Source organism: Gluconobacter sp. OJB, assembly GCF_039638275.1.
GTDB lineage: Bacteria > Pseudomonadota > Alphaproteobacteria > Acetobacterales > Acetobacteraceae > Gluconobacter > Gluconobacter cerevisiae.
In genome coordinates this window covers 110,700-152,660 of the sequence record NZ_JBDIWH010000002.1, presented here as the reverse complement: position 1 = coordinate 152,660, position 41,961 = coordinate 110,700, and the positions used below count along the sequence as shown (strand labels likewise).

At 59.1% G+C, this 41,961-nt stretch carries 56 protein-coding genes and 1 pseudogene; 16 read left to right on the top strand and 41 right to left on the bottom strand.

Going from position 1 to position 41,961, the window contains the following annotated elements; all coding sequences use genetic code 11:
- A partial coding sequence (locus tag ABDK74_RS14050) for an IS110 family transposase (protein WP_346004354.1) occupies positions 1-734 on the top strand: 734 nt, incomplete at its 5' end.
- Between the two features lie 323 nt (positions 735-1,057).
- On the opposite strand, the gene ABDK74_RS14045 is transcribed toward ABDK74_RS14050, so the two are convergent.
- On the bottom strand, positions 1,058-1,873 hold the full coding sequence (locus ABDK74_RS14045) for a hypothetical protein (protein ID WP_346004353.1): 816 nt from the start codon (positions 1,871-1,873) through the stop codon (positions 1,058-1,060).
- Between the two features lie 52 nt (positions 1,874-1,925).
- Here ABDK74_RS14045 and ABDK74_RS14040 point away from each other — a divergent pair, with 52 nt between their 5' ends.
- A complete protein-coding gene (locus ABDK74_RS14040; RefSeq protein WP_346004352.1) occupies positions 1,926-2,237 on the top strand; it encodes a hypothetical protein in 312 nt (103 codons plus the stop codon).
- Positions 2,174-3,268, top strand: a complete 1,095-nt coding sequence (locus ABDK74_RS14035; protein ID WP_346004351.1) for a hypothetical protein — start codon at positions 2,174-2,176, stop codon at positions 3,266-3,268. Before ABDK74_RS14040 ends, ABDK74_RS14035 begins: the two co-directional genes overlap by 64 nt.
- Positions 3,269-3,322: 54 nt before the next feature.
- Here the strand turns inward: ABDK74_RS14035 and ABDK74_RS14030 are convergent, their stop codons facing one another.
- The 18 genes from ABDK74_RS14030 to ABDK74_RS13945 form a co-directional block, all read right to left on the bottom strand.
- A complete protein-coding gene (locus tag ABDK74_RS14030; protein ID WP_346004350.1) occupies positions 3,323-3,649 on the bottom strand; it encodes a type II toxin-antitoxin system PemK/MazF family toxin in 327 nt (108 codons plus the stop codon).
- Complete coding sequence (locus ABDK74_RS14025) at positions 3,646-3,981, bottom strand: helix-turn-helix transcriptional regulator (protein ID WP_346004349.1); 336 nt, start codon at positions 3,979-3,981, stop codon at positions 3,646-3,648. The genes ABDK74_RS14030 and ABDK74_RS14025 overlap by 4 nt, the downstream gene beginning before the upstream one ends.
- A complete protein-coding gene (locus ABDK74_RS14020) occupies positions 3,971-4,636 on the bottom strand; it encodes a hypothetical protein (protein ID WP_346004348.1) in 666 nt (221 codons plus the stop codon). Before ABDK74_RS14020 ends, ABDK74_RS14025 begins: the two co-directional genes overlap by 11 nt.
- A gap of 247 nt (positions 4,637-4,883) precedes the next feature.
- A complete protein-coding gene (locus tag ABDK74_RS14015) occupies positions 4,884-5,084 on the bottom strand; it encodes a hypothetical protein (protein WP_346004347.1) in 201 nt (66 codons plus the stop codon).
- Positions 5,081-5,791 (bottom strand): HD domain-containing phosphohydrolase, encoded by a 711-nt coding sequence (locus ABDK74_RS14010; RefSeq protein WP_346004346.1) that lies wholly within the window; start codon positions 5,789-5,791, stop codon positions 5,081-5,083. The genes ABDK74_RS14015 and ABDK74_RS14010 overlap by 4 nt, the downstream gene beginning before the upstream one ends.
- 54 nt (positions 5,792-5,845) lie before the next feature.
- Complete coding sequence (locus tag ABDK74_RS14005) at positions 5,846-6,268, bottom strand: hypothetical protein (protein ID WP_346004345.1); 423 nt, start codon at positions 6,266-6,268, stop codon at positions 5,846-5,848.
- Between the two features lie 2 nt (positions 6,269-6,270).
- Entirely contained in the window at positions 6,271-6,567 is a 297-nt protein-coding gene (locus ABDK74_RS14000) for a hypothetical protein (RefSeq protein ID WP_346004344.1), read from the bottom strand.
- Positions 6,568-6,571: 4 nt separating this feature from the next.
- A complete protein-coding gene (locus ABDK74_RS13995; RefSeq protein ID WP_148621333.1) occupies positions 6,572-6,859 on the bottom strand; it encodes a DUF2312 domain-containing protein in 288 nt (95 codons plus the stop codon).
- Positions 6,860-6,870: 11 nt separating this feature from the next.
- Complete coding sequence (locus tag ABDK74_RS13990; RefSeq protein ID WP_061928958.1) at positions 6,871-7,347, bottom strand: hypothetical protein; 477 nt, start codon at positions 7,345-7,347, stop codon at positions 6,871-6,873.
- 67 nt (positions 7,348-7,414) lie between these two features.
- Positions 7,415-7,945 carry an ArsR family transcriptional regulator gene (locus tag ABDK74_RS13985; RefSeq protein WP_023945879.1) on the bottom strand — a complete coding sequence of 177 codons (531 nt, stop codon included), beginning with the start codon at positions 7,943-7,945 and terminating at the stop codon, positions 7,415-7,417.
- A gap of 70 nt (positions 7,946-8,015) precedes the next feature.
- Complete coding sequence (locus tag ABDK74_RS13980; protein ID WP_346004343.1) at positions 8,016-8,369, bottom strand: hypothetical protein; 354 nt, start codon at positions 8,367-8,369, stop codon at positions 8,016-8,018.
- 85 nt (positions 8,370-8,454) lie between these two features.
- A complete protein-coding gene (locus tag ABDK74_RS13975) occupies positions 8,455-8,823 on the bottom strand; it encodes a hypothetical protein (RefSeq protein ID WP_346004342.1) in 369 nt (122 codons plus the stop codon).
- Positions 8,824-8,846: 23 nt separating this feature from the next.
- On the bottom strand, positions 8,847-9,194 hold the full coding sequence (locus ABDK74_RS13970; RefSeq protein WP_346004341.1) for a hypothetical protein: 348 nt from the start codon (positions 9,192-9,194) through the stop codon (positions 8,847-8,849).
- 70 nt (positions 9,195-9,264) lie between these two features.
- Positions 9,265-10,401 (bottom strand): 3'-5' exonuclease, encoded by a 1,137-nt coding sequence (locus ABDK74_RS13965; protein WP_346004340.1) that lies wholly within the window; start codon positions 10,399-10,401, stop codon positions 9,265-9,267.
- Between the two features lie 151 nt (positions 10,402-10,552).
- Complete coding sequence (locus ABDK74_RS13960; protein WP_339408704.1) at positions 10,553-10,822, bottom strand: hypothetical protein; 270 nt, start codon at positions 10,820-10,822, stop codon at positions 10,553-10,555.
- Positions 10,823-10,870: 48 nt separating this feature from the next.
- Positions 10,871-13,849, bottom strand: a complete 2,979-nt coding sequence (locus ABDK74_RS13955) for a Tn3-like element ISMpo10 family transposase (RefSeq protein WP_285139289.1) — start codon at positions 13,847-13,849, stop codon at positions 10,871-10,873.
- A 4-nt stretch (positions 13,850-13,853) separates the two neighbouring features.
- A complete protein-coding gene (locus ABDK74_RS13950; protein ID WP_010339849.1) occupies positions 13,854-14,438 on the bottom strand; it encodes a recombinase family protein in 585 nt (194 codons plus the stop codon).
- Positions 14,439-14,571: 133 nt separating this feature from the next.
- The gene (locus ABDK74_RS13945; protein ID WP_010339850.1) at positions 14,572-15,048 is read right to left on the bottom strand and encodes a YkgB family protein; all 477 of its coding nucleotides are present in this window, start codon (positions 15,046-15,048) and stop codon (positions 14,572-14,574) included.
- A 104-nt stretch (positions 15,049-15,152) separates the two neighbouring features.
- Here ABDK74_RS13945 and ABDK74_RS13940 point away from each other — a divergent pair, with 104 nt between their 5' ends.
- From ABDK74_RS13940 to yghU, 5 genes are all read left to right on the top strand, one after another.
- Positions 15,153-15,695 carry a MarR family winged helix-turn-helix transcriptional regulator gene (locus tag ABDK74_RS13940; protein ID WP_010339851.1) on the top strand — a complete coding sequence of 181 codons (543 nt, stop codon included), beginning with the start codon at positions 15,153-15,155 and terminating at the stop codon, positions 15,693-15,695.
- Positions 15,696-15,771: 76 nt separating this feature from the next.
- Positions 15,772-16,188 (top strand): carboxymuconolactone decarboxylase family protein, encoded by a 417-nt coding sequence (locus ABDK74_RS13935; protein WP_346004339.1) that lies wholly within the window; start codon positions 15,772-15,774, stop codon positions 16,186-16,188.
- Between the two features lie 12 nt (positions 16,189-16,200).
- The gene (locus ABDK74_RS13930; protein WP_346004338.1) at positions 16,201-16,950 is read left to right on the top strand and encodes an SDR family oxidoreductase; all 750 of its coding nucleotides are present in this window, start codon (positions 16,201-16,203) and stop codon (positions 16,948-16,950) included.
- Between the two features lie 65 nt (positions 16,951-17,015).
- Entirely contained in the window at positions 17,016-17,711 is a 696-nt protein-coding gene (locus ABDK74_RS13925; protein ID WP_346004337.1) for a glutathione S-transferase N-terminal domain-containing protein, read from the top strand.
- 18 nt (positions 17,712-17,729) lie between these two features.
- Positions 17,730-18,605, top strand: coding sequence for a glutathione-dependent disulfide-bond oxidoreductase (yghU, locus tag ABDK74_RS13920; protein WP_346004336.1), 876 nt, complete (start codon positions 17,730-17,732; stop codon positions 18,603-18,605).
- 73 nt (positions 18,606-18,678) lie between these two features.
- Here yghU and ABDK74_RS13915 read toward each other — a convergent pair whose 3' ends face one another.
- Genes ABDK74_RS13915 through msrB form a run of 4 tightly spaced genes read right to left on the bottom strand, consistent with a single transcriptional unit; the run spans position 18,679 to position 21,049 of the window.
- Positions 18,679-19,317 (bottom strand): DUF1109 domain-containing protein, encoded by a 639-nt coding sequence (locus ABDK74_RS13915; RefSeq protein ID WP_346004335.1) that lies wholly within the window; start codon positions 19,315-19,317, stop codon positions 18,679-18,681.
- Positions 19,307-19,837, bottom strand: coding sequence for a sigma-70 family RNA polymerase sigma factor (locus ABDK74_RS13910; protein WP_346004334.1), 531 nt, complete (start codon positions 19,835-19,837; stop codon positions 19,307-19,309). Before ABDK74_RS13910 ends, ABDK74_RS13915 begins: the two co-directional genes overlap by 11 nt.
- A 29-nt stretch (positions 19,838-19,866) precedes the next feature.
- Positions 19,867-20,574, bottom strand: coding sequence for a peptide-methionine (S)-S-oxide reductase MsrA (gene msrA / locus ABDK74_RS13905; RefSeq protein WP_346004333.1), 708 nt, complete (start codon positions 20,572-20,574; stop codon positions 19,867-19,869).
- Positions 20,575-20,587: 13 nt separating this feature from the next.
- Entirely contained in the window at positions 20,588-21,049 is a 462-nt protein-coding gene (gene msrB / locus ABDK74_RS13900) for a peptide-methionine (R)-S-oxide reductase MsrB (RefSeq protein WP_346004332.1), read from the bottom strand.
- A gap of 118 nt (positions 21,050-21,167) precedes the next feature.
- Here msrB and ABDK74_RS13895 point away from each other — a divergent pair, with 118 nt between their 5' ends.
- From ABDK74_RS13895 to ABDK74_RS13880, 5 genes and pseudogenes are all read left to right on the top strand, one after another.
- Positions 21,168-21,881, top strand: coding sequence for a cytochrome b/b6 domain-containing protein (locus ABDK74_RS13895; RefSeq protein WP_346004331.1), 714 nt, complete (start codon positions 21,168-21,170; stop codon positions 21,879-21,881).
- A complete protein-coding gene (locus ABDK74_RS13890; protein WP_346004330.1) occupies positions 21,878-22,627 on the top strand; it encodes a molybdopterin-dependent oxidoreductase in 750 nt (249 codons plus the stop codon). Before ABDK74_RS13895 ends, ABDK74_RS13890 begins: the two co-directional genes overlap by 4 nt.
- A 103-nt stretch (positions 22,628-22,730) precedes the next feature.
- Entirely contained in the window at positions 22,731-23,051 is a 321-nt protein-coding gene (locus ABDK74_RS13885) for a pentapeptide MXKDX repeat protein (RefSeq protein ID WP_346004329.1), read from the top strand.
- Positions 23,002-23,450 (top strand): annotated as a pseudogene (locus tag ABDK74_RS15905) (DUF1223 domain-containing protein). Before ABDK74_RS13885 ends, ABDK74_RS15905 begins: the two are co-directional and overlap by 50 nt.
- Positions 23,435-23,656 carry a DUF1223 domain-containing protein gene (locus tag ABDK74_RS13880; protein ID WP_346004328.1) on the top strand — a complete coding sequence of 74 codons (222 nt, stop codon included), beginning with the start codon at positions 23,435-23,437 and terminating at the stop codon, positions 23,654-23,656. The pseudogene ABDK74_RS15905 and the gene ABDK74_RS13880 overlap by 16 nt, the downstream one beginning before the upstream one ends.
- On the opposite strand, the gene ABDK74_RS13875 is transcribed toward ABDK74_RS13880, so the two are convergent.
- The 4 genes from ABDK74_RS13875 to ABDK74_RS13860 form a co-directional block, all read right to left on the bottom strand.
- Positions 23,650-23,955 (bottom strand): type II toxin-antitoxin system mRNA interferase toxin, RelE/StbE family, encoded by a 306-nt coding sequence (locus ABDK74_RS13875; protein WP_346004327.1) that lies wholly within the window; start codon positions 23,953-23,955, stop codon positions 23,650-23,652. The two genes, ABDK74_RS13880 and ABDK74_RS13875, sit on opposite strands and share 7 nt — an antisense overlap.
- On the bottom strand, positions 23,952-24,212 hold the full coding sequence (locus ABDK74_RS13870; RefSeq protein ID WP_346004326.1) for a type II toxin-antitoxin system RelB/DinJ family antitoxin: 261 nt from the start codon (positions 24,210-24,212) through the stop codon (positions 23,952-23,954). Before ABDK74_RS13870 ends, ABDK74_RS13875 begins: the two co-directional genes overlap by 4 nt.
- Before the next feature lie 228 nt (positions 24,213-24,440).
- A complete protein-coding gene (locus ABDK74_RS13865) occupies positions 24,441-25,322 on the bottom strand; it encodes a DNA/RNA non-specific endonuclease (protein WP_346004325.1) in 882 nt (293 codons plus the stop codon).
- A gap of 262 nt (positions 25,323-25,584) precedes the next feature.
- The gene (locus ABDK74_RS13860) at positions 25,585-26,661 is read right to left on the bottom strand and encodes a 3'-5' exonuclease (protein WP_346004324.1); all 1,077 of its coding nucleotides are present in this window, start codon (positions 26,659-26,661) and stop codon (positions 25,585-25,587) included.
- On the opposite strand from ABDK74_RS13860, the gene ABDK74_RS13855 reads away from it, so the two are divergent.
- Positions 26,650-26,844, top strand: a complete 195-nt coding sequence (locus tag ABDK74_RS13855) for a hypothetical protein (RefSeq protein ID WP_346004323.1) — start codon at positions 26,650-26,652, stop codon at positions 26,842-26,844. The genes ABDK74_RS13860 and ABDK74_RS13855 overlap by 12 nt on opposite strands.
- Before the next feature lie 28 nt (positions 26,845-26,872).
- On the opposite strand, the gene ABDK74_RS13850 is transcribed toward ABDK74_RS13855, so the two are convergent.
- The 4 genes from ABDK74_RS13850 to ABDK74_RS13835 form a co-directional block, all read right to left on the bottom strand.
- Positions 26,873-27,142, bottom strand: a complete 270-nt coding sequence (locus ABDK74_RS13850; RefSeq protein WP_339408704.1) for a hypothetical protein — start codon at positions 27,140-27,142, stop codon at positions 26,873-26,875.
- Positions 27,143-27,162: 20 nt separating this feature from the next.
- Positions 27,163-27,483 (bottom strand): hypothetical protein, encoded by a 321-nt coding sequence (locus ABDK74_RS13845; RefSeq protein WP_062106468.1) that lies wholly within the window; start codon positions 27,481-27,483, stop codon positions 27,163-27,165.
- 479 nt (positions 27,484-27,962) lie between these two features.
- Positions 27,963-29,042: an IS5 family transposase gene (locus ABDK74_RS13840; protein WP_346004322.1), complete on the bottom strand. Its 1,080-nt coding sequence runs from the start codon at positions 29,040-29,042 to the stop codon at positions 27,963-27,965.
- A gap of 36 nt (positions 29,043-29,078) precedes the next feature.
- Positions 29,079-29,444 carry a hypothetical protein gene (locus ABDK74_RS13835; protein ID WP_346004321.1) on the bottom strand — a complete coding sequence of 122 codons (366 nt, stop codon included), beginning with the start codon at positions 29,442-29,444 and terminating at the stop codon, positions 29,079-29,081.
- An 877-nt stretch (positions 29,445-30,321) separates the two neighbouring features.
- Here ABDK74_RS13835 and ABDK74_RS13830 point away from each other — a divergent pair.
- Together ABDK74_RS13830 and ABDK74_RS13825 are read left to right on the top strand one after the other, a co-directional pair.
- On the top strand, positions 30,322-30,651 hold the full coding sequence (locus ABDK74_RS13830) for a helix-turn-helix transcriptional regulator (protein WP_346004320.1): 330 nt from the start codon (positions 30,322-30,324) through the stop codon (positions 30,649-30,651).
- Between the two features lie 61 nt (positions 30,652-30,712).
- Positions 30,713-31,603 (top strand): reverse transcriptase family protein, encoded by an 891-nt coding sequence (locus tag ABDK74_RS13825; protein ID WP_346004356.1) that lies wholly within the window; start codon positions 30,713-30,715, stop codon positions 31,601-31,603.
- Here the strand turns inward: ABDK74_RS13825 and ABDK74_RS13820 are convergent.
- The 10 genes from ABDK74_RS13820 to ABDK74_RS13775 all read right to left on the bottom strand — a co-directional run bounded on the left by ABDK74_RS13820 (position 31,554) and on the right by ABDK74_RS13775 (position 41,731).
- Positions 31,554-33,761, bottom strand: a complete 2,208-nt coding sequence (locus ABDK74_RS13820) for an ATP-dependent RecD-like DNA helicase (RefSeq protein WP_346004319.1) — start codon at positions 33,759-33,761, stop codon at positions 31,554-31,556. The two genes, ABDK74_RS13825 and ABDK74_RS13820, sit on opposite strands and share 50 nt — an antisense overlap.
- An 8-nt stretch (positions 33,762-33,769) precedes the next feature.
- Positions 33,770-35,995 carry a site-specific integrase gene (locus ABDK74_RS13815; protein ID WP_346004318.1) on the bottom strand — a complete coding sequence of 742 codons (2,226 nt, stop codon included), beginning with the start codon at positions 35,993-35,995 and terminating at the stop codon, positions 33,770-33,772.
- A gap of 4 nt (positions 35,996-35,999) precedes the next feature.
- The gene (locus ABDK74_RS13810; protein WP_062106457.1) at positions 36,000-37,031 is read right to left on the bottom strand and encodes a tyrosine-type recombinase/integrase; all 1,032 of its coding nucleotides are present in this window, start codon (positions 37,029-37,031) and stop codon (positions 36,000-36,002) included.
- Positions 37,032-37,087: 56 nt separating this feature from the next.
- Positions 37,088-37,918, bottom strand: coding sequence for a UvrD-helicase domain-containing protein (locus ABDK74_RS13805; protein ID WP_346004317.1), 831 nt, complete (start codon positions 37,916-37,918; stop codon positions 37,088-37,090).
- A complete protein-coding gene (locus ABDK74_RS13800; protein ID WP_346004316.1) occupies positions 37,905-38,588 on the bottom strand; it encodes a hypothetical protein in 684 nt (227 codons plus the stop codon). The genes ABDK74_RS13805 and ABDK74_RS13800 overlap by 14 nt, the downstream gene beginning before the upstream one ends.
- Before the next feature lie 10 nt (positions 38,589-38,598).
- Positions 38,599-39,570, bottom strand: a complete 972-nt coding sequence (locus ABDK74_RS13795) for a DUF3991 and toprim domain-containing protein (protein ID WP_346004315.1) — start codon at positions 39,568-39,570, stop codon at positions 38,599-38,601.
- A 411-nt stretch (positions 39,571-39,981) separates the two neighbouring features.
- Positions 39,982-40,248 carry a hypothetical protein gene (locus ABDK74_RS13790; RefSeq protein ID WP_346004314.1) on the bottom strand — a complete coding sequence of 89 codons (267 nt, stop codon included), beginning with the start codon at positions 40,246-40,248 and terminating at the stop codon, positions 39,982-39,984.
- A complete protein-coding gene (locus ABDK74_RS13785; RefSeq protein ID WP_346004313.1) occupies positions 40,245-41,078 on the bottom strand; it encodes a DNA/RNA non-specific endonuclease in 834 nt (277 codons plus the stop codon). The genes ABDK74_RS13790 and ABDK74_RS13785 overlap by 4 nt, the downstream gene beginning before the upstream one ends.
- Before the next feature lie 74 nt (positions 41,079-41,152).
- Complete coding sequence (locus ABDK74_RS13780; protein WP_346004312.1) at positions 41,153-41,398, bottom strand: hypothetical protein; 246 nt, start codon at positions 41,396-41,398, stop codon at positions 41,153-41,155.
- 93 nt (positions 41,399-41,491) lie between these two features.
- On the bottom strand, positions 41,492-41,731 hold the full coding sequence (locus tag ABDK74_RS13775; protein ID WP_062022268.1) for a hypothetical protein: 240 nt from the start codon (positions 41,729-41,731) through the stop codon (positions 41,492-41,494).
- Positions 41,732-41,961 lie beyond the last annotated feature (230 nt).

Below are 41,961 nucleotides of genomic sequence, written 5' to 3'. Positions count from 1 at the left end.
TCACACGACCGACCATGCAGTTCGTTCCTGTCAAATCTGTAGAGCAACAGTCTGTCCTGATGCTGCACAGCAGTCGCGATTTGCTGGTGAAGCAGAAAACCATGCTCATCAATGCTCTGCGAGGACACTTGGGTGAAATCGGTATCATTGCTCCTAAAGGTGTTGTCGGCGCCAAGTCTCTTGGAGGCCTCGTCCATGAAAATCAGGACGCATGGCCAGATGAAATGCGAACCGTCGCACATGCCTTTCTGGATCAGCTTCGCGTGATACAGACCCAGATTGAGAAACTGGATGACAAGATCCTGCAATGGCATCGCAACAGCGAAAACAGCATGCGGCTTGCCACTGTCCCAGGGATAGGTCCAGTTGTCGCGAGTGCGATCGCGGCGTCTGTTCCTGACCCAAAGCTCTTTCGGTCGGGAAGACATTTCGCTGCATGGCTTGGTTTGACACCGCGTGTGCATGGCTCGGGTGGCAAAGATACGCTCGGACGTATCACCAAGGCCGGTAACGGCTATATACGCAGGTTACTTGTCGTCGGCGTTACGGCCCTGCTGCGTGTAGATCGCAAAAAAACACCTAGCCATCTCTGGGCTCAGATGCTCCGGGAGAAAAAGCCTGGACGCGTTGTCTCAGTCGCATTGGCGAACAAGACAGCACGGATTGCATGGGCTCTTATGAGCCGCGGCGAGACATATAATGGCACTCCGGCGGTCCCATCTGCTGTTTGCTAGAACCAGAGACAAAGCCGGCCATCGTTTGATGATCTGGTAGATGTGCGGGAGTGTTGAGTTTTGATGACAGACCGGACTGCTTCGGGAACAGAATAAAACCGTGTTCACCCTTGCGCCACCAGAGCGCGTGAGATTGTTTTGGTCTTCTGTTCGCGGACTTCATCATGGCCAGCAGTCTTTAATGACTGCACGAAAAGGCCGGACACATGAGAGCACCAGTTCCGTACGTTTCAAAACGAGATTTTCCTTGCGCCATAGAGGCCGTTCACACAAGGGTGAACGCCCCCTTCAGGGCCGCCCCGATCCTGCTTTTCTTCTGCCCTTCAAACCACCCACGGGTCAGTATCGAAAAGATGGAAAAGACTGGCCTTTCCCTCCTTGCTCGCCTTCCTTTTCAAAACCTTGCGTTCCTGACGGGCCTTGCGCCTTTTCTTCTCCTCAGCCTTCCAGCAATCCCGCAGGACAGCACGCAGTTCGGGACACTGTGCGCCGATCTGACCATAAGCCTGACGCCGGAAGCGGGCCACTCCGCCGAAACGGTCGATGCCTGTCAGCAGGGTGCTCCTTCCGATCCCCGGATAGAAGATCACGCCGAGACCATCCTGCGCGGCGGGTGTTGAGGGCAGCCGGAGGAAAAGAGTGGCAAAGCCATCTGAGGTCTGAACCCATCCGGGCGCTGGCCCTGCCAGTTGCCGCAATGGCATCAGGTCAAAGTCGGGGCAGTTCTCGGCTATGGCAGCCGAGAGAGGCGGAGACCTGTGCCAGAAGCTGGCGCTACAGCCCGCCCAGTCTCTCGAAGGATCCGTTGGAAACAGGATTGAGAAAACGGTGATGAGTTCTGCCTCATAGACAAGCTGGCCGCCCTGCCATTTGGCGAAGCCCGGATCATCGAAGCAGTCGAAATATTCCATCCCCCGGATACTGACGTCGGGATACTCGTCTGACAGTCCGTCTCCGTGACGGAGGAAAGACGTACCAATCCCGTTTTCGAGGGTCATCACCAGTGTGGTGTCGGTCTCCCACGCCATCTGGTCTGGTGCACAGGTCCGGTAGGCGCGCTCTCCGGCGATCTGGCGCAGACGGTCCTGCGGGCCGGTGAGCGTGAAGACTGTTGTGACGGAAGTAGCCACGGAAAACATCCTTTTCTCTTTTCAGATGCTTTCCCGCAGGCGCAGACGGCTGGACGGGACAATGGCGCGCCCTCCAGGGCGCGGGCCGCGTGCGGCCGAACCATTGTGGCGGCCGGACGGCCTGTGGCTGACCCTGTCTCTCTCCTGTCCCACGCTCTACTCTTCACGTCCCGACCCGCCCCGGCTTCTCTCGTGCCGGCTTGCTGCGCGGTTGTCAGAAGGCGCGCAGATGCTGGCCACCCCACGGCCCGCTCTCACATCGCGCGATGACAGAGTGCAGGGATCCATTGTCATGACCCGGGATAGCCCATGCACCATCGCATTTCCAAGTCAGCCCGTTCTGGCTGTCATCCCCACGACGAGCTTCGGCTGATCGTCTGCCTGCTTTTTGAAGATGGAACCGTCTTTGTCGGACAGAGCCTTGTCCGCACGTTGCAAACCTACCTCAAGCGCACGGGGACCCTTTTCCGCTCCGTAGGATCGTTTCAGCGTTACGACCTGCACGCCTTCACGATCGGGGATGCGCCCCCGAATGATATGGTTTTTCTCTGGGCCTACCACCTGTCCCGACACGGCGTGCGCCTTCGGACCCTGAGCGACCCCGAGGCCATCGTTGATCCGCTTGCGCCGCTGGCGTTACAGAAGCGCGAATGGAGCAGTTACAGCGCCCGTACCCGGAAAGTGCTGTTCCCTGCCGTCCTGAAGCAGGCTCTCGCTTTGCGGGGAGAATGGCGCGGCACCCGTATTGTTGCCTATTGCTGCATCCTGTCTCAGGGCGCATTCGTCCTTGGCAGTACACCTCTTCTCGATGAGGAATCTTTCAGACTGGACGACTGGCTTCCCGGGGTTGGAACCCATCATCTGTGGAGCCACGTTTATGATGCGGAGGTCAACAGTCAGGCGGCATATCAGGAGGCGGAGGCCGCTTTGGGCCTCTGGCGTGAAACACTCGAAAACATGGGCGGGCGGGAGACATGGTACCGTGAGCACATGTTTTATACCGGCTTTCCGGAAACGGGAGAGCTTCACCTTCCGGATACCGAGCTTCTTCTGTCCCTGCCGCCCTCTCTTCTGGCGGGGATCTCATTCTGTCTTGAACACTGGCCCATGGGTCTCAGAGACACACGACTGCCGCTCGACAACCAGTCTGCACCCCTCGTCTTCCCCGGATTCCTCAAGTGCGAAAACGAGAACCCGAGTGACTGGGAGAGTGTGGCCCGCTCCCAGCAGGATACTCTGGAACTCATACAGACATATGTCGAGGATATGGGGGCGATGTTTGAAGGAACACTCGCCAGACAGAAAGCGCTTCATGACCAGATGAGAGTGTTGTCCAGCACTGTTCTCGAGGCCACAACGCTGATGGTCAAGCTCCATGCGGCCTCCCGCCCTGATGATATCTGATCAGCCACCCCGCACAAAGAAATTGAACTCCTCCCGGGCCTCCCCGGCCGGACACTATTCGAAAAGCGTAGCGAGGCGGGCAAGGACTTCGTCCAGCAGAGGAGCGGACAGCTCTTCCGCCCTTCGGCCGCTGCTGGCTTTGAGATCGATGACACGGGGCTGGTCACATCGCACGATTCCTGTGGTCTTCAGGCCTTCGAGCGGCACGGCGAGGCCGAGCCGTCGTGCAAAGCCGCCGCCGCTGGTGATGGGTACGGTGACTGGAAGGCCCGTAGCCTGATTGAAACTGTCAGGCGAGACGATGAGCACAGGGCGCGAGCCCTGCTGCTCATGGCCTTTGGTGGGATCGAGAGACACAACCCAGATTTCACCGCGCTTCACAGGATCTCCTTCCCGGTGGCCTCGCCCGCGACCCAGTCGCGGCTTTCAGCATCCGGCTCGGTCGGATATTCGGACACAGCGAGCAGTTCCGCCATCGTGTAACGTGGCATGCGCCTGGGCTGTACGTTTCCCTGCCTGACCCTGTCAGCTTCGACCTTGAGTGCAAAAAGTTCCCAGAAAGCCGGGTGCATCGTGCGATCACCACTTTCCCATCGCTTCCACGTCAAAGGCGTGACGTGAACGAGAGAGGCCGCGCTCACCTGCGTCAGACCGGCATCAAGGCGGGCCTGCCTGATCGTCTGAGGGGCAATACCCTCGACGTCAGACCTCATCAGGAATCAGCCATGCCCGCTTGAAGTGACCTGCCTTTTCCAGTCCGGCTTTTGTCCGGTTGAGGCTTGCGAGCAACGTGGCGTCAGCCCGTCCCTCTGGCGAGAGATCGTAGTCTTCGGGATACTCACCAATTTTATCGAGGCAGGTAGCGTCCAGTTCACAGCGACCGTCGGGAAAGATCCAGACACCTGACAGAATACGGCTTCCTCGGATGTCCTGCAGCTCGATCCGATCTGAGTAATGAGGGACGTCATCCCGCATCGCGACTTCTCCCGTTGCTTCATGACGCAGGGAATGCTCGGTTGCGATTTCGAACCCATCATCCAGCTTCACACTGCCGACGTTGCGCGTCTCACCTGTTGAGAAATGCCACCCTGACAGAGCAAGTCTGTCCACTTCGGTCTTGCCGACCGCACGAATGACCTTCGCAATATCGTCGCTCGTTGGCGCAACCCCAAGGATCGCTGCAACCTCTTTCGTGACCAGCTTGTCTTCAAGCGAGAGATAGCCTCGGGATGGCGCTGCGAGAAGAAGAACCCTGCCTTCCTCGTCCCGCTGAACGCCCTCTGTCACGCGTTTGATCGCCTCGACGGTCGCGCGACGCTGCACCTCTGCTTCGAGCTGACGCATCCGGTAGGTGTCGAATTTAGGCATCGCATTGTCCTCGTTCGTGATGCCACTATCTTAGTATCCATTGGATACTCGGTGCAATCGAAATAAAGATTTATTGCTTTTTTTATTTACGCGGCCAACCGGTGACTGTCCCGTTATGCTCGGAGCACTCTTAATGACTTAACGGTTACATCCTGATGGTACTCTGCGGTATTACGCCTGCATAAATTCAGCAAGGATTCTTCATTGCTTCAGGGAGGAGAACAACGACACCTGCGAAGGGGACACCTCAACCGTCCTGTTGATCACACGGCGCCTGACGACCACCAAGTGCAGCATCTGCCTGAAGATAAAGGGCCTCAACCACACACAGCCCCTCTTCTCTCCGGTTTTCTGCAAAAAGCCTGTCTGCGACGTTGGCGAGAAGCTTCAGGGAGGAGGTTCCAGACGAGGCGACGTGAACTGCGGGCGGGAGCGGGAGAGGCATCATGGCATATCGTTCCGAAAGCTGAGGGTACGGGATGTAATGGGGGACTGGCCAGGTACGGGCTGGTATCCCTGAACGGGCTGCGCAACGGTGCGACGAATGGCGAGCAGATCATCAAAAGAGGTGATCGCGTGCCGCACCAGGGCAGGATCAAACGCGCCACCCGCCTGCTCCTGAAGAAAGGCTTTCACCTGACGGGGCGGCCATCCTGTTTTATAGGCCCGGGCGGAGAGCAGGGCGTCGATCACATCGGCCAGGCCAATGATGCGGGCGGCCAGGGGAATGGCTTGACCCTTCAACCCGAAGGGATAACCATCCCCGTCATAGCGTTCGTGATGCAGAAGCACGGCCTCATGAACGAGGGTCGGAATATCGCCTGACAGTTGAAACAGCGCTCCGAGGCCGAGCGACGGATGCTGTCGCATCACCAGCATCTGCCGGTCGTTAAACATGCCCGGATGATTCAGGAGGCTGTCTGGCAGGAGCAGTTTGCCCGCATCGTGCAGGCGGCCTGCCAGTTCAAGGGCGCTGGACGAAAGGCCACTCCCCGCCAGATGGCCGAGCAGGCCAGCGAGGCGCCCGACCCTCTGGCCATGTCCGTCATCCCCTTTGGCAACCTGTGCCAGAAGAGAAGCCAGAGGCGGCCCCTGCCGCCGATAGGACGCAGGCAGTTTCACCACTTCTTTCAGGAGTGTCTGCAGTTCAGGCATCTTTCCTCTACCGGTTGTGTAAGATCACTCTAGGCGCGGCTCATGTGAGTCCGGTCATCCCGGATGGATCAGGCCGCGGGCGAGGCCGCCAAGGGCCAGAGCCACGCAGGTGACGAGGAGCTTGATCCCGGTCGCGCGGCACGGCCCACGTCCGGACAGGATCCCGGCCGTCCTTTCGGCGAGTTTCATAAGACCAAGGGTGACGCAGGCCAGAAGCGTCCATTGCCAGAGCGACAGCGTGACGACCGGATGGCCCAGTCCGGATAGATGCCATCCCCCCTGCCCTGCAAACTGGTCCAGCCCGAGAAATCCATCCGCCGCGTTCGTCAGAAGAAACAGACTGACCCCAGCCAGACATCTGGCGCCGCAGACCCGACGCTGTACCGTCCCGACAGCGCGAGCCGGTCCCAGGGTAGAGATGTAACGGACACTGGTGACGCACGTTGAGGTCCAGTCCGTAAACAACGGTGCGGGCACGATCAGAACCCATCCGGCAAAAGTCTGGAGAGAGAAAGCAGGCAGAGCACCAGACCGAGGCTGGCAAAGACCACTCCCCGCCTCCGCTCAAGCCCGTAGTCGCGTCCATCCTCACCGATCTCGGGAACACCCGGTCCCATCATGGTTGCAACGCAGCCACCGAACATAAAAACGGGTCCCATGACAGCGCCAAGCCTGGGAACCACAAAGGCAAACAGAAGCAGCCCCACACTTGGCCAACAGACCAGAATCTCTCCTGCGGCTTCGGCGATGCGGCGGCGCGGTGGGGCATCTTGCATCAGGTCACATTCCCAGGGCACGGCGGTAGATCTGCAAAAGGGTTTCCTGAGCCTCGACCTCTGCGGGCTCCTGCTTGCGCAGCCGGATAATCGTGCGGATGACCTTGACGTCGAACCCGGCCGACTTGGCTTCGGCAAAGATGTCCTTGATGTCACCACTCAGCGCCTTGCGCTCTTCTTCCAGGCGCTCGACCCGCTCGATGATGGACCGCAGCCGGTCGGCGGCGATGCCGCCAGCGATGACACCCTGATCGTCTTGAGCGTCGTCAGGAAAAGAAACGCGTTGCAACATGGGTCAACCTTTCAGGGATCGGGGGAGAGGCAGATGGGTGAGAGGGGGCGGGGCAGATCGCGATGCCCGTCTGCCAGGGCTTCAAGCCAACGGGACTCTCTCACTGGAAGATGCCCGTGACTTGAAATCAGACGGCGAAGGGCTGTGCGATGCTCCCCCAGACGCTCGGCCAGCACGCGCTCGGACCAGCCGATCGTGATCAGGGCACTGGTCATCGCGTAACCATTCAGCGGAGGTCGGTTGCCCACGGGAGGCACAGCCCGGGCCAGAGGGTGGCTCAGTCGACGATGCAACATCCCAAGAGCTGCAAGCCACCTGAGGAAGTCCGGATCAGGGATGCTATGCCCCGATTGCCAGCGCAGGATCCGGTCCTTTGAAACGCCGGATCGGCGGGACGCCTGACGCACGCCCCAGCCGATAACGGAGAGCTCGCCTGCGATGGACAGCGCCGCGCGTCTGTGCCCTGGACGAACGGACCGTGAATCCACATGTCCTGCCCTCGGTTGCCCACAGTGCTGTCCACTGGTTTGGGGGATAACCCGCAAACGCAACGCCTCAGCCATGCCGGGCGATATCAGTAAAGGTCCGGTCCTGTGCACCCTGGCGAATGTGTTTGGCCATATGCGGCGAGACAATCCGGTAACGGTTGGGTCGGCGCGGATCCAGTCGCTCCTCGATCAGCCCCGCCCGCTCCAGGGCCGAAAGGGACTCCCGCACCTCACCGACGGAGAGGCCGAGCCATGTCGCGATTTCGCTGGCGGTTTCATGTTCGGTCAGGGACGCAAAGACCAGATCCTCGATCGGCGAGGTCTTCACGGTTCGCGTTGCCGGCATCCAGGGCACCCGGGCATAAACACTGTGACCCAGGGCGGCGATTTCGCCAGCCTGGGCGAGCGTCGTTAAAGCCATGGGCAGGGCCCCGGCCTGCTCGGGCGTCAGGTTCGCGCGGAGTTCAAGGACATTATACGGCCCCCGGTTGAGGCAGGTCCGAACGTGCTGGAGCACGGACTGATAGACCTCACGCTGCGTTTCGGCCTTGAGCTTGCGGAAGATCCGCGCCTTGGGTTGATGACCGCCAAATTTCACTGTGATGCCCCGTCGTCTGTGACCGTAGGGACATTCTGCCGGAGACTGTTGTGAGTGCAGTCACGCGACGTCACCATTGGCCTGCCGCCTTCATGCAGTCATAGGCGTTCCGGAGATTGAACAGACCGACAGCCACCCAGACCGGAACGAAGACGAGGACATGCCAACGCGGCATGAAGGCGTTCGTCTTCAACAGGCGCATGACGTCCATCACAAGAACGGAGATGGCCAGGGAGAAAAGGATCGCCTGCGCAAGCATGGTCCAGACCATCCGGACGTCCAGCGGAAAGAGGAACCAGCCGAACCCGAGGAGCATGGTCGCCGAGAGAACCATGCTGCCAAGCATCCAGGGGGAAGACAGTGGGAGAGAAAGGGTTGGTTTGGGCAGATCTGGCTGCCCGAGAGAAAGAGAGTGCTCGGTCATACCGGGCAGTATGACGGCAGCGTTTGTGAGTGCGGTTCAGGGGATCGACCGGGAGGGGTGAAGCGACAGACCCGACTGGAGGTCCTCAGACCGTCAGCCCGAGATCTGACGCCTTGTAACGCGGCGTCGGAAGAAGCCGCACCACAGCATTTCCTTCAACATCCGAGAGATACAGCAGACCCTCTGACGAACAGCCCAGGGGACGACCATCCGCATCCAGCACAAGGTGGAGGCTCTCGATCGGGCTCACCGCGTAGGCACAATCCTCTTCCAGGAGAACGAAAGCGTAGTCTCTCCCCTGATCGGGCAGCGTTTTTAGCGTGCCTGGAACTACACCGGCAGCTCCGGTCGTCAGGCGCTCCGCCATGAACCGTGCGACTGCCTGGAGTTGCTCCTGGCTCAGGTCTTCATATGAAATAAACTCGGTGCTCAAAGTGGTCGGCTCAGCAGCCATGAAGATGTCCTCAAACTAAAAGACTAATCGGGGCATACTTTGTCAGCAGCACTGCCAACCCCGCTCAAAGCAGTGTACCGCGCTGAGTCAATGATTTCCTGTCTCACTTTAGGATCGGTCACGTCCAATTTCCGCTCTTCCGCAATACGGTTAACAATATCCTCCGAAATCGCTTTTCTTACTTCATCGCGCGTAATTTTATTTTCTGGATTTTCTTCATTCCACGTCTCACAATCATTTTTAGCGCCATTCGTTATTCCGTCTGTTCGATGTTGACCTTGCAACGAACCATCTGTGAGGTCAGTGACGGAACCAATTCGTGCGGCAACATGATCCAAGACATCATTTTTATTTTTAAGACCTTCCGACATCGCTCTCTCCCTTCCGCAATATGATGAAAGCCTATCCGGCCCATGGGAGAGACGGAAGTCAATAGCAAGGTCAGAACCCCATCGCCTCTCTCTGAGCCTGACGATTGAAAGCCGTTCCCCGTTGGAGCGCGGGACGGCGCCTGAGATTGCGCCCCCAGCCGTCCCGCCGCGCCTGAAGCGGGATCTCGTCGATGAAGCAGCTCGGGTTGGCCTGCTCGCCCCGACGAAACTCACACCAGGACACACTGACGCGCTGGCGGCCGCGGGTGAGTGCCACATAGGCCAGTCGGCGTTCTTCAGCCGGATCAATGTTCGTTCGTGACGGAAACAGCGTATCTTCCCAGCCGATCAGAAAGACATGCCCGAACTCCAGGCCCTTTGAGCCATGGATGGTCATCAGCTTGACCCGGCCGACACTGTCATCGTCCCGGCTTTCCGAACCAAGGGCCGCATGGTCGAACAGCTCCTCCACCGAGCTGAACTCGTTGGCGAGCGACAGAAGCTCGTGCAGGTTTTCCAGCGCCGTGCGTCCATCCTCCCCGGCCGCCTGGTGCATCGCGAGATACCCGCTCTCTTCGACCAGAACCCTCAGACGCTCTCCCAGACTGGGCTCGTCACTGCGGGCACCTTTCAGAATCACGTCCAGGAAGCCGCGCAGCTTGTCAGCAGCCTTGCCGGTGCGTCCCTGCACCGTGCGCTCCGCTGCCTCGTACAGCGAGATCGCCTCCTCATCGGCGACCTGCTCGAATGTCGCCATGGCCTTGGCCCCGATCCCCCGGGCGGGCTGATTGACGATCCGGCGGAAGGCCTCGTCTGACTGCCGCTCATACGGAAAACATGTCAGACGCAGGAAAGCCAGCGCGTCCTTGACCACGCCACGCTGCCAGAAGGCGGTATCATTGACCAGCTCGTAGGGGATCTTCGCGCGCAGCAGAGACTCTTCCAGCAGCCGGGACAGATGGTTGAAGCGATAGAGCACCGCCATGTCCTCGTAAGGCACGCCTTCCAGGGCACGACGTCCGATCTCCGCGGCGATCCCGGAGGCCTCGTCCTGACTGCCGGTGTGCCGCAGAATATCCACTGGCTCGCCATCTCCGGACGCGGTATACAGTGTTTTCTCCAGCCGGTTGGTGTCGTGAGAAATGACTGCGTTGGCCGCTGACAGGATATGACCGGTCGAGCGGAAGTTCTGCTCCAGGGCAATCATGCGTCCGGTCGGAAACTCCTTGAGAAAGCTTCGGATAATCCGGACATTGGCCCCACGCCAGCCGTTTATGTGGAATACAATTTTTCAATAAAAAATGTGTTCTGCAGTCGATTTTTCCGATGAACAGATGTCGACTAACGGCTGAAATCGATCAAATGAGAACTTCTCGCTCCCTAACTACGACGCCATCAATTTCCGCCCATTCGGACGGCGTGACTACCATTGCTGAAAGCGGCATATGGAACCGTTCTTCAAAATCTACCGCAAGACGATCGCGCCAATCCCGGATTGCGTGCCATCCCTTCTCACCAGCACCTTCTTTCGTCACCAAGACGATATCGATGTCGCGGGCCACCGCCTTGGCATCAATAGCAGAGCCAAAGAGGAAAGCTGTCTGGAGATTTGCCGTCGCTCCAGCCATGGCAGCTCGCAACCAGGGGTCGGTACACAGAACGGACCCAGATATACGCTAAGGTTTTGCCGTGCCTTCGACGGCGCGCATCTGGCGAAGCGGTCTGAGCGCGGTGGATGGCGCATCGGGATCGGTCCAGAGGTAATCGCCGGTGAGATTGATATGCTGCCAACCGAGCGGTGATAGGTGTTGCAGCAGGTCCGGCGGGACCGGCCGGCCGAGGTTGGCGAGATGCATCCGGGCGGCTTGCAGGTAGGTCGTGTTCCACAGGACGATGGCACCGGCGACGAGGTTCAGCGCGCTCGCCCGATGGCTTTGGGCTTGCAGCGCATGATCGCGGATACGGCCGATGCGATGGAAGAAGATGGCGCGTTTCAGGGCATTTTCCGCTTCTCCCTTGTTGAGTTCGCGGGTGGCGCGGCGACGCTGTTCGGGCTGCTCGATCCAGTCGAGCGTGAACAGGGTACGCTCGACGCGACCGATCTCGCGCAACGCCAGTGCCAGGCCGTTGGCGCGTGGATAGGAGCCGAGCCGTTCCAGCATGATCGAGGCGCTGACGACGCCTGTGCGGATCGAGGTTCCCAGTCGCAGCACGTCGTCCCAGTGTGCCTCGATCAGACCTTCGTCGATGCGGCCCGCGACCAGCGGCGCAATATCGGGGCCGGGTTCGATGCCGTTAAACAGGTGCAAACGGCGTGCGGCGATATTCGGGATACGCGGCGCGAACCGGAACCCAAGCAGATGACATAGCGCGAACACATGGTCGGAGACGCCCCCGCCATCGACGTGATGCTCTTCGATGTGCAGATCGGCGCCGTGGTGGAGCAGCCCGTCGAGCACCTGTGCCGCCTCGCTCGCCGAAGCGGAGATAACTGTGGAATGGAACGGCGCGTAGCGATCCGAGACGTGGCTGTAAAAGGAGACAGCCGGCTCTGTCCCCTTGTGCGGATTGACTGCGCCGGTTGCCTGGGCGCGGCGGTCGAGCGGAAAGTTCTGACCGTCTGAGCTGGACGAGGTGCCGGACCCGAACAGCGCGGCCAGCGGCGCGGTGTGTTGGGCGTCGACAAGCCGGGCGAGCGCGCGACCGTAGGTTTCCTCGCGCAGATGCCACGAGGCGAGCCAACCGAGTTGGCGCTGGGTCACGAGATTGCAGGCTTCCGCCATGCGCGTATGGCCCAGATTGGTGGCATCGGCGAGCACCGCCGTGAGGATCGCACGTGGTTCATCCGCGGCACGGCCACTTTGCAGATGCGTGAAGCACTGGCTGAACCCGGTCCATCGATCGACTTCGGCAAGAAGGTCGGTGATGCGGATCGCGGGCAGATGCGCATAGAGCGGCGCAAGGGCGGTATCGGATTCCTCGGGAGTAATCGCCTTCAAGGGCGAAATCCGCAGCCTGCCCAAGCTGAGCTGCACGTCTTCCAGCGCGTCCGTCTCCGCCTTTCGCTCGACCTCGGCCAATCGACGGGCGAGGCGGGCGCGTCGTTCGGCCAGCCAGATATCGGCCGTATCCGGTGCCGGTATCGGCAAGGGGCCGGCCGCGCGCATGTTGGCGAATACGGGGGCAGGAATGAGTTGCTGCTCGACAGCACGATAGCGTCGGCTTCCCTCGACCCACATGTCGCCGGCGCGAAGCCGGTCGCGAAGCTCGACCAGCACGCACAATTCATAGATCCTGCGATCGGGAATGCCGGTGCCGATCGCCCGACGCCAAGCTTGCCGGATGAAGCCGACTGGCGTGCCTGCAGGCAATTTGCGCAGATGACCAAAATGAAGGTCGCGCATGATCGCGACCGCTCGCGCGAGCGCATGGCAGGCTGGCACCGCCCCGAATGTGAACGAGGCGATGAACGAGGGACCGACCTGTCGGAGGACGGGGTAATTGGTCGCGGCGACCGCGACGGGATCGACCGAATCGGGGCGGATCAGCTTGCGGGCTTCATCGACCTCGCGGCCGAGATCATTCCATCCGATCGCTGCCTCGACCGCAGCGCCGATATCGCCACCTGATATCTTGGCGGCGAGCAAGGCAGCGCCGAGTTGGGCAAGCAGCCGGATTTTGCCGTTGATGGTGCGCCGGTTGCGCTTGAGTGTCGTGTCCGCGCTGTTCTGTTCGCGCCGGAACATCTGCCCAAGCAGGCGATCGAACATCAGCACCGCATCGTCGGTGAGGGTAACGATGGTTTCGAGGATGGTCGCCACCAATGTGGCGCGACGCCGCGTCGCTTGCAGCGTCCGAACATGTTGCGCGGTCAGCCGCACGCCTTCCTGGCACAGGCGTCGGAGGCGCTCGGGATGGACGCCTACGGCGATATCCGGATCGATCCCGATGGCCCGAAGCAGTGTCAGTCGCTCGATGATGGCGGCGAATGTCTTTCGGCCGGGCTTGCCGGGTGACTGCCGCACCCAGGCCAGATCGCTCAAGTTCGTGCCTGTGTGGGGCAGGAGAAGCGCATCGAGCAGCCGGCGCTGTCGAGCATCGAGTCCTCGGGTCAGATGCTCGGCGACATGGCGTTCGGCATCGAGCAACGCCTGTGCGACCATCCGCTCGACCGAACTGATGCCCGGCACAATGATGCGCCGTCGCCGGCACTCATCCAGCATCACGCGCGCCAGCCTAGCCCCGCTGGTCGTCGTCAGCGCGATCGGCAGGAGCCATTCCTGCAACGTCGTTCGCAGCGGCCGACTGAGCGGCATGAAGCCGAATGCATCGCGCAGTGCATCGAGCTGTTCGTACCGGGTCGGGCCGCGCGTCGCGTAGTCGGCCAGCACCTCGGGTCCGACCTGCAATTGCTCTGCGACGAACGCGAGCGGCGTATCAGGGATCAGTTCACCGGGTCGCAGGAAACGGCCAGGATAGCGCAGCGCGCAAAGCTGGATCGCGAAACCCAGCTGGTTATGCGGTCGCCTCCGGCGGACGATGATGGCCAAGTCGTCCCGGCTCAATGTCCAGTGCTGGACGAGCAGGGTTTCGTCGTCGGGAAGCGCGAGCAACGCCGCGCGTTGCTCGTCCGACAGGACGGCGCGACGCGGCATCGGCTTAGACCTTGGCCGGTGCGGTCCAGCCGATCCGGGCAAGCGTGCCGAGAAGGGTCGAACGCGGCACCTTGAAGGTCCGGCAGACGGACGCCTTGCTGGCCCCGCCATCCAGCGCGGCGGTGATCCGCTCGAGCGTTTCGGCGTCGATCATCGGCGGGCGGCCACCTTGGCGTCCCCGGCGTTTGGCAGCAGCCAGTCCCGCCATCACCCGTTCGCGCGTGAGCGCACGCTCATATTGTGCCAATGCACCGAACAGCGAGAACAGCAATTCGCCGTGCGGCGTGGTCGTATCCATCTGCTCGGTCAGCGACCGGAACGCGATGCCGCGCGCCTTCAGATCGGTGACGATCGTCAGCAGGTGCGGCAGCGAGCGTCCGAGCCGGTCGAGCTTCCACACGATCAGTGTGTCGCCCGCGTTCAGATAGTCGAGGCAGGCTTTCAGGCCTGGTCGGTCGTCGCGCGCGCCGGATGCCTTGTCGGTATGGAGATGCCGATGATCGACCCCGGTTGCGACGAGCGCGTCCCGCTGGAGATCGACCGTTTGGCGGTCATCGGTCGTTGACACCCGCATATATCCGACCAGCATGTACGACAAACCCTCGAAAGCATGTTTTCGAACACCCTATCAAAGCGACAGGGTTTGTCGATCGTTATGGGCTGAGGCGGGTATGGTTCGGCAAAAGCGCAGGTCCGGAGCGTCGCCTATCACCTGTTTGCCGTCACGCGTCTGCTGTCCGTATGGACGCAAGTAGAAGGCACGCTGATGCCGCAAGAAGCACCAGGTCCTTCAACAGGAACTGTCCGGTTCCGGCCGAAATCGCCGGGAACCCGCCAGCGGTCGGCTCGGCGACGCCAGGCGTGCTCAGGAAAAACGTCAGTGTCACGGCATAAGTCAGGCATGACATCGCCGCGCCGAGAGCGGAGGCCGTCTTGTTGAAAGCACCGATAATCAGCGCAGCGGCCGTCGCGAGCTCGACGGTGCCTATAAAATAGCTTCCACCCTGCACCCCAAAAACGGCCGGAATCCAGCTCATGATCGGACTGTTCTTCATCAATGGCGCGATGCCCATCGCTTCATAGCTCGTGAATTTCATGCAACCGAACCAGAGAAAGATGACCACCAGCGCCCAGCGCAGCAACGCGAGAGACCCGCGAGAGCCGGTCGTCTTTTCAGCTATGTGTAATGTCGAAAACATGGTGCCTCGCTTTCATCATGGCGCATGACCTGCCTTCATGCTTAGACAGGCGTGATATATGCGCTGCGCATACACTATACGCCGTCAATGAATGAGGCAACCCTTTGAACGTACTCTCGGACCGGCTCGTCAATCTGTTCGGCGCCCTCGCAGTGGGCATCACCGATCGAATTAAGAAGGCGGCATTCGACCCGACGATACCCGGCGGTGGCGAAACCACCGCGGCGATCGTCGTCATCGGTCACGCGACCGGTCTTTCGATCGACGAATTAGGACGGGTGCTAGGCTTGTCCCACGCGGGGACGGTGCGGCTTGTCGATCGATTGGTTGCAGCCGGGTTCGCCGTTCGATCCAAAGCGCTACGGGACCGTCGTGCAGTAGCGCTGATGCTCACTGAGGCAGGCGAGACTCGCCTATCTGCGATCCTGCAACGAAGAAACGAGACTTTATCCGAAATCCTTAGCCATGTCTCGAATGCTGACCGCCTCGTGCTGGAACGTATTGCCGAGACAATACTTGCGCAGATGTCTGACGACGCTGTCTCGGCGCTGACGATATGCCGGCTCTGCGACGAGAGGCGATGCTACAACTGTCCGATGGATGCCTTTGGAATGCTGGAGTCGTCGACGCATAGAGTCGACCCATAAGTGCGCGCAGAGACGCTTAGCGTATATCTGTGCCCGTTCTATGTCCTGACCCCATAATACAAGGCACACCCAGACCATGACACCGAGAGAAAAAGGCAACGCCGCAACGCTCGCCCTGATGGGTCCAGAGCAGTCGGAGCGCCTTGCCGCCGCCGCCGCGTCCAACACGTTCGGCTCCGACATCGCCGGATACGCCGTCGATCATGTTTTTGGCGATATCTGGACCCGCAACGGCCTCGATCAGGCGCGCAGAAGCCTCATCACCATGACGGTCATGGTGGCGTTGCGCCAGCCGCACGAATTCGGTCTGCATATGAATTTCGCGCTCGATCACGGCATGCCGCTGGATGAAATCGAGGAGGCGCTGATCCAGATGCTCCCCTATGTCGGATTTCCAGCCATCTCGGGCGTCATGCCGATCGCGACGAAAATCGTCGCCGAGCGCGGCCTCGACAAGAAGAGCAACTACGCGGGCCATCGCGGCCTGCTTTGAACAGGAGGTTCCATGAGCAAGCTTGAGGGAAAAATCGCACTCGTCACGGGCGGTAACAGCGGTCTTGGCCTCGCCACGGCCCGCCGCTTCGTCGACGAAGGCGCTTTCGTCTATATCACCGGGCGCCGACAGGCCGAACTCGACAGCGCGGTCGCCTCGCTTGGGGCCAATGCCGAAGGCATCCAGGGCGACGTCCGCGACAACGCCGATCTCGACCGCCTGTTCGACAAGATCCGACAGGACAAGGGCCGGATCGACGTCCTCGTCGCCAATTCCGGCATCGTCCTGCCTCAGACGCTCGATCACGCGACGGAAGAGAATTTCGACCGAACGTTCGATGTGAACGTGCGCGGTCTCTATTTCACCGTCGAGCGGGCGTTGCCGCTTCTGACGGAAGGAAGTTCGGTCATCATCCTGTCGTCCATCGCGGCGAACAAGGGCGTGCCGGGTTACGGAACCTACAGCGCCAGCAAGGCCGCCGTCCGCAGCTTCGTCAGAACATGGACGGCCGAACTTCTGGGGCGTGGCATCCGGGTGAACGCCATCAGCCCCGGCCCGTTCGATACTCCGATCATGGACGGACAGGCCGATACGCCGGACGGCGCAGACGCCGTGCGCGCGAAATGGGCTTCCGCTGTGCCGATGCAGCGTCTGGGCCGGCCGGAAGAACTCGCCGCGGCAGCGCTGTTCCTCGCGTCCAGCGAAAGCAGCTATATCGCGGGCATTGACCTGATCGTCGACGGCGGCGCTACTGGAGTCTGAGCACTCCGCACCGCCAGTGGGGACTCCGCGCCAAGTGGCATCCCCTCGAAGATACGAGAATTCTCATGATCTGCTTCTATTTTCACCCGACGCCCAACCCCGCCAAGGTCGCTCTGTTTCTCGAAGAGGCCGGGCTGCCCTACGAGGCCATTCCGGTCGATACCCGCAAGGGCGAACAGCATGCGGCGTGGTTTTTGAAAATCAATCCGAACGGCAAGGTCCCCGCCATCGTCGATACGAATGGCCCGGGCGGTCCGGAGACGCGGGTCTTCGATTCCACAGCCATCCTGCTCTACCTGGGCGAAAAGACGGGACAGTTCTTCGGCACCGACGCCGACAGGCCCGAACTCCTCTCGTGGCTGATGCTCGTCGCGACCGGGATCGGTCCGTATTTCGGGCAGGCCGTGCATTTCCAGTATGCCGCCCCGGAAGGCCTAGATTACGCTATCAACCGCTATCGCCGCGAGGCGGAGCGCCATCTTCAAATTCTCGACGACCGCATGAAGGACCGGACGTTCTTCGTCGGCGAGTCCTACACCATCGTCGATATGTCCGCCTGGGGATGGCTCGATCGCGTGCCGCGCGTGCTGAAGGACGACCGCGCCCTCGCGCGCTGGCCGAACCTGACCGCGTTCATGACCCGTATGGCCGGGCGTCCCGCTGTCGGGCGCGTCGGGACGCTCATGACCACACACGACTTCAAAACCGAGATGGACGAACAGGCCCGTCGCGCCCTGTTTCCCTCGAATTTCCCGCTGTAATCGCGAAAGGATTGTCCAATGGCCCCGTCCAGTCCGTATGTGCCGCCGAAAGTCTGGTCCTGGGATGCGCCCAACGGCGGCAAATTTGCCGGAACCAACCGCCCGGTTGCAGGCCCCACGCATGAGAAGGCGCTTCCTGTCGGCCGCCATCCGCTCCAGCTCTATTCGCTGGGGACGCCGAACGGCGTGAAGGTCACGGTCATGCTGGAAGAGCTGCTGGCGGCGGGTCATGCGGGCGCCGAGTATGATGCGTGGCTGATCAAGATCGGGGAGGGCGATCAGTTCGGTTCCGGTTTTACCGACGTCAACCCGAACTCCAAGATCCCAGCACTCGTGGACCATAGTCTGGCCCAGCCGCTGAATATTTTCGAGTCCGGCTCCATCCTGTTGTATCTCGCCGAGAAATTCGATGCGTTCCTGCCGACGGATATGGCGGGTCGAACGGCGTGTCTCAACTGGCTGTTCTGGCAGGTCGGAAGCGGCCCCTATATCGGTGGCGGCTTCGGGCACTTCTATGCCTATGCGCCGGAAAAAATCGAATACGCGATCAACCGCTTCACCATGGAGGCCAAGCGTCAACTCGACGTTCTCAATCGGCGACTTGCCGAAAGCCCGTTCATCGCGGGCGACGATTACACGATTGCCGATATGGCGATCTTCCCATGGTATGGCGGCCTCGTGGAGGGCTGGATGTATAACGATGCCGCCACGTTCCTGAACGTACAGGACTATCCGCATGTCCGGGCCTGGGCAGACCGGCTGCTCGAACGCCCGGCCGTGCGGCGTGGTCGAATGGTCAACCGTATGGTCGGCGAGCCGTCAAGCCAGCTGCACGAACGCCATGATGCGTCCGACTTCGAGACGAAAACGCAGGACCGGCTTGCCCAAGGCTGATGTTTCGTGGACCGGTCCCGCTGAAAACCGGCCCTCGGCCGCCATCCGGATCCGGATGGCGGTGTTCACCCTATCAGCGGTTCAGTGGCGGCAGGATCAGACGCGTCACGAGTGTCACGACGCCGCAGGCCGCCGAATACCAGACGGCGACATAAAGCGGGTCGTCGAACGGACAGGCCAGCGCGAAGGCCAGCGCGCCAAAGGCCGCGGCGGCGATCCCCACTGCCCAGGCCGTGCCGCGCGCATCCACCGGGGCGCCGCGCCGCGCGAACAGGCCGAGCGCCAGCACCGCCGGCAGGGACAATTCCACGATTTTCCGCGCGCAGACGATGCCGTGCGTCGGATCGAGCCGCTGCCAGAGCACGGCGGGACCGGCCTGAAGCACGTCCACCAGCCAGCCGAGCACGAGTGCCGCGAGGGCGAGCATGCCCACGATGCGCAGACCCCGTCGCGGTGAGCGTGTGGGATCGAGCGACAGCAGCGCCGTCGTCCCGCCGACGGCGGCAATCACGGCCAGGCTTGCGGCCTTCCACCAGAAGCTCGGCATTCCCATGGCGTGCGGCATGTCCGGACGCATCAGGCCCAGCTTCAGCACGAAGACGATCTCGATCACGCCCAGCGCCAACAGGATCGTCGCGTCCCGCCACGGCGTCCGCCGTCTGACGGGACGCAGGCCGGTCGCGAGCCGATCGATCAGGGGATCAGTCGACATCACTACCTCGCATTACTAAAGCATTCATGCGGTTTAGACCGCGATGAATGTTGACCTTGACCAGCGTGGCGGACTGTCCCGTTCGGCGTGCCGCCTCCTCGATACTCAACCCGCGCAGCTTGACGAGGCGGATGGCTTCCGCCTGCGCTGGCTTCAACTGCCCGAGCAGGCGCTCCAGCGCATAGGCCGTCGTCACCTGCTCCTCATGATCCTGCACCGGCAGGTCGTCGTCGAGCGGCGCATCATCCACCCGGCTGGCGGCCCGCAACCGGTCGATCCATTTGTATCGAGCGATCGCCGCGATCCAGGGACCGAACTTCTGGGAAGGATTGAATGTATGTCGTTTCTCGTGAACGGCCAGCAGCGTGTCCTGCACGGCGTCGTCAACCATGGATGGCGGCAAGCGCCGGAGAAAGAAGCGTCTCAGCCATGCCTGCGCCTCGGCGAGCACGCGGCGATAGGCGTCGGCATCGCCGGCCTGAGCCGCTGCCATCCAGCGGCTCCAATCCGCTTCCGTCACGAACCCTCCATCCCTGGTTACGGCGAGAGTCAGCTCCCGCCATCGTCGACCAGCGTCAGCACAGGCTGCGGGCGCCAGGACGACGCGAACAACGCGTGCAGCGCCTCGATCCGTGGTGCGTCGTATGTAGCGATATACGGATGATCCGGATAGCGGGCCGCGAAATTTTGGTGATCTGCCTCGGCCGGGTAGAATCCATGATCCTGGGCCACCTGTGTTGCGATGGGCCGCGCGAAGACATGCGCCGCGTCGAGCTGTGCGATATAGGCGTGCGCTTCCTGTAACTGTTGCGCGGAGCGGGTGTAGAGCACGGAGCGATATTGCGTGCCGTCATCCGGGAACTGACGGTTCACCTGTGTCGGGTCGAGGGCGACGGAGAAGAAGATGCGCATCAACGTGCCGTAGCTGACCTGCGTTGGATCGAAGTCGACTTCAACTGACTCTGCATGTCCCGTATCGCCGCTGCTGACGGTCTCATAATCCGCCGTGCCGCGCGCGCCGCCGTCGAAACCCGCGCGGGTCGCGGTCACGCCACGGACATGTTCGAACACGCTCTGCACGCCCCAGAAGCAGCCACCCGCGAAGACGGCGCTTGCATGGCGCGTCGCGGGCGCCGGTTCCGCCAGAACGGGCGCCGGAAGAATATGGGGACCGGGTTCGCCCATTGCCGTGTGGCAGACGGCGCCGAATGTGGTCAGCGCCATCAGGGAAACGCCGAAAAGTCCTGATCGTGTCATGATTCCAGCTCCTTCAGGCCGTATGGAATGAAAGTGCCACGCCGTTCATGCAGTAGCGCAGGCCCGTTGGCTGCGGTCCGTCATCGAACACGTGGCCGAGATGACTGCCGCAGGTCGCGCACAGCACCTCCGTGCGTTCCATGCCAAGGCTGTCATCGCCACGTTCCTGCACGGCGTGCGGCAGGGCGCTGTCGAAACTCGGCCAGCCGGTGCCGCTTTCGAACTTCGTGCGCGCGTCGAAGGCTGCCGTGTCGCATCCGGCACAGGCGAAGCGGCCGGGGCGATGCTCGGTCAGCAATGGGCTCGAATACGGCATTTCGGTGCCTGCCTCGCGCAGCACATTGTATTGCGCGGGCGTCAGCAGGCGGTGCCATTCGGCGTCGGTATGCGTGACGGGATAATGCTCGGTGGCTCGTGCGCGGCCGGATGCCGCCATGGCAACGGCGGCAAGAAAGAATTGGCGGCGCGATGTCATGCTGTGTCCCCCTTGTTTTGGGTTGTCACAGCGTTCTTCGCGAAAATTCCCTGTCCGGTTACGCGGGTAAGAAGAATTTTTTATTTCCGTCAGGATATGGCGGAAACTGTAACCTTTCGTGCCTGGCCGACGAACGCATCCGCATCAACGCCTGACCATTCAGTCGGAAAGCCCGGACATGCTCTCATCACGCCGCGTGCGACCGCGTCGCACGCCATCGCCCATTATTCGCATCACCCATTGGATCGGCGCATTGTCGATGCTCGCCATGATCGGCAGTGGCTGGCAGATCTATAATGCCTCGCCCATTCTGCCTTTCGAATTCCCGGCCTGGGCTACATTGGGTGGCTGGCTGGGCGGCGGGATCGCCTGGCATTTCGCGGCGATGTGGGTGCTGATGGCTGCCGGCGTCGTTTACATGGGGTATGGCGTGCTGTCGGGGCATTTCCGCTGCGATCTGCGGCCCGTCGGCCCGCGCGCCATCGGTCGTGATATGGCGCAGGCGTTGCGGTTCAGGTTGTCCCATGCCGCCGGTCATTACAACGCTGTCCAGCGGCTGCTTTATACCGGCGTGCTGATTGTCGCCCTGCTGACCGTTGCAAGCGGGCTGTCCATCTGGAAGCCGGTGCAGCTTGGATGGCTGACATGGCTGTTCGGCGGTTACGATGTCGCCCGCCGCATTCATTTCGCGATGATGACGCTGATCGTCGCCTTTCTCGTTATTCACATCGCGCTCGCCCTGCTCGTGCCGTCGACCCTGTTCGGCATGGTGTTCGGCCGTCGTCCCAGCGCGGCGCAGGAAGTGAGCGTTCAGGAAGGGGCTGCCCGATGAGTCACAACCGCCTCGATCGCTCGGCGATCGCCCCCGAACTGCGCCGGATCGAGCGTCGTCTGATGCTCAAAGGCGCCCTGTCGCTCGGTGGACTGTCGATGCTGTCCGGCTGTGCGCTGGACGACGAGCCGTCCGTGGAGCGCGCGCTCAGCGCGATGTCGCGTTTCACCGACCGGATGCAGGCCCTGCTGTTCAGCCGCCAGCGGCTCGCGCGGGAATTCGATGCATCCAGGATCACGCATCCTTTTCCGTTCAACGCCTATTACGACGAGAGCGAGGTTCGCACTGTCGATCCCACTGGCTGGCGCCTGGATGTCGGCGGTCTGGTGTCGGACAAACGCCCGTGGTCGCTTGCGCAGTTCCGCGCGCTGCCGCAGAAACGGCAAATTACACGCCATATCTGCGTCGAGGGATGGAGTGCGATCGGCGACTGGTCCGGTGTGCCGCTTTCGATATTCCTGCAAAAGGTCGGCGCGGATCTGCGTGCGAAATATGTCAATTTTCGCTGCTTCGACGATTATTCGACGAGCATCGACATGGCGACCGCGCTGCATCCGCAGACCATTCTGGCGCTGGACTATGGAGACCGTGCCCTTCCGCCTGCCTATGGCGCGCCGATGAAGGTCAGGATTCCAACGAAGCTCGGCTACAAAAATCCGAAATATCTCGCGTCCATCGAAGTCACCAACCGCTTTCCGGGCGGCTACTGGGAAGATCAGGGTTACGACTGGTTTGGCGGGTCATAAAAAAAGACGCGTCCCTGTAACCCGACGCCGTGCCTCATCGAAGAATAGAACAGAGAGGCGGAATGTTTCCCCCTCCACATCATCGACAGATCAGGAAATGACCATGTCTATTCGCAATATCGCCATTGCTGCCGCTTTTTCGTCCGCCGTCGTTCTGAGTGGCGCCGCTCGCGCGCAGGACGCCATGTCGCACGATGCCATGGCCCCGAACCAGATGGCGCCGAACACGATGGCACATGACAGCATGTCGAAGAATGGCATGGCGCACGACACGATGGCCCCAAATGCGATGACGCATAACGGCATGTCCCACGACGGTATGAAGAAGCATGACGGCATGAAGAAGAACGCGATGTCCCACGACAACATGAGCCATGACAACGCGATGGCCGCTCCGCAGGACGGCATGGCGAAGCCGAACTAAGCCAGGTTTCGCGAACCATCCGGTCGGCAGGCGCACTCATGAGGCTGAAAAGCGTCATATCCACTGCACTGGGCGGCATGTGGGTGCTTGTCGGAAATCGGTACAGGCTTTGGCCGCGAACCCGAACCACCCGACCGTGGTGGAATTGTTCCAAAGCCATGGTTGTTCCTCCTGCCCGCCCGCGAACGCCAATCTTCTGACATCATCCGATCGCCCCGATCTTCTGCCCTGTCATGGGAGGTAACCTATTGGGACGATTTCGGCTGGAAGAATACGTTCAGCGCACTAGCTTTCACGGCGCGCCAATGGGATTATGCTCACGCATTCCATCGGCGCGAGGTGTTCAGACCGATCCTGTCGAGGGCGGACCCAGGATCGCAGTCATGGGTATCGCCGTAACGATTTCCGGCTATGCCAGAACAGCACTCGTCGTGCTGGTGCGTTTCGATCCCAAGATTATCAGAGTGCCGATCCTGCGCGGCGAGAATGGAGGACCGGTCCTCCCGCATCGCAATATTGTACGGGAGGTCACCGTGCTGGGCACTTTTACCGGCGAATCGCATAGCTATCACATTCCAGGCGGGCGCAATTGGTCAGTTCAATAGTGACTGCGGACTGCCCGCTTCGAGGCTACCTCATAAATTTCATTATCTGCTCTCCGGCCAACGGCAATCACATAGATCACGATCCGTTCGTCGATGACCTGATAAACAAGGCGGTAGCCATCTTTCAGAAGCTTGATCTTGTAAAATCCTGATAGATCGTGATGAAGCTCGTTTCCCGGAGAGTGAGGGTTGCAGATCAGCTTTTCCAGCTTCTTTTCAAATTTCTTACGTACGCTGCCGTCAAGAGCATCCCACTCCCTGAGCGCTCTGTCATCGAATTCAAGGCTATATTCTTTCATTCGCGATGACGGCTCTTAAGCTCCGCGAAAGTCATACGATGCTTTTGGGCAGGGTTTTTGAGACGTTCGCGTACAATTTCGATGAGCTGCGCATCCTCGTCAGTCACAAACGTGCGCTTGACGGGAGAGCGCCCCGTTTCAGCAATATATGCAAGGGTGTCGCGCAGTGCGTCAGAAAGAGAAATGCCTTGAGCGGACAACTTCTCAACGGCAGCCGCTTTCAGTGCTTCATCGACCCGGAATGTGACAGCAGACATACAAAGTCTCCTTGTGTGTATGCACAAATGTATCACATTTGTTTATACGAATGAAGCAAAAGATAACCGATGCCGATGTCCGCTTTTAGGAAACCTGATCGGCCGTGAATACGGCGGAGATGAGGCCGAAGCGGCCTTCATGTGCGCGAGAACCGGACCCTTACGTCACGTAAGCGGTGCCCACGGTCCACGCCTAAACAAAAAGGCCACAGAACTCCTTTCGCAAATTTACGACCGCCCCATCGCCTTGCGCAACAGGGTCAGAGCCGCCTTGACGCGGCGATCATTCCACGTGAAGCCGGGCCGTTCCGATTGCTGCGCGCGCGCTTCCGCTGCGTAGGGGCTGGCCTCGATCGCCGGCATCGCCATCGCCGTGAGCTTGATCTTTTCCGCAAGCCCGGGAAACACGTCGATCCCGCCCGTGTCGCGCAGCACCGTGAGCGACACCACGGAGCAGTGCGGATCGTCGGTGTTGCTGCACACCCAGGCGCCGGCCGTCTCCGTCACGGGATCGTAGATCGCCTTGAATACGCCAGAGGGCACCATCACGCGGTCGGGCCCGATCACCGGGACGTCATGATCGGCAAACAGCGCGCCGGTTACAACGTAGAGTTCGCCGTCCGCGTTCGCGAGACCGCGTGTCGAGGCCTCCACACCTTCCCAGACGCCCATATTCAGCGCCGGCGTCTGCGGGACCACGTTGGAGAGCGCGAAACTTTCTTCCTGTGCGGCCAGCCCCGGCTCATCGCCGCTGGGCGTGAGATGGCCCCTTTGATAGCCCGAGCGTTTCAGATCACCGAGATTCGTCCGGGTCGCCTCATCGAGGCGGGTATCCGCAAAGAAGATCCCTTTGCGGGGCGTCCGTACCGCGACCTCGAGCGCCTCCTCGGTCAGAAATTCAGCCGACCAGATCGGCCCGTGGGTGACGGGAGACGCGTAGGACGCAAACGCGGTGCTGCACAACAGCGTGCCCTGCCCCATCGCGCCGGTAACGACCGGGGGCGTCCCCTGGTAAAATACTCCCGGACAGCCCGGCGCCTCGGCATGCGCCCCAAAAGCCCACACACTCGCCGCGACGGAAAGGGCCAGCGAAAGACAGGACCGCTTCATGAGCGCGCACTCGCTCTCGGGAGCGCGGCGGGCGGTGTCGCGCGGCCCAGATGGCGGTGCTCGCCGCAATACCAGGACGTGCTCGCCCCCATGGCAAAGCCGAACGGCGCCCCCTGCCCGCATCTCACACACACATGCGCAAAACTTGGGGCTCGGGGTTGCGGCGGACCTGAGGGCGCGTCGTGAGCCCAGTCCGGCGGCCCCTCTGGCGGTCCGTCCGGTGGAAAGAAATACTCATCGAAGCTGGGTGGTGGTGGCCGGTTCACAGATCAAATCCCAAAGCCTGCATCTCCTCGCGGGCACGATGCCACGCTCCGTCCTGCCCATGCGCCGGGTCCGTCTGCCAGTTCCATCGGCCAATGCGATGCTCCAGCGGGATTTCGTCGATGAACCCCGATGGCATCGTCGACCCGCCCTGTCGAAAATCGCACCAGGTGATCGTAACCTGTTCGATGGCACGGGTCAGCGCCACATACGCCAGACGCCGTTCCTCGTCCGGATCGCGCGTCATGCCGCCGGGAAACACATTCGCCTCCCAGGCCGGCAGAAACACGTGTCGAAACTCCAGGCCCTTGGCCTTGTGCATCGTGAGCAACTGCACGCGATCAACGCCCTTTTCGCCGGGCGCGGCACTGGCAAGCGCCGCATGCTCCATCAGATGCTCGATCCGGCGAAACCCGTCCGCGAATTCAATCAACTCGCTGAGGTTCTCGATATGGGTCTTGGCCTCCTCACTGTCATCGGCGCGCAAGGCCGCCAGATACCCGGTCTGCTCCACCAGTTCGGTCAGGCGCGCCCCGATGGTGAGACCCGTCTGTTCCCCGATCGCCCGAATAGTTCTGACAAACGTCTCCAGTGCGGCGGCGCATTTCGCCGGCAGCCGCGTGTGGGCGACCGCCTCCATCAGGGACGTACCCTGAGACTCCGCCACCAGTTCGATCGCGCCCAGCGCCTTGGTGCCGAGCCCGCGCGCAGGCTTGTTGGCGACACGCCGAAACGCCTCGTCCGACTGACGATCGTTCGGGTGGGCGGCGAGCGAAAGCAACGCCAGAACATCCTTGACGCTGGCACGCTGGTAAAATCCGACGTCACCGACAATTTCGTACGGAATGCGGGCTCGGATCATGGCCTCCTCCACGGACCGCGACAGTCTGTTCTGGCGGTAAATAACGGCGAAGTCATGCCAGGGCAGACCGGTCGCCGCACGCCGGCCGATCTCACGCGCAATGGCGTCGGCCTCGTCGCTCGCATAGGCAAAGCCCATGACCTCGATCGGCAGACCGATCCCGCGCCGGGTAAACAGCTCCTTGGGGATGCGCTGCGGATCATGCGCGATCAACGCGTTCGACGCGGACAGGATATGAGTGGTGGAGCGGAAATTCTCTTCCAGTTTGAAGGTTTTTGTATTGGGAAATTCCTTGCCGAAATCACGGATGAACCGGATCTTCGAGCCACGCCACGAATTTATGTGGAATACAATTTTTCAATAAAAAATGTGTTCTGCAGTCGATTTTTCCGATGAACAGATGTCGACTAACGGCTGAAATCGATCAAATGAGAACTTCTCGCTCCCTAACTACGACGCCATCAATTTCCGCCCATTCGGACGGCGTGACTACCATTGCTGAAAGCGGCATATGGAACCGTTCTTCAAAATCTACCGCAAGACGATCGCGCCAATCCCGGATTGCGTGCCATCCCTTCTCACCAGCACCTTCTTTCGTCACCAAGACGATATCGATGTCGCGGGCCACCGCCTTGGCATCAATAGCAGAGCCAAAGAGGAAAGCTGTCTGGAGATTTGCCGTCGCTCCAGCCATGGCAGCTCGCAACCAGACGGTCACCGCGTGAATATGACACCTTTACGCTTCATGTAGCCAAAAAGGCCGGCGAAGGGGATAATGCTGATGCCTTGGGTTTTCGCATGCTCTTTGCCCTCAATTGTAACTCCACACCACATCGAGCTATAAGCAACGATGGTTGCACCCAACCTGGCAGCCTTTTCAACAACATCCGCGCTGACCCGATATTCATCTGAATCTGGAGAATAGATCCGCTCTTCCCGCCCAGTAGGCAGAAAGACGGTCAAGATCGGATCGCCGCTATCAGTACGTGCATTGCTTTTTTGGGCAAGTTCCTGCTGTAGCCAATTCGTACTCAAATCTGTTCTCCAGTAAGTTTATGGTAGATTTTGAGAGCAGCCAAGCGTTGGGCGACGACGTGACCGCGGATGTCTTCTGGGAACGTAAATCCTGTATATAGATCGGTTTCGACCCTCTGAAACGCCTCATACATTGCAACGTGAACAAGCAAGCGGTGATACGCTTCAAGAGAATCTGTCTCTATTAGCAGATGTGTTTTTGTTCGCAAAATCATCTCAATATCGATATTATTTGAAAGTATCTTCTTTTTGGTCTGTCCCCATACTAGTCCTGCAGCATTTCGAGGAATTTCTTCTTGAGGGAAACTGAGAGGTCCTGTGTTTTGAAAAATTTCTTTGTTAATATGGACGGATCGAAGAACCGTTGATTGGCGGCGGCTGGCTCCTGATTTCAGGGTTGTGGCGTGCCGATTGACGGTTTCCGGGGTGACTTTCGCTCTGCGTTTTGAGCAGATTGCGTGCTATCGCCAGTGGGATGGTTACGCGCTCGCGTTTAACCTCTCGAGGAAGAGGAAGCGGCGCATGTTGTAGACGATATTGGCCAGACCGATCCGCATGGTGGCCCGGGTGATACCGACAGTTCGGATGAACAGTCCCGTCTGTGATTTCTGATCGGCAAAGACATGCTCGACGCGCGAGCGGATCACTGATTTCCCTGCATTGGACCGCTGGATATGGCGGGGCATGGGCTTGAGATGCGGCTTTTTCCTGTGAACTTTCGAGACGAAACCCTCTTTGTCCATGAAGTCCTCATTGGCTTTCGAACGATAGGCGGTGTCTGCCCAAACGGTTGAGGCTGTATTGGTTTTATCCAGAAGGCCCTCGCGCAGTCTGGCACCATCACTGGCAGCAGCATCCGTCGCCTTCCATTTTCGGATCAGTCGGAACTTCCGGTCAATGGAAATATGCGATTTATAGCCAAAGAAAGGAATGGCGAGATCCGTGGTCGGGAACGTCCCGTCCTCCTGCCGCTTCGCCTTCGTGAACTTCAGTGTCCAACGGGCGTGCCTGTCCTTGTGGGACAGCTTTACCGGCTTGTCTTCCCAGCCTTCGGGGATCCGTCCTGCCCGAAGATCGGCTTTCTCTCCGTTGGTATTGCGCTGCTTTGGAGCCGCTACCAATGTCGCATCCAGGATCTGGCCCGACATTGGCAGATAACCGGCGTTCCGCAGAGTTGCATCAAACCGGTCAAACAGTCTTTCAATAGCTCCCGCCTGGGTCAGACGCTCACGGAACAGCCAGACCGTTTTGGCATCGGGAACACGGTCCGACAGTCCCAGACCGAGGAAGCGCATGAAGGACAAGCGGTCGTTGATCAGATATTCCGTTCGCTCGTCGGAAAGATTGTTCAGCGTCTGGATCACCAGGATTTTGAACATCAGCACCGGATCAAACGGGGGACGGCCGCCTTTGATCCTGTCTGAATAGGCCAGAGCCTTCTCCAGATCAGGGCGGAAGACTTCAAAATCCACAGTCCGGGAAAATGCTTCGAGCTGATCGCCAAGCCCGCTTAACCGGGCCAACCGCTCTTCAACATCAAAGAAACCCGGCTGCTTCATCTTCCATCATCTCCAATCAACGCAGGAAAAATGGAATCACAGAGAAAGCCGCAAAACCAGAGGGTTTTTCGAACCCTCCATATCCAAAAGAGCTAGCAATGGATTGTAGAAATCGTTCAAGGCAGCCGCGTAACGTTCAATTTTACGTTGACGCAGTAAGGCGTTGAAAGATCGGGACGATTGGAGATAGACCACGATAACTGTGACGGTATTGGTGACGATCAAGGTGAGTGTGGCTCCAGCCGCCGGCCATATACCCTGTTCGTACCAAGCTTTATTCTCCTTCGGAGCAAGGCTCAGACCATCGTTTGCTTGGATGGTGATGACATGAGCTGGTCTGGCCTCATTAGCAATGGCATCAAAAGACACAATTACTGAAAAGATAGCAAACGCAACAGACACGATTAACCGTGAGCGCGGAAGTATGGTAAGGCAGTGTGCGATCATACAGCTTAAATAGAGCATCTCTTAAGCTCACGCTGTATTTTTCTAACACATGGATGAGCGGGCCGGAAAATCTGATCTAGGAAGAGTTTAGCTTTGATCAGACCGTTCGGAACGAATTATCAGGACTGGATACTCGTCAGAGGAAATGCGAACGACTGCCTCTTGGCCGCAAGCTGCCGCTGATTGTATCCGACAGCTTTGCCATGTCCATCACTCGAAAAGCGTCCCCCAGTATCCCAACAACCAACTTGCTCATCCACCGCAAAAAATTATCCGTCGAAGCTATTAGGCATGTCGCCATAAAAGAAATTATGTTCGCCGATAGCGAATATTCCTTGACTATCGAATTAGACGCTGACATACAGTTCCCATGCACTTGGGAAATAGGCAACATCCCACTGAACTCTGGGTGAGTAATCACCTGCGGGATTAACTTTTGGTTGATCCTCACACTTGTCAGCAGCGTGAAGGAGCCCGCGAGGGACCCTTCACAGCATCGATAAGGCGCGTCCTTGTGGTTGGACGCGAAGGGTTGGGGGGATGCTTCTTCTCTCGTTGTACTCCTGCTGGTGGAGCTGGCCCTAATTCCGGGGCGAGCGTGTAGGAGGACTACCTATGGGAAATATTCCCTCACTAAGTGCTGAGAAGAAGCGTACGAAGACTAGCCGACGGGGGACATTCATTAAGAATGCTCTGCTGAAGCCGACGACTTGGAAAGCCGCAGCGGCTGCATTGGATTTTATCCTTAAAGCAGTACGTGTGGGCACGAAGATCTGGGACATGTTTACGTAATCCCCCTTCAACTCTCCCAACAAAGGTTGCGGAGGCAGATATGTACGACAGAGCCTTAAAGACTATCAGGCAATATCATCGGCTTTCACAGTCTGATCTTGCCGAACAGATTAATATATCTCGGTCTTATTTGAACGAGATTGAGCGCAACAAAAAAGAACCAAGTTTAGAGGTTCTCAAGAGATATGCTGAGCGGTTCGAGGTACCTTTATCGTCCCTCATGCTGTTTGCAGAACAAGGGGCGGGTACGACCTTCAACAAGGCACGTGTCTTTGTCGCTGATAAAGTGTTGAAGATGCTGGAATGGGTAGCTGAGGGAGAAAATGATGAGCAAGAGAAAGCGAGCAAGACAACCGTGCATACCGATTAATCGTTGTCATTTGTACGGCCTCCAATCACCTCATGCATTGGCAAAGCGACTGGGTTGGGAGTTGAATAAACTCAGTAGTCTGGCTGCTGACGGCGGTTATCGCGTTTATAAGCTTAGGGACTCAGATCGTGAAATTCAGGAGCCGAATGCTGCGTTGCAAAGCCTTCACCGGCAATTACACCGGTATCTAGCTCGGGTCGAGGTTCCAGACTACCTTCATTCTGCGGTTAAAGGACGGTCCTATCTCTCCAATGCTCGCGCTCATATCGGCGATGGCCAACTTCTAAAGATCGATATTGCGAAATTCTACCAATCCGTTCCTCAGTACAAAGTCATGCACTTCTTTCGAGACGTAATGCGCTGCGCATCGGATGTGGCGGGCTTGCTCGCCAATCTAATCTGTCACCGCGGGGTCCTCGCGACAGGCAGCGCGGTCAGCCCGATCATCTCCTACTACACGTACAAGTCTCTATTCGATGATCTGGCAGCGGTTGCAACGGGGCATGGCCTCGTCATGACATGCTATGTAGACGACATCACCATGTCCGGTTCCGGCGCCTCTCGCGCTATTCTCCACGAAGCACGATCAATAATTTTTAAGGCAGGATTACGCCCGCATAAGGATCGATCGTTCACGGGCAACAGCGCGAAGATCGTAACGGGAGTGGTGGTAGGCCGGGATGGAATCGCTCTGCCCTTCTCACGTTGGCAAAAGATCCGCCAAGCAATACGAGAGATTACAGCTTGTGAAGACGACAAAAAGAAACTTCAGCTCTACCCAAAGCTGGTTTCGCGTCTTTATGAGGCAGCGCAAGTCGATCCTCAATGCCGTTCACGAGCCGAATTTTATCATAGCCAATGGCGAAAATTAAACCGTCAAAGCCGAATACCACAGGTTAAAATTATTGCCGGAAAACAGGCTGCCTTGGCTCAGGACCCATTGATGCCATAAGCCACTCGCCCAGCTTCGACCACCGTTGCCGACCACCCGCATTTCGTACAGCGATCGCCAAGGCCCTCTTCTGCCCCACCAGAACGACAAGCTTTCGCCCACGCGTGACGCCCGTATACAGCAGGTTCCGCGCCAGCATGGCGTAATGCTGAGTAACGATCGGGATTACGACAACCGGATATTCCGAGCCCTGGCTCTTGTGGATCGTGGTCGCATAAGCCAGCACCAACTCGTCCAGTTCACCAAACCCATAGATAACCTCTCGGCCATCAAAGGAAACTGTCAGTTCGCTCTCGTCGAGATCGATTTTAACAACGACCCCAAGATCCCCGTTGAAAACGTCTCGGTCATAATCGTTCGCGATCTGCATCACCTTATCGCCCGGACCGTAAGTCCAGCCAAACCGCTCGACCTTTACGTCGCCCGGAGGGTTCAACGCCTTCTGTAGCTCTATGTTGAGAGACCGAGCTCCAAGACCGCCACGGTTCATCGGGCACAGCACCTGCACGTCGCGCACCGGATCAACCCCGAATGCTTTAGGGAGGCGGTTTTTCACCACCGTGAGCAGTTTCCGTAACCCGATCTCCGGGTCGACCGCTTCGACAAAATAGAAGTCCGCCCCTTTTGTTGAGCTCAACTCCGGCATCCGGCCTTCATTGATCCGATGGGCGTTGGTGATGATCCGGCTATGAGCGGCCTGACGAAACACCTCGGTCAACTGCACGACCGGGATGGCACCAGACCGAATGATATCTGCCAGAACCTGACCTGGGCCGACCGACGGCAACTGATCGACGTCGCCCACGATCAGCAATGCAGCACTATCAGGAAGCGCCCGCAGCAAAGAGCGCATCAGCAACACATCCACCATACTGGCTTCGTCCATTACCAAGAGATCGCAAGTTAACGGGTTTGTCTCGTCCCTTTTGAAGCAACCCGTGGCGGGATCCGTCTCCAGGAGCCGGTGAATTGTCTTGCCCTCCAACCCGGTACTCTCCGACAGACGTTTAGCCGCCCGTCCCGTTGGCGCGCAGAGCTGCACCTCGATCCCTTTGGCGGTAACGATTTTCAGAATACTGTTGACCAGCGTTGTCTTTCCGACACCAGGACCACCGGTAATCACCAGCACCTTGCTGCGGAGAGCGAGGCTCACCGCCTCACGCTGGCTTGGCGCCAGGGCCAACCGTGTCTGCTGCTCCACCCAATCGATCGCCTTCTCCGCTATAATCTCCGGCCAGGGCGGAAGACCAATCGCGCAGGCTTTTATGCACTCGGCGATGGTCTGCTCGGCGCGATACAGGCCCATCAGGAAAATGCAGCGCTCTTCCTCCACACTGTCTGCAACGACGTTACCAGCGGCCAGCTCCAGTGTAAGGGCCGTCTCGATCAATGGAACCGCAATCTCCAGCAACGTTGCGGTATTTGTCATCAGTTCCTCCACCGGCAACCCGCAATGGCCATCGTCCAGCGCTTCACCGAGTGCATAGGATATTCCGGCTCGCGCCCGGATCATTGCCGTCGGTTCAATGCCCATTTTTCGCGCGATCTGGTCGGCGGTTTTAAATCCGATACCACGAATATCCCGTGCCAACCGGTATGGGTTTTCGCTAATCAGTTTGACCGCCTCTTGCCCGTAGGTTTTGAAGATACGCACTGCCCGCGAAGTCCCGACACCGTTGCTGTGCAGGAACAGCATAATCTCCCGGATTATTTTTTGGTCGCTCCAACCAGACACGATCCTTTCAGCACGCTTCGGGCCGATGCCCGTCACGTCCCGAAGCCTGTCTGGTTCCTGCTCGATCAGGTCAAATACTGCCTCGCCGAACGCCTTAACCAGTTTTTTCGCGTAAACCGGACCGATCCCTCGGATCATGCCCGAGCCGAGATAACGCTCAATACCCTCAATCGTGGTCGGTGGACTGGCCTTGAGGAACTCTGACCTGAATTGCAGTCCGTGGGTGTGATCATTAAACCAGTGCCCGGCCATCTGCACGAACTCACCGGCTGCAATCATCGCTGCGTGTCCGACCACTGTGACCAGGTCGCGTTGTCCTCGAACTTTGACCCTCAGGACACAAAAGCCATTCTCGGCATTATGGAAGGTCACCCGTTCCACCAGCCCAGCAAGCGTTTCTGTTTGGGATTGGTCTCCAGCCACGTCGCAGGTTACTTTGATTTTGAAGCTGGAGACGACGCCATGGCCCCACTCGTCGCCGAAATCTCGCCAGGGGTTCGACCATCCGGCGTCGGCTTATCCCGAAGTTTGTTCAACATTCCCTCCAACGCTTCAACGTCTCCGGAGACGGCATCCCGTTCTTCCGGACTTAACCAAACTTCTTCCAGTAAGCGATTGGCCGCTTGCTGAGCGGCCAAAACAACCCCTTTGGCGCTTGGTTTTGGGATATTAAAATAACAGCGTGCACAAGCCATGCGATGCGGACACGTACTCCAGAACGCATTGCTACAGTAAGAGTCACCCAAATCGTAGTACTTCCAGGGCGCCCCGTCTTTCGTTGCGCCTGCCGCAATAACTTCCTGATCAATAACAATTTCGATCATCCGTGCCGCCTGATCCGCCTTGGCAAACGCGCTGGCTAATTGCGTAGGCTTTGACCGAACATAGCTCATGGTCGATTGAACGGACGTATGGCCACACCATTTTGCCAGATCGAATATTGTCATGCCTTGTGGAACACTCGCCAGCATAGACACAGCGGAGGCCCGTCCACGGTGACTTGTAATGCGGCCTTTACTGTCCTCAAGCGGAATACCAGCCTTTTTGCACAAAAGCGGAATAACCGTTTGATTTAAAACTTCCTTCGCAATCGGTCTGTTTCGAAGTTGAAAAAGAAAATGCACATGTTCACCGGTTCGGCGATCAAGATGCTTATGGGGAGATGCACGTTTTTTCATCCAGGCTGCAATGTATTTATGAACCGCGTGACTGACCGGCTTGGTGTACGCAACCGACGTTTTGCCTTCGGGAACATCAAGCCAGCAGACCTGACCTGCCGGAACGACGTTGCCAGACTGATCGATCACATCTTCTGATTGCTCGCGCGTGCAACCGACCCGAAGTCGGGCGATCTCATTGCTCCGGAGGCCTGCATGTGTCCACACCACAGCGATGGCCTGCAACAGAGCGAATGGATAGAAACAGTCAGGAGAAAGATCCTCTGGTTCAATGTTGAGACTGGCCCAGGTCAGTTTCAACCAAGCTGCATCATCTATGGTTCTGGGGTTTACCCCAAGATATTTCGCAATATTCCTCGGTGTCGCGAGATGATAGCGCGGATTACATCTGAGCCGAGCCCATTCCCAACTCTGAATATCAGATAAAAACCGACGCATTACCTGATAATAAGCGACTTTCGTCGGCGCCTGCAGAGGCTGGCCAGCGGTGGGGATAAGCCGATAATCAAAGGTCGATCCGCCCCAACCGCCGACGTGTAACTTGTCGACGGCGGCGAGATAGTCAGCGCATACCGATACCGTCCATTGCTCTGGTCCCGTAACTTCCGGGTGCTCCCGACTCAGCCAGATCCCGATACGGGTCAGTGTGTTATAGACCGCTCGCCTCGATCCTTCCCGCAGGGTTGTTGTTTCCAGCCAGCGTCGGCACCATGTCATCCATTCGGGATTGATATTGTCAGTTTCAGTTCCGTGACGGGGTGGATATGCCCGAAAATGGATAACCTTTGATGTTAATCCCATTGCCGCCAAACCGTTTGACAAGATTCCAATCCGGTTGGCGACGTGATTTCCCGCGTAACACTCGCGTGTATATTCCAATATCTCTCTGTTGAAACTTTCAAGTTTTGGGTTCTCGCCTTGCAGCGCAACTGCCGCAAATATTGATGGTACCAGCGGGCGCACCGTCTGACAGACAAAGCCGACACGGGTCAGGGCCGAGAACAGTCGCTCACATTCTGTGTCAACGATCTCCGCCCCAAAAACCAAGCGGGCGACAACAGCCGTCGCGACATTCCGTTGGATTTTGTACAGGCTTCGAAAACCACAAAGAAGATAAGCTACCGCAATGATCTGCGGTACAATTCCAGTTTTTTTCAGAACAGGGCTGTTATTAATAATCTCAACCCAGAGGTCTTCACTCCAGCCCCAATACGGCACTTCCTGACGTGCGACTTCCAGGAGTAAATATTTCAGGGCACGGTGACTGTTAGCGCGGTCAAGGTTACTGCGATACAGGACGTCCGTCAGAGGCTTGCGAAGACGTGGCGCCTGCCGTCTCGTAATAATAAGATGTTCTTCTTTCCAACGTCGGACAAGTTTTAACTCGTCTTCCGATAAGGTTACCCGTCTGTCGTACTCTTCGAGATTAATATGGAATTTGTATTCGGATGGGACGTGAGGAACGTGAGATTCTGCCACTTTTCTATCCTCCGAAGACCCTGTTACCAAGCTTCATATCCATCTGTTCGACTGAGTTTGCGATCTTGCGAAGCAGATCTTCACCGGAAAGATGGATATAGAGTGTCGTGCTTTGAACATTGCGATGCCCGGCATAGGTCGCAATATCGTGTAGACGCCAGCCAGCACGGGCCAGATGCGTCAATCTCAGGTGACGCAATGTGTGCGTACTGAACAATGGCATATCAGCCTGGAGAGCAAGACGTCTGACAGTTTTGCTCCATGACCACTTCGTAATAGGCTGCCGAAAGTTCCGATCTGACTCAGAGAGAAACAGGGCCGCTGAATGGGTCGCCGCGTTGCGCCTCTGATGCAGATATACCGCCAACACAGGACAGAGCGCCGCTGAATAACAAACCACACGTGGACGGGCGCTTTTACTTGTTTCAGCCCGGATGGTGAGCAGACGTCTCGCAGGGTCGATATCCGAGACGCGCAAATTGACTAATTCTTCTCGGCGCAATGCGCCGTAATACGCCAGTGCAAACATGAGACGGTTTCTCACCGTTTCCTGTGCGACCACTTCTTGCAAGCGTCCCCATTCTGGATCGGACGGCAAATGGGGCAACAGCTTGGAACGACGTACCAAACCATATCGAAATCCGACATGTTCAGAGAATGGACCCCGTCCTGCAACAGCCTGCCCGCGCGGCACTGGGTTTCGATGAATGATCCCTTCAAAAACCAGATGGTCATACCACAGGCGAACGGCGGACAAACGCTGATGCAGCGTAGCATTGCTGACTGGCGGGCGAACGGAAAGAAGGGGAACCGCCTCCCCACGCAGATACCGTACGAATAGAGAGACCTGAGCCAAAGTCGCGGCCTCAGCCGGTATGCCTACTGCTGTGCAAAAAGACAGATACTGATCCAGACCTCTGGCGTAGGCATCAATGGTCGCGGGTGAGCGCCCGAGATTATCGAGTAGCGAGAGCCACAAGCATCCTTGCTGGTTCTCGGAAACCTGCGGATAACGTGACCAGTCTGGAACGGGCATGACACACCCTTTCTTGCTGCTACGGCATCACTCTAAATCAATGCATTCCAATTAACTTATAAAATCGACTGCGCATCGTCGCCGACAACGAAGAGCTCGTTGTGGTCTTTGGACAGGCATTTCAGCCAGAGAAACTGGAGCCGGTTGACGTCCTGGAACTCATCGGCCAGCACGCAGTCAAACCGGTCCGCCCAGTCCCTTCTGTAGCGTTCGTCGCGGAGCATGGTCACGGTAGGCCACAGCAGCAGGTCTGCAAAATCCGCGCGATTGCTTTCGCGCAGCATCGCCTGATACGCAGGATAGAGCACGGCCGCATCCCGCCAGACCATGATGTCATCGCCTTCGGTGATGGCATCCGTCGCAATCCGTCCCTCGACCCAGGCCACGGCATCCGGGGGAAGCACCATGTTTTCCTTGAGCATGGCGATGCGCGAGCTGATGGACTTCACACGCTTGCGAAACGTCTCTCCGTCATCGGCATTCATGACGCCTGCTTCAATCGCCTTTTCCAGGAGCCTGCGCACGATCTTCGTGCTGTCTTCGCTGTCACAGACGTCGAACCCCGGACGCAGCCCGGCAATGTCGGGATCGGTCCGCAGCTGACGGCGTCCGTGCGCATGGAAGGTGCCCACCCAGTACGGGGCCTGCGCGATGTTCAGGGCCGCCGCGATCCGCGTCTTCATCTCCCCGGCTGCCTTGTTGGTAAAGGTCACGGCCAGAATGCGATCTGGCGACATCCGGCGTTTGACGACACGGTCGACAATACCGGCCACAAGCGTCTTGGTCTTGCCGGTCCCGGCACCCGCGAGAACAACAACCGGTCCTGTCTGACGCACGGCGTCTGCCTGGGAAGGGGTCAGTCCGGAGAGATGATTATGCACGACCACGTCCCTGCTCCCGGGTGCCATGAAGAACCTCGCACCGCGTCGCACGGCGGCCATCAAGGCTGAGGATGACGTCCGGCTCCACCATCAGGTCAAACTCCTGCCCGAAGTCCCATGTCCCGTCCGCCAGAACCGTCCCCCCGACCACGAGACCGCGCAGCACGTCACCGCCGAACGCGATCTCGGCGTAGGTCTGCGGGAAGGGCGGCTGATTGTGCAGCAGGGCCCAGGTATGCCACACGCGGGTTGTCTCGGCATCGGCATGCCGGGCGGCGGTCAGTTCTGCGACATGTCCCAGAAGTGTGACGGCATCCGGACGGTCAGGATGACGCGTGCTTCCGGGAACAGTGCCAATCAGGACAAGCTGCTGCTCCCCCGCCTGGCAGGTCAGGAACCCACTGTCTCCGGTCGGAGACTGAACAAACAGGACGATGCGTCCGGAGAGATCCCAGCCTGCCGCACTCCAGCGTCCGCCAACCACGAGACCCTGACGCCGCTCCGTCTGAGGACCATACGCCACCAGAGCCCAGGGAATACGACAGCCGAGGTCTGGCATCAGACGCAGATAATGGTCCGCATCCGGGTGCGCCAGGAAGGCCGCTCTCAGGGCGTCGTTCTTCTCATGTCCGGGAAACAGAGCCTCCATTTCCCGTCGTGCCTTGTCATTCGTCATCAGTCTCTCCTCAGGCGGCGCGGGCGGCGGCCACAACAGTCTTCAGGGCGTCGTTGAAATCTTTGCAGCCACCGTGGGGAATACGGCGGATCACGCGGACACCGGCTTCGCGGCCCAGCTCTGCAAGGCGCGCGGCATAGCGGTTGCCGGCTTCATCATTATCGGTTGCGGCCACCAGAACGGCAGCCGGATCTTTTGCCATTTCAGCCAGCTCGGCCGTGAGGGCTTCGACCGTCTCCGGCCCCATGCCACCTGCGGTCGAGCAGTACAGGGTTTCGCGCGTGCGCTCGCTGTCGAGGGCGGCGTAGGACAGGGTATCAATGGCGGATTCACTCACCACCAGCCGACGGACCGTGCGGCCAAGGCCGGGCTGGAACCGGAAAAGCGTTTTGACCGTACCCGACAGACAGATGCCCTTGGTGTCCGGACCGCGCAGTTCCGCACCGCAGACCGCTCCCGCGGCATCCCGGTGGCAGAACCAGGCGGCGTGATAGCCGTCCCGGATGCAGCCGGTCATGATGGCCCGACGCAGCACCCATTCCGGAAGGCAGCGCTCCTCGGTGAGATAGGCCCAGACCTTCGTGCCGGATTTGAGCTCCTTCCTGGCCTGCCAGCGCTCGGCCGGAGCAACGTCTGGCGTTTTGGCCTGACGCTCGCGGACGTATTCTGCCCCCTTCGGTTCAATGCCCACCAGCTGACACAGCTCACGGCAGGCATCCCGAAACTTCAGACCGGGCGTCAGGCGCTGGATCAGGGAGAACACATCCCCCTTTTCGTCCGATCCCGTATCCCACCAGCCACGGCCTTCATGGTTGACGATAATCGTCTCGCCCTTGCCCGCACGGTATTTCAGAGCGTTCCGCGTGCTTTCGGGCTTGTCGAGGAGATAGCCATGGCGCTCAAGCAGCAGAGCACAGGAGACGCCTTTGACAATGTCGGTCCGGTCGTCATCAGACAGTCTGAACGGCTCAAAGCGTGCCATGATCGTCATCCTTTCTCGCTTCGGGGCGGCGCAACGGTCAGAACCGGCCTCAACGCCCCTGTGATCTGGGTTTAATTTAGGAAAAATCCGCAAATATTGCAAGGAAAAATGGATATTTACTGCGGTTTTTATGGTTTTTATTTGTCGTGACTTACCCATATACAAACATCGTCACCACACACTTAACGAATACTTAAACAAGCCTTTCGTTCGACCCGTGCCGGAGGCAAAAGGGGCGAAAGCAAGCGCAGCGACGCCTTTCGTCCCGACACTGCCAGGTCCGTCACAAACGCAGCGCAGGACACGATGCCTTCTCAGGGGACCCGGCTGCACGGAGCAACCGAAGGGCGCGGAGGAAGCTGGGGTGGAAGGTCGTCTTGTCCGGAGTGAGGCTTGTGGCACTCCACACCTTCAGGCACAGTCCCGGTCCGAAAAAGGGTTTGGAATCACCCTGTCCTCTCGAGCAACGCGCGCACGATCCGGAAGATGGGCCGATCCTTCAAGCTCGCGCGCAATGGCGTCGATCTGAGCCTTCAGGGCCTGAATATCCTGCAGGCCGATCCGGTCCCTTCGGATTTCGAGGCGTCCGTACAGGGCGATCCGCTCAGTGCCGTTCTCAATCGTCAGGTCATCGATCCGAACACTTTCGCCTGCGTCCAGGAAAGGAATAAAACTCATGGTGTAATCTCCAGCACAGGGCTTCCGGAAGCAGGCCGGATGCGAACAGCATAAGGACTTTTCAGGGGGCGAGGCAGCTTCATGGCCGTCTGACGGATCTCATCAGGCAGGGATGGAAAGGGATTTACCCCCGTCGCCTGGGTTAACGCGCCGATGCTGATGATCGTACAGGTTGGCTGGCTGCTATTTTGACAGAAATACGCGCCTGCTTCGTCCTCGGCGGGATCGTAAACAGCCTTCCAGGTCGCAGAGGGCACAAAAACCCGATGCGATCCGATGGTCTTGACCGACGCTCCAAATGCCGGACCGGTCACGACGTAAAGCTCGCCTTCGCGCTGCGCGAGACGACGCACCGCCATTTCCACGCCCGTCCAGATGCCTTCATTCAGTTCCGGGGTCTGGGGAACAACATTGGCGAGCGAAAAACTCTGCTCCTGCGCCCGAAGACTGGGTTCATCCCCCGAACAGGCCATATGGCCGCGGTCATAATCCGACGCGCGGTAGTCGCTCAGCTCGGCCCGGTCCTCAAAGGTCAGACGGGGATCGGCATGAAAGAACCGGACGACCCGGCCGATCTGCATGCTGCGTTCCAGGTCTTCCTCGGTCAGATGTTCTGCTGTCCACAGGGGGCCATGACTGATGCCCGAATGCAGGACAGCAAAGGCGTCATTGCACAGAAGCACGGTCTGCTGCCCAAGCGCCTCGTTGGTCAGAACCGGAAGCTGGCCGTCTCCGCCAAACTCGGCACACCCGGCCGGTGCTGCCTGACTTGCGGTGGCCCAGAGCAGGGCGCTCAGGGCAAGCCCCGCTCTGTGGTGTCGCATCGCCATTCCCTTTCCTCCCGGATGCCTGTGGTGTGCATGCCAGGATGACACGGCCTGTTGTGAGTGAAGGATCAGGGCTGTCAATGGGAGACACCCAGCAGTGTGCGTTGCGCCGAACGATGGGCGGCGCTGGCGTCACGGCGCATTGCAGCCCGTAGCGCCGCGCCAAGACGGACGTCATTCGCGTCGTCAGCCAGAAGATCCGCTTCCGCGTAAAAACGCCGTGCGCGGCCAATGGTCGGGCCTGCGGAGGCGGCGCGGTGAAAGACGGGCGCCTCAAGCGCAGGAAGAAAACTGGACAAAGCTGTGAGGGTCTGGACCTGCACGATGCGGTTCCTTTCTTGTATTTTTTTGCCGGATGCGGGCCGCGCTGCGGCCCTGATGTCAGTGGAGGAAGGAGAGGATCAGCGGGCCTGATCTCAGTCTTCCGTCCCAGGCAGGGAAGCGCGCTTGACGGCCCGACCGTCGCTCGCAAGGCATCGCTTTCCGTCGTGCATGTAATGGTTGCGGCGAACCTTTCGATACACGGCTCCCAGCTCTGCCCCAGCCATGCGAAAGGCTTCTCCGAGTTCAAGATCTGCAAAGAGAACCGTGTCCGGCCCAAAAATCTCTGCCTTTTTACGGGCTGCTGTCAGATCTGTTTTCCTGCGCTTGGACATGCTCTGCCTCTCTCGGTTTATGTCGTTCCCGATCGGCAGCCTCGTGGGGCGGGCGGCGTGGCAAGGGCGGCGCTGTGCGCCGGGAGCGGAGCGACGCACCCTTGCTGCGACGCCTGCCCCACGAGAGCCCCTTCCCTCCCTCCTCTTTCTCTTTCGCGCGCGTCTCTTTTCTGCCCTCAGAGGTATCCGCGAGGGCCGAAGTAGGCAGTTATCTTATTGTTTTTGTTGAC

Bases quoted from the DNA above. Each gene is read 5' to 3' on its own strand.
- ABDK74_RS14045 (WP_346004353.1), bottom strand. From the start codon at position 1,873: ATGTTTTCCGTGGCTACTTCCGTCACAACAGTCTTCACGCTCACCGGC.
- ABDK74_RS14040 (WP_346004352.1), top strand. From the start codon at position 1,926: ATGGCGCGCCCTCCAGGGCGCGGGCCGCGTGCGGCCGAACCATTGTGG.
- ABDK74_RS14035 (WP_346004351.1), top strand. From the start codon at position 2,174: ATGCACCATCGCATTTCCAAGTCAGCCCGTTCTGGCTGTCATCCCCAC.
- ABDK74_RS14025 (WP_346004349.1), bottom strand. From the start codon at position 3,981: ATGAGGTCTGACGTCGAGGGTATTGCCCCTCAGACGATCAGGCAGGCC.
- ABDK74_RS14020 (WP_346004348.1), bottom strand. From the start codon at position 4,636: ATGCCTAAATTCGACACCTACCGGATGCGTCAGCTCGAAGCAGAGGTG.
- ABDK74_RS14015 (WP_346004347.1), bottom strand. From the start codon at position 5,084: ATGATGCCTCTCCCGCTCCCGCCCGCAGTTCACGTCGCCTCGTCTGGA.
- ABDK74_RS14010 (WP_346004346.1), bottom strand. From the start codon at position 5,791: ATGCCTGAACTGCAGACACTCCTGAAAGAAGTGGTGAAACTGCCTGCG.
- ABDK74_RS14000 (WP_346004344.1), bottom strand. From the start codon at position 6,567: ATGCAAGATGCCCCACCGCGCCGCCGCATCGCCGAAGCCGCAGGAGAG.
- ABDK74_RS13995 (WP_148621333.1), bottom strand. From the start codon at position 6,859: ATGTTGCAACGCGTTTCTTTTCCTGACGACGCTCAAGACGATCAGGGT.
- ABDK74_RS13980 (WP_346004343.1), bottom strand. From the start codon at position 8,369: ATGACCGAGCACTCTCTTTCTCTCGGGCAGCCAGATCTGCCCAAACCA.
- ABDK74_RS13975 (WP_346004342.1), bottom strand. From the start codon at position 8,823: ATGGCTGCTGAGCCGACCACTTTGAGCACCGAGTTTATTTCATATGAA.
- ABDK74_RS13970 (WP_346004341.1), bottom strand. From the start codon at position 9,194: ATGTCGGAAGGTCTTAAAAATAAAAATGATGTCTTGGATCATGTTGCC.
- ABDK74_RS13965 (WP_346004340.1), bottom strand. From the start codon at position 10,401: ATGATTGCCCTGGAGCAGAACTTCCGCTCGACCGGTCATATCCTGTCA.
- ABDK74_RS13960 (WP_339408704.1), bottom strand. From the start codon at position 10,822: ATGGCTGGAGCGACGGCAAATCTCCAGACAGCTTTCCTCTTTGGCTCT.
- ABDK74_RS13955 (WP_285139289.1), bottom strand. From the start codon at position 13,849: ATGCCGCGTCGCGCCGTCCTGTCGGACGAGCAACGCGCGGCGTTGCTC.
- ABDK74_RS13950 (WP_010339849.1), bottom strand. From the start codon at position 14,438: ATGCTGGTCGGATATATGCGGGTGTCAACGACCGATGACCGCCAAACG.
- ABDK74_RS13945 (WP_010339850.1), bottom strand. From the start codon at position 15,048: ATGTTTTCGACATTACACATAGCTGAAAAGACGACCGGCTCTCGCGGG.
- ABDK74_RS13935 (WP_346004339.1), top strand. From the start codon at position 15,772: ATGACACCGAGAGAAAAAGGCAACGCCGCAACGCTCGCCCTGATGGGT.
- ABDK74_RS13930 (WP_346004338.1), top strand. From the start codon at position 16,201: ATGAGCAAGCTTGAGGGAAAAATCGCACTCGTCACGGGCGGTAACAGC.
- ABDK74_RS13925 (WP_346004337.1), top strand. From the start codon at position 17,016: ATGATCTGCTTCTATTTTCACCCGACGCCCAACCCCGCCAAGGTCGCT.
- yghU (WP_346004336.1), top strand. From the start codon at position 17,730: ATGGCCCCGTCCAGTCCGTATGTGCCGCCGAAAGTCTGGTCCTGGGAT.
- ABDK74_RS13915 (WP_346004335.1), bottom strand. From the start codon at position 19,317: ATGTCGACTGATCCCCTGATCGATCGGCTCGCGACCGGCCTGCGTCCC.
- msrA (WP_346004333.1), bottom strand. From the start codon at position 20,574: ATGACACGATCAGGACTTTTCGGCGTTTCCCTGATGGCGCTGACCACA.
- msrB (WP_346004332.1), bottom strand. From the start codon at position 21,049: ATGACATCGCGCCGCCAATTCTTTCTTGCCGCCGTTGCCATGGCGGCA.
- ABDK74_RS13890 (WP_346004330.1), top strand. From the start codon at position 21,878: ATGAGTCACAACCGCCTCGATCGCTCGGCGATCGCCCCCGAACTGCGC.
- ABDK74_RS13885 (WP_346004329.1), top strand. From the start codon at position 22,731: ATGTCTATTCGCAATATCGCCATTGCTGCCGCTTTTTCGTCCGCCGTC.
- ABDK74_RS13880 (WP_346004328.1), top strand. From the start codon at position 23,435: ATGGGTATCGCCGTAACGATTTCCGGCTATGCCAGAACAGCACTCGTC.
- ABDK74_RS13875 (WP_346004327.1), bottom strand. From the start codon at position 23,955: ATGAAAGAATATAGCCTTGAATTCGATGACAGAGCGCTCAGGGAGTGG.
- ABDK74_RS13870 (WP_346004326.1), bottom strand. From the start codon at position 24,212: ATGTCTGCTGTCACATTCCGGGTCGATGAAGCACTGAAAGCGGCTGCC.
- ABDK74_RS13865 (WP_346004325.1), bottom strand. From the start codon at position 25,322: ATGAAGCGGTCCTGTCTTTCGCTGGCCCTTTCCGTCGCGGCGAGTGTG.
- ABDK74_RS13855 (WP_346004323.1), top strand. From the start codon at position 26,650: ATGCGCGATCAACGCGTTCGACGCGGACAGGATATGAGTGGTGGAGCG.
- ABDK74_RS13850 (WP_339408704.1), bottom strand. From the start codon at position 27,142: ATGGCTGGAGCGACGGCAAATCTCCAGACAGCTTTCCTCTTTGGCTCT.
- ABDK74_RS13840 (WP_346004322.1), bottom strand. From the start codon at position 29,042: ATGAAGCAGCCGGGTTTCTTTGATGTTGAAGAGCGGTTGGCCCGGTTA.
- ABDK74_RS13830 (WP_346004320.1), top strand. From the start codon at position 30,322: ATGTACGACAGAGCCTTAAAGACTATCAGGCAATATCATCGGCTTTCA.
- ABDK74_RS13810 (WP_062106457.1), bottom strand. From the start codon at position 37,031: ATGCCCGTTCCAGACTGGTCACGTTATCCGCAGGTTTCCGAGAACCAG.
- ABDK74_RS13800 (WP_346004316.1), bottom strand. From the start codon at position 38,588: ATGACGAATGACAAGGCACGACGGGAAATGGAGGCTCTGTTTCCCGGA.
- ABDK74_RS13795 (WP_346004315.1), bottom strand. From the start codon at position 39,570: ATGGCACGCTTTGAGCCGTTCAGACTGTCTGATGACGACCGGACCGAC.
- ABDK74_RS13790 (WP_346004314.1), bottom strand. From the start codon at position 40,248: ATGAGTTTTATTCCTTTCCTGGACGCAGGCGAAAGTGTTCGGATCGAT.
- ABDK74_RS13785 (WP_346004313.1), bottom strand. From the start codon at position 41,078: ATGGCGATGCGACACCACAGAGCGGGGCTTGCCCTGAGCGCCCTGCTC.
- ABDK74_RS13775 (WP_062022268.1), bottom strand. From the start codon at position 41,731: ATGTCCAAGCGCAGGAAAACAGATCTGACAGCAGCCCGTAAAAAGGCA.